The organism is Duncaniella muris, assembly GCF_003024805.1.
GTDB classification, from domain to species: Bacteria; Bacteroidota; Bacteroidia; order Bacteroidales; family Muribaculaceae; genus Duncaniella; species Duncaniella muris.
Window position 1 is genome coordinate 1 of sequence record NZ_PUEC01000001.1, and the last position, 57,671, is coordinate 57,671.

Sequence of the window (57,671 nt, forward strand, 5' to 3'; positions counted from 1 at the left end):
GAGATACCCTTTGAGCGGGTTTTCCTTGTTGGGCGTACCTTTTTGTCGCCCACCTGTTTTCTTACCTTTTGCCATGATACAAAACTTAAAAGTTGCCTGCAAAGATAGTGCTGTAAATTAGCGCACGAATTATAACTTTTGAAACATCGCTATCATGATAGGAAGTTTAGTAGGCGCAGGTTTGTCGGCTGTCGGGAGCATTTTCGGCGGTATCTCGGCAAGCAAAGCAATGAAAAAGGTCAAGAAGAATCTGCAACAGCAGAAGCAGGCGAACCAAGACTGGTATGACCGCCGATATAATGAGGACGCGACCCAGCGTGCGGACGCACAGCGTATCCTAACCAAAACCGAGGAATCAATCCGTAACCGCAACCGACAAGCCGCCGGAGCGCAGGCTGTGATGGGTGGAACGGAAGAGAGTGTTGCGGCCGCCAAAGCCGCCAACAATCAGGCACTCGCAGACGCGACATCGCAGATTGCCGTCAATGCCGAGGCTCGCAAAGACCAGATCGAGCAGACCTATCAGCAACGTGACGCGCAGATAAATGACGCTCTGAATAATCTTGAAATAAAAAAATCAGAAGCTATCTCGTCAGCCGTGCAGGGTGTGACACAAGCCGGTGCAGGCATAGCAGGTGCATTCTAATCCTTTGTGACATATGGCAGGATATACTGAAGAACAACATGAGCAGAGCCAAGCTGCCACCCCAGCCACCGTGGGTGCTGTCAGTACGTCCGGCTCTCAGCCGCAGAGTGAACAGCCTGCGGTATCAACCGACACCGAACACGAAACGCCTGCTGTTTCTCCCGAACAGCAACAGCGCGTGGACGCTACCGCAGGTACTGACCGACAAATCAAGACCATTCAAGACTGGATGGACGCGGAGGGCAACCGCCCCGAAACCGAGGAAGAGCGAAAGAAGCGTGAGCGCAGGGAGAAGTCCAAGCGTATTATCGCAGCCGTCAGTGACGGCATATCGGCGTTGAGCAACCTGTATTTTACATCGCAGTATGCTCCCGACATGTACAACCATGAGAAAGGGAGCATGACTAATGCCGTTGACGCTCGCCTTGAACGTCTGAAAACGGAGCGTGAGAAGAATGCCGACAAGTATCTGCAATTCTCGCTCAAACTCGGAGACCTTGAAAATGAGCGTGCCAAGACCTTGCGCGAACTGGAAGCACAGCAGGAGCGTCAGAAACTCGCACGCGAGAAAGCACAGCGCGAGGCCGATTTACATCCTCTAATTATGGCGATAAAGGGTGAGCAACAAAAAAAGGCCGAGCAAGAGGCAATTTCAGCAAAGTATGAAGCAGATAACAAGCCTACATCGCTTGAACTTGATAATGAGTACAAACGAGCAGGAGTAAGGCAAAGGGATGCAGCCGCAGGTGCTTCAAGAGCATCAGCCGCCAACTCTTACGCTTCTGCGAGAGCGCATGACCGCTCCAACGCAAGGGAATTCACTGCATGGGATGAGCATGGCAACCCCCATCCATTTGCGACCGAGAAAGCTGCCATTGCCTATGCCAAACAGCACGGCACATGGAAAGAAGAGGATGTTGTTGAAACAACTGAATCAGAAAATGAAATAAACGGAAAGACCTCATCGACCAAGACCAAGAAAGGCGGTCATGCAGGCAAACCCAGCCCCACCGGCAGACAATCTCCAACCGCATAATCATAATCCACTATGGCAGAAGATAAAGTAACCAACCTATATAACGCATTTGTCAAGAACGGCTATGCGATGGAGCCGGAGGCGCAGTTCCGCGAGAACCTCAAAGACCCCAAGAAGCGCAAAGCCGCTTATGACGCTCTTGTTGCTGACGGCTACAACATGGAACCGTTCGCCGACTTTGAGAGCAATATCGGATTTGGCGCACCTACACCTGCGCCTGCGCCCACCGCCCCGACACCACAACAGCAGGCTCAACCTGCCGCGACCGCAGCCCCTACTTCCGTACCTGCTTCGGCAACTGCGGAAGAGCAAGAGCAGGCACCGGTCCAGTCTCAACCCGAACAGGCTGCATGGCAACCCTCCGAGCAGGAGAAGATACGAATGTCGTATCAGATGCACACCATGCTCAACGATTTCAAGCAAAAGTCAAAGGCACGCATAGAGCAGGTTCAGCGCATGACCGAGCCGCTCACGCCCGAAGGCAGGAAGAAACTCAAAGCCGCCAAATTCCAAGCGCAGCTTGCAGGCACTCCTACAAAGGTAATGGGATTGACACCGCCGACACCTGCCCCTGCTACCGAGGGAGCGGAGGTAGCCGCCGAGGGCGAAGCACAGCAACAGCCAGTGCAGAGCGGTCAGTCGCCCGTACCTTACGGAGTGAAGTATATAGATGGCAAGGCTGTCACCCAGTGGTTATTGCCCGATGGCAGGCTCACAACAAACTATTTGGAGGCAGACCAAGCCGAGTATGGCGCGCGAACCGCACGTCTGCGCCACCAGTTTGAGAACCGCATGAAGCAGAACGGACTTGACCCTGCCAAACCCGAAGATGTGGAGATGCAGGCGCAGTTTGACGCACAGGCCCCTGCATACAGCGTTGTAGCAGACCTTTGGCGTGAAGCCGAAGAGAAGCACAAGGCTGACAAAGAGCGCAACGCCAATAAGCATTGGAATAGTTATGCGTCTATGGGAGGCGGACGCGAGATGCGTGTAGTGACGACCTCTATGAATCGCCACGCTGACAATATTTCGCACATGACACGCTTTGACCTTGAAACGATGATGGACAATGCGTGGAATCGTGTCGGCTCACAGATTACCGCCAACTGCTATAACCGCCTGCGTCAGCAGTACCCCGGCGCAAGCGAAGAGGAATTGCAGGCTACCGCCTCGCAGATGGCACGTTCGTTGTCGGACAACGCCGTGTACCAGTATGCCGTTCAGCAGAACACGCCCAAAAGCACACTGGAATACTTCGGTCGTACTGTCGCAGACATGAACGTGGTTAACTCGATCAGCAAAGGTCTTGCCCGAAGCCAAGCAGGAACGAGTGGCGACCTTGCAGCTTATGAGGCCGCTATGGGTGAGTATGGCAAGAACCACCGCGTCGCGCAGGTGGCAGGCACAGTCGCAGGCATGGCTGTTGACCCCGTGACATGGGTGTCGGGAGGTGTCGGCTCTGTCGCAGGCAAGGGTGCAATCAGCCTCGGTGGCCGATATGTTGCAAGCCGGGCCGCCACATCTATGTCAACGCAGGTAGGCTCTCGCCTCTTCTCGTCATCGCTGACCGGTCGTATCATTACCGGGGCGGCCGCAGGCGGTGGCAACTTCGCCACATACGAAATGCTCAAAGAGGGCGAGAGCCAGTTTCTGCACGGCGGTCATGTCAATGCCGAGACCGGCGAGGTTGAGGGATATTCAGCCGGAGCAATCCTAAAGGCAGGCGGTCATGGCCTTGTCCTCGGTAGCGTGACCGGTACGCTGTCGCCTATGATAGGCAATGTCGCCGACAAGTATGCCAAAGCGACCACAAGCACGGCAGGCAAAGCAGGCGTACGCTTCGGAGAGGTAGCTGTCTCAACTGTCGCCGAGGGTACGGTGTTCTCAATTCCCCAGTGGATAAGCGGAGAGGGAGACGCTTTTGACGTGTGGACCGACAACATGGCGATGATGTTAGGTTTCAAGGCACAGCATGGAATCAAAAGCGCACCTCGTATGATTGCAAGCCTGCGCCCATTCAAGCCTACAAACGGCAGACCGCTGACGCAGGCAGAGCGCAACCACAACCGCATGGACTTTGAGGAGCGTCTGCGCCGGAATTTGGACGCAAGTCCGGGCGACCTATCATTCACAGCCGATGAGCGCGAGGAACTGCGCCGGACAGGCTATGGCGAACTCGCCGACCTGTTCAGCCGAGACCGCGTACAGGAAGCGCAGAATCCCAACATCAACCCTGCCGAGGGTGCAATTGAGTTGAGGGCAGAGCGTGTGGAAGCCGAAACAATCCACCGCTCACCCGAATTTGACGGCTATTCGGCAATGGAAGAACTCATGCAGGACGGCAGGGTAAGCCAAGCCGCACGCGCCAAAGCATATTATATCCTCACCGGTCGTATGCTCCCGATGGGTAGCGTGACTGGCTACACCAAGACCACCGCCGATGATGGACGTGTAACAATCAATTCCACAACCGCCGACGGCGAGATTGTGACCTCTCGCACGTTCAAGAACGAGCAGGAAGCCAAGCAGGAGACCGATAACATCATGCGTCAGGCAGAACTCAACACCATTGATGTCGGCGAACGCTACAAGGAAGCAGTCGCCGATGATATGGTGCTTGACGCAGCTATCAGCGAGGTGTCTCCCGGCGCAGACCCTGCAACCATCAAGAAGATATATCGTGCCGTCAAGGCAGGGAATAAGGACGTGACGGAATCGCAGGTGCAGTTGGTTGAGTTTCTTGATGACGCTATCGGCCGCAACAAGGAGATTGCCGACAAGTACCGCCCCGAAGCAATCCGTGCGGAACTGATGAACTCGACCGGGATTGATGTGGACGCAGTTCTGCGTAAAATGCCGGGCAAGCGCACCGAGGCAGAACAGGCGGCTGTCAAATCGTATCTTGAACGGCTCTTTCCCGAAGAGGCCCGACAGCAGAACGCAGACCCTACCCCGGAGCAGGCAGAGGCGCAGAACCGATATGAGCAGGGTCGCCTGCTGTACGGACGCTTTGAAGAGGGCGACCCGACCGTGCAGGCTGATGTGGACGCTATCGCCCTGCGTATGCAGGAAGCATACCAAGCGGTTGAGGACGCGTTCGGAGCAGAAGCCGAATATTATATGTTCCATGTCAACGAAAATCCGTGGGCATTGGTAAACGACCCCGAACTTACTGCCGAACAGCAGGACGCAGTTCTATACTACATCAACGCAAAGGCGGCTCTTGACGGCGTTATGGACGCTTCCAACGAGGTGGCCGACCGAAAGCGTGCAGAGGTTGAGCAGTCAGTAGGCAAGCGCACCCACAAGGATAAGGACGGCAAGGACGATGGTATGATAATATCTGCCGAGACCAAAATGGGGAAGCAGGTATATATTGTAATGGGAGATGTCGTGATGTTCCCCGATAATAAGGGCGTGGACAGACAGAACTCAAGCAGTCAAATATGGGTATTAAATCCCGAAAGCGGTGAATATGAACCGTCCGCACCGGAGTTCATTGAACGTGTAATTGAAACTGTAAGTGTGCAAGACGAGCTGGACACCGCATTGTCGGTGATCGAGCAGGAGCAGATGAACATCTTCGGCGAGAATGCCGTTGCTCCCGAAGAAGCAACAGAATCGGAAGCAGAGCCGGAGTACATAGACCCATTTGCCCGGTCTGCTGAAGCGGAAGCACCTGCAACCACTGACACCGAGGAATACGACCGAGGATATGAGGAGGGTATTGAGGTTTCTACGAGCCTTTCCGATGAAGTCCTCAACCAAACAATCACCGACCTGCGAGGCCGTGATTTCCTTACCGAGGAATGGCGAGGCCGTCTTGAAGCCTACGAATATGAGCAACAGCGCAGGCAGATGGAGGCGCAGAACGCGCCCGCCGAAACAACAGGCAACAATGGCACTGAAAATATTCCTGCGCCCGAACAGCAGGCCGAAACCGCCCTCTCGCGCATACCTTTAGATGAGGAAACGCAGGAGCCGCGCTTTACAGCCGTTGACCCGGAAACAGCATGGGACGGCCTCGTTGAGGCTATGGAGGGGGAAGCCAACGCCCTGCCAATCGCACAGCAGATGATTGAGGATGCCAACAAGAGATTGGAGGCACTGGGCAAGAAGCCGCCGACACCGGTCAAGCCTAAACTTGCAGGCAAGGCCGGGCCGATGGCTATGCGTGCCGAGCAGAAGCGCGTGGATGAGGCCAACGCCAAAGCGCAGTCCGAGTATCAGCAGGCACTCGCGGACGCGCAGGCCGAGGCGCAGGCGTGGAGCAACATTCTCCGTGTCTATACCTCGCGCAATGCCGAGCTGCGCCGTCAGCAGGAAGAGGAACGCCGTCAGCGTGACGCTATCGCCCACGATGAAGCTGTCGCACGATTTGAAGAGGAACAGCGTATCAAGGCAGAGAAGCAAGCCGAGCAGGAGCGCATAGGTGTTCACGCTGTCAATCCGAAGATACGCGAGCGTTGGGAGTCCGCTCCTAAGGTGGAGGGTAACGAGGACGCTCTGACCCTGCCCGACGGCTCTACTATCTCCGGCAGATACATTCTGACCGAGGCAGGAGCCGCCTCGCCGAGCCATGATGTGAACAATGCTTATGCACCCACCGAGGGTTTCCCGATTGATGAGAACGGCCAAAGCGTCAACGACCGCGACTATCAGCGTGATAAGGACGCACAGCAGAAAGTTGAGGGTATGGCAGGCAACTATGACAACCGCGCCCTGCAAGACCCAGTAATAGTGAGCAAGGACGGCGTGGTGCTGTCGGGCAACAATCGCACCATGTCGGGCGACCTCGCAGCGCGTCAAGGCACAGATAGGGCATACAATGACTACCTCGCGCAGTTCGGACACAAGAAATACGGCTTTACCCCGGAGCAGGTGGCAAGTATGAAGAATCCTCGCGTGGTGTTTGTGCCGGACGAGGCTCTGCCTTACGATGCCACCACCTTTGCACGCTTCAACGCGCAGGAGAAGAAATCGCAGGGCAAACCAGAAGCCGCCGTCAAACTCGGCAAGATTGTTCCCTACAATGTTTTCACAAGCATTGTCAACGATATCAGCCGCTATGACCGCCTTTCGGACTACTATGCCGATGAGAAAGCGATTGCTCACGCACTGGGCGCACTCATGCAGGCAGGAGTCATCAACGATATGCAAATGCCCGAAATGAGAACCGGCACAGCGTTGTCGGCCGCAGGCAAGGAACTGATTGAAAATACACTCATCGGCAAGGTGTTCCAAACCTCGCCCGATGCAGTGCGTCAGATAATCTCTATGCCGACACTTCGCCAGTCAATCGTTATGGGATTGAATGAGATTGCCAATAACCGCACTCTTGCCCGAAACGGCTACGACATCAGCGAGGAACTTGCAAAGGCTGTAGACCTTGTTACTCGCGCCAAGGCCGCTATGCCGGACGTATATACCGATGGAATGCCAGTGTCGCCCTTCGGACGTATGCAGGGATTGTTTGATGATGAGTTTGGAGACAGCCGTGTCGCTGACGCGACCGCACTCCTGCTTGCAGACATTCTCAACAGCGGTAAGCCGAGCGACCTGCGCAAGGTGCTGACCTCATACAACAACGAGGCTGCACAAGCTTCGGGCGGTCAGATGGATATGTTCTCCGGCTCGATCCCCACAAAAGAAGAAATACTCACAACCGTAAATGAACATTTCAGAAATGCAACCCCAAAAGAACAGCAGGCACTCGTGGACGCTGCCATTGCGGAGCGCAAGCGCAGAGCCGAAGCAGACGCAGAACAGCGTGAACGAAGCGAGGCAAGTGAACAAACTCCGAATGATGATGAACGCAGTGCAGTGCCTCAACAGCCAACCGCAGACGGCGGCACAGAGTTAGAACCGCTTGCCAAAGAGCGCAACGACATTCACGAAGATACGCCCGAAGAGGCCGCACTCCGCGCACGAATCAGCGTGGGCGATGAATGGGAAGAGAAAGGCCCCGCGCCCGACAAACCCATCTACAAACGTAAACTCTACGTTGACGGCAAGCATGAGGTCATCCAAACTGACGCTCCCGACAAGAACGGCTCATATACTGGCAGTCAGTTGACTTATGAGGGGCGCGACTTCGGCGACCTCAAAGAGATTGCCGATTACATTGACGGCGGTATGCAGGCAGAGCCGACCGAGGCGCAGAAAGCCGCAGGCAACTATAAGATGGAACACCGCCGTGTTGACGGATACAACATCAGCATAGAGAATGCCAAAGGCAGTGTGCGCCGTGGTACTGGAGCGGACGGCAAGCCGTGGGAAACTACCATGCAGAACGACTACGGATATATTCGTGGGACTGAGGGAGTGGACGGCGACCACATTGACGTGTTCCTTTCCGACACTCCCGAAGAGGGCGATGTGTTTGTCGTTGACCAAGTGAACGAGGACGGCTCGTTTGACGAGCATAAGGTTATGTACGGCTTCCCCACGGAGCAGGCCGCGCGTGACGCATACCTCTCCAACTATGAGCCGGGGTGGACCGGCCTCGGCGCGATTACCCACGTCAGCAAGGACGAGTTCAAGAAGTGGATTCAGTCGAGCAGACGTAAGACCAAACCCTTTGCCGAGTACAAGAGCGTCAAGCCTATTGTGGGCAATGACATGATTGGACGTTCACTCACCGAGCAGGAAGCAACGGAGTTGATTGCACGAATGGAAGCAACCGCCGAAGTCGCTCCCACAATTGAACTCACGCCCGAAAACTGGATTGCCCAGTTCGGAGAGGACGGCACTGTTGAAACTCCCATAGGCATTGTCAAGATGGGTGCAAACCAGTTGCTGAAACTCTACTCTACCAAGCGTACTGGTTATTTCGGCATGATTCATCCGACACTCAGCACTCCCGATGTAATCCTTGAGGAAGCAGACCCAAAGGAAGGCTCTGAACGTGATAGCAAATATCTTTTCATCAAGACGTTTGTAAAATCGGACGGCACTCGCATAGTTCATTTTGAATCCGTGACCGTCAAGAAAGACGGCATGGAAGTGTCCATCAGCAGTCATGAGATAAAGGACAAGTCATTAAAGAACAAGATGCAGAACGATATTGTCCTGCACCTTGATGAAAAATTGTCTCCCAGTTCTGAAATGCGCTTAACCGAGGCTCCGAGTGAATCGGAGGGACCGGACCTTGTTCCTACGTCCGACAATGTTATATCTTCTGACCGCAAAGATAATACTTTGTCAGCAGATAAACAAGCGGAGAGCGCGGAAAGTTCTGAACCGTACACCATTACGCCCACAACCTACACCAACAAGAAAGGCAAGACGAGCGATGTTCACCTTGTCAAGTTCAACCGCGAACTGACCGCCGAGGAAAAGGCGGCTCTTGACACCTTTGTGCGTGAGCCACTCGCAGAAGGTAAGAAAACCTCACGCGGTTGGTATGACCGCAAGCAGGGCGGTTATATGATGCGCAGTGAAGAAGCTGCACGTCAACTCGGTGAAATGCTTGGCAACGAGGAAGCGGTTGCAGACGTACAACCTATGACTGCCGAGGAACTCCGTGAGGCTGTCGGTGCGAGCCGCACACGCAATCCCAGGCCTAAGAAATCACCTATCAACCGCGTAAGCCTTGAAGATGTGATGACCGACCTGTCGACCAAAGGCGAAACCAAGTTGAGCGACCATGCCGAGCCAGTCAAGGCAGAGCAGGAAGCACAGCACGAAATCTCCGATGATGAAATGCAGTGGTTGGCTAATGAGCTGCGCGAGTTGCTCGGCATCGGAGAGGATGAGGGAGACGCTGATATCAAATTCAGTGACCCCGGCGAACTCACACCGCAGGAGCGTCAGCGTATCCAGTCGGCAGGCATACGTCTTGCTATGGGTCTTGTAGAGCGTGACACAACCTCTTTCCCCGACTATGCTACCAAGATGGTTGGATTGTTGGGCGACAAGATACGTCCGTGGCTCAAATCATTCTACGAGGGCGCACGTTGGACACCCGGATACGAGAAATACGCCTTTACACCTACGGAGCAGGTAGCCGTCTTTGACGTGCAGAACTTCGACAAGAAGCAGGCAGACCCTATCGCGCAGGCTGCCATGATTGTTGAAGAGCGCAAAGCTGCCACCGCTTCGGAGCAGGCGCAGAAAGAACTTATTGAAACCCGAAACAAAAACCGAAGAGAAAATGACAAGCAGAGAGAAGCAGATACAGCAGCTCTTGCAGAAAAAGCAGAGGCTGTTGCAGGCGAAGCAGAAGTTACAGCGCAAAGCGCAGGAACTGGAGAAGCAGGACGCAAGCGCATCCTCCGCGACCTCAAACGAGTAGATGACACCCTTGACGAGGTCAACGACCAGTTGGCAATCCTCGGCTATTATGAAGCCGAAGAGGTTGACAAGGATTTCAACGAAGCATACGGCTATATGCGCAATGCCGAGAAGAAAGCCGTCAAGGATGCAGTTGAACTCGCCAAACAACTTGTGAACGACCTCGGCCTGGGACTTGACAAGGTGACAGGCTCAACAACCGCCAACCGTGGCAAGAGAAAGAACGCCGTTACCGCGAATATCGCGCCCGCAGGCGGTGACATATCCATTCGCCTGCCCCTCAATGAGGGCCGCGAACTCTACATTACTATCGGTCTTGACCCGTCAGTAACGCCGGGCGATGTGACATACAGCGGAGATAACTTGCAAGCCACTCGCATCATGTACCGCGTTGAATGGCCCGATGAAAAAGGTCATGTGTCGTTTGACCGCATGGGGCGTAACTGTTGGGCTGATGCCAACGTGACCTATGCCGACCTGCTTAAAGGTATTCAGCGCGAGGCCAAAGAGTATCTTCCATCCTCAACTCCTGCCGAAGCCGAGGAAACCCACAATGGCTACAAGATAGGCGATGAGGTCATGTGGGACCGTTACGGCAACGGCAATTGGGAGAAAGTCAAGATAGAAGATTTTGACACTGATGGTGGGCCTATCTTTGAGGCTGTCAAGGGTGTCATGTCAGAAAAGGGAGACTGGAGCCGCGTCAAGCCTGCCGATGGAATCTTCGGCGAGGCAAAGCGTGTAGCAAGAGCCACACAGGAGAAGAAGCGAAGTTCTCGCAAAAAAGATGTAACTTTGAAGCCGGAACAACCTTTCGGAGATTTGTTCGGCGGCCTATTCGATAACACTCAAAGCTTAAGCAATCATGAAGAAACTGAAATGGGAACTCGCCCCGGAGAAGCCGGGAGACAACGACAGCAACTCAAGCAGGATACGCAGGTGGGAGGAGATGAACCCCGGCGTGAAACTGAAAGACCTGCCGGAGAAGCAGGCAGTGGAAGCACTGGCATGGATTCTGATGCTGACCGAGCAGGAAGCAGAGGATTACATGACGTGGCTACGCAGCCAGCCTTAGAACGTCTGCCCGAAAAGGAACGTAAGAACGTTCACAACAACCATGTAGAGCGCGGCACCGAAGTCGCACCCAAGAGCGAGAGCGCACGCATCAAAGCCAACATCGCCGCCATCGAAACGATGAAGAAACTTGAAGCGAGCGGTGAAGCACCAACAGCCGCCGACATGAAGAAACTTCGTGCATTCAGCGGTTGGGGCGGCCTCGGCAAGGCTTTCAGCGACTGGGATACAAGCCGACAGCTCAGGCAGCTTCTCGGCGATAAATTATATGATGAGGGCGCGGAAATGTCGCGCAACTCGGCATATTTTACCCCAGCTTACATTGTAGATGCAATGTGGGATATTGCGCGTGCAATGGGATTCAAGGGTGGTCGCGTTCTTGAAGGTTCAGCAGGTATCGGCAATGTCCTCGGTCTAATGCCACAAGACCTTAGTGAGCGTAGTTATATCCGCGCCGTTGAAAAAGACCCGACAACAGGCAAAATGCTCAGTCTGCTTTATCCCGATGCCGTTGTTGATATTGACGGCTTTGAGAAAGTCAAGATAGAGACTGGCACATACGACCTTGTCATAACCAATGTTCCGTTTGTTCCCGGCTTGAAAGTCGCAGACACAAGCGGTGACGGCGACATCTCAAAAGAGTTCAAGACCTCTATCCACGATTTTTGTATTGCCAAGAACGTGCGCAAACTGCGTGACGGCGGTGTTGGCGTGTTCATCACCACAGCAGGCTCGATGGACGGCACAGGCCGTTTGCATAAATGGCTTAGCAACCGTGAGAACGCAGACATTGTTGGTATGTTCCGTATGCACAATGAGACATTCGGAGGCACTAATGCCACATCCGACATCATTGTTGTGCGCAAGCGTGTGAACGGCGTTAAGTCACCCAACGCCATAGATTGCTCACTCACGACAGGAGTGCGAACAGCCGAGTATGACACCGGCGAGAAAAAGAAAGTCAAGAATGTTGGCGAAGTGCCAATCATCAAAACGCTTTCCATGTCATACAATCGCTACTATGTTGAGCATCCCGAATACATGGCAGGCGAAATGCATTTCGGTTTTGAAAAAGGCGACACCAGTTTCAGACCCGAAAGCAAAGGTTTGTATCCGATTAAGGAGAAAGACCAGTCGCAACTATTGAGCCAGTGGGTTGAGGATATGAAGCAGAAGTTGGCTGACACCTCGGAAGAGCCTGCTCCCACGGTAATGAACCACCGCGATGAGTATGTTCCCACCTATGACAAGGTTGGCAATGAGGTAAAGACTGGAACTGTTGTTGTAGATTCGCAGGGTCGTATCTGCGTCAACTATGACGGAACGGCTCGTCCACTCATGTCCAAACTTGACAATAAGAATCCTAAAAGTGCAGATGAACGTATTGCACAGTTCAACAAGAACAAGGTTAAGGGTCGTAGTCGCGTACAGGTGGTACAAGATTACAATGCCATCAAGAAGGCCCTCAATGACTTGCTCGAATACCAAAAGACATCAGATTCCGATGAGGGGTTACAGCCGAAACTCAAAGCGTTGAACCGCGCCTTTGATTCCTTTGTGGCGACATACGGACACCTGCACGGCAATAACGGCCTGGCATGGCTGAAGAATGATGTTGACTATCCCTCCGTAATTGCCCTTGAAACATATCGCGAGGAAGGTCTTGAACACAAAAAAGTGTTTGGTAAGGCTGATATATTCAGCCGCCGTGTCGTTGTTCGCCCCGAACAGCCCAAGGCTACAAATGTCCGTGACGGAGTAACGCTCAGTATCCGTCAGACTGGCTCACTTGACACCCGATATATCGCAGAACAACTCGGCATGAGTGAAGCAGATGTTCGCCGTGAGGTAATTGAAGCCGGACTTGGTTATGAGAACCCACTCACACATTCAATGGAAGCCGCGCACGAATACCTGTCGGGGAATGTGCGTGAGAAAATGCAACAGGCAGAGGTCAACAATGAGGACGGAAGATACACACCAAACATCACCGCCCTGCGTAAGGTTGTGCCTCACAACATCCCATCGCATTTCATTGAGTTCAGTATCGGCTCTTCGTGGTTGCGCCCTGAACTCTTTGAGCAGTATGTCAAAGAACGTACAGGCGCAAGTGTGAAACTTACCTATGCAGGTGGTATGTGGGCCATGGATAAGCCAAAATGGACTGGGGAGCAGGACAAATCATTCGGCATCCGAAGTGAAATCTGCGATAAGATTATCACTGGTACGGAGTTGATAGAGGCCGCCATGACCAACCGCACAATCCGTTTTTTGTGTCAAGCAGAAGACGGCCCACGATATCCGACCCTAAAGCTACATCTGCCTGCGCTGCCAAAGTAGATGAAATCCGCGATGACTTCAAATCGTGGCTGCGCTCTCGCATGGAATCTGCCCCCGAACTGGCAAAGGAAATTGAAGAGACCTACAACAACATCTTCAACAACTCTGCGCCAATGACTATCCCCGATGAGTATATTCCAGAATACTTTGACGGAGCCGCGCGAGTTATCGGAGGGAAGCCTATCAAGATGCGCAAACATCAGTCTAAAGCCATTGTGAGAGGCACGATGCAGAGCCTTATGCTTGCTCATGAGGTTGGCACAGGTAAAACTTTTACCCTCATCACCACAGCAATGGAAATGCGCCGTCTTGGTACTGCCAAGAAGCCGATGATTGTAGTGCAGAACGCTACACTCGGTCAGTTTGTGGCAAGCGCGAAAGCACTCTACCCGGACGCACGCATTCTCAGTCTTGAAGATAAAGACCGCAATGCAGAAGGGCGTAAGGACTTCTATGCAAAGATACGTTACAACGACTGGGATATGGTTGTCATTCCCCAGTCTGTATTGGAGCGCATTCCCGACCACCCCGACCGTGAACGCCGATTCATCGAAGAATCCATCCAAGAAAAGATGGACGTTATAGAGGCTATGTCAAAAGACCGTGAGGCAGGACGCGCCGTTGCAGCTCTTAAAAAGGACGTTGAAAATCTGCGCGACCAGTTGAACAAACTCAGCGACACCGAGACAGCCGAGGGTGAAGTGACAGAGCGCGTAATGGTTACGTCCGGCTCAAAGCCGAAGAAAGACGGCAAGAGAGCCGCAATCGCAAAGGAGAATGCCAAGACTCGCGCGGAAGAGATGCTTAACCGCGCTACCGATGACACTCTCAACTTTGATGACCTCGGAGTGGACGCTATTCTTGTAGACGAGGCACACGAATACAAGCACCTCGGATTTGCCACTGCCATGCAACGCGGTGTCAAGGGTGTAGACCCGTCATATTCAAAAAAGTGTCAAGGTCTGTATCTCAAAGTAAAGGCGGTGCAGGAGAAGAGCGGAGGCAGAAATGTAATCTTCGCAACCGGTACTCCTATCTCCAATACGGCTGCAGAGGTTTGGACGTTTATGCGTTACCTGCTCCCGCGTGAGGTCATGGAGGGCCATAACATTTGGCACTTCGATGATTTTGTGCGCAACTTCGGCAGCATCCAACAGATGCTTGAATTTACCACGCAGGGAACGTATAAAGAGAACAATCGTTTCGCAGGCTACTCAAACCTGCCCGAACTCGCACGAATATGGGCAGGCATAACCGACACCGTTCTCACAGCTGAGGCAGGCGAGGTAAAAAGCCAAATCCCCGAACTGGAAGGAGGTCAGCCGACCGACCTTTATTTGCCGCAGACCAATGGACTGCGAGCCGTTCTCAAATTCGTGAGAGCGCAACTCAAAGCCTATGATGAAATGAGTGGGCAGGAGAAAAAAGAGAATAGTCATATTCCGCTCGTCATGTATGGCATAGCCAAAGCAGCCGCCATTGACGCTCGGCTTGTCATGGCTAACGCCCCCGATGACCCACACAGCAAGACCAATGAAGCTGTGCGTCAGACTCTCCGCTCATTAGAGGACAGTAAGGCATACAATGGCACTGTCGCAATCTTTGCCGACAACTATCAGCGCAAGAATAAGGGAACCGGGGCTGTCGAGTTCAATCTATTCGATGACATCCGTACCAAACTGATTGCGCAGGGTGTGCCTGCCGAGCAGGTTGTAATCATGCGTGACGGCATGACCGACAAGGCCAAAGAGAAAATCTTTGCAAAGGTCAATGCCGGAGAAATCCGCGTGATACTCGGCACAACACAGCGTCTTGGTGTAGGCGTGAACATACAGGAGCGTCTTCACACGCTGATGCACATTGATGCGCCTAACCGTCCTATGGACTACTGGCAGAGAATGGGTAGGCTCTTGCGTCAAGGCAATATGCACAAAGAAATGGGTATCCCCGTAAGGGTTATACGCTTTGGCGTTGAGGATAGTCTTGACGTGACCGCCTATCAGCGACTGAAAACCAAAGGTGCGATTGCAGACGCTATCATGCACTCCAAGGATTTGCTTGCCAACAACCTTGAAAATCGAATACTGGAAGAAGAGGGAGATGAGTTCGGCAACATCACAGCAGAGTTGTCGGGCAGTCAATATGCCATGCTTCAGAACCAAACCGAGAAAGAGTTGCGCAAGTTGCAGGCAAAGCAAGATCAGCACAGACAGCATCAGATGTATATTCATCGCGCCGAGCCAAGACTTCGTGAACAGATTGAAAAGTTTGGCAATGACATTATGCGCAGTAATGAAATTCTCGCCTTACTTGAAAACAATCCCACGACAATCACAATCAACGGCAAGACTTACCAGTCTCGTGAGGATATGCAGAAAGTCTTTGAGGCACACAACAAGGCTATGGCGGCAAAGAAGCAGAGTGTTCAGCAGGACGAACCTATTACTTCTACTCTGACATTTGACATAGGCAACGTCCATTTCACACTGACTACTCATGTAAGTCAGATAGCCGGGTATGGAGGTCAAGGTCCTTTGTCGTTCGATGTTGATGTGCAGCACGATGTGGTTTCCCATGACATAGATTACAAGCGTTCTTTCGGCGATATTCCGTTGAAGCGAATTATCAACGAACTTGTTGATAGCGTGACAAGTGGCAAGGAAGAGCGTTCCAATCGTGAGGCATGGGTCAACGCTAAAGAACGTAATGAAACAGACCTCGCAGCCCTGCTTAAAGATAAGGGCAAGCCATTTGAACACGGCGAGCGCATCAAGGAACTGGAGCAGAAACTTGAAGAGTACACTATTGCCATGCAGGAGGAACTCAAAGAGAAAGAAGCCAAGTATGCCGAAATGGATGCCAACATTGAGGACGCAACGGACATCACGTTTACCTCCGAAGATGATGAGGACAGCGAGGACACCCCGACCAACGGAGACGGCAACAAGTACCGTGAAGATGATGATATAGATTATTCTACATTATCAGATTCCAACCCTATGGCGATGGAAGCACGAATATCGGAACTGTCTAAAAAGGTTCATACTCCAGTTCGCATTATCCGAAGCCTTGAAGAGTTAAACGAAATCACATCGCACAGGAAACGAAATGCCAAAGGCTGGTGGAGCGCGAAGGACAATGAGGTTGTCATCGTGCTTCCCAATAATGTGAACGTAGCCGATGTTGACAATACGTTTGTTCATGAGGTTGCAGGACACAAGGGTCTGCGTGCCTTTATCGGTGAGGAACGCTTTAATGAGTTCCTCGGCGAGGTGTACAACCATGCTTCCAATCCAATCCGTAAAGTCATAGACAAGAAAACGGACGATATGGTGAATGCCGAGGCAGACCGTCTGCGAGTGCGCAAAGCACAGGCTCGTGAGCGTGCCGGAGAAGATGTCAACTCAAGTTACTATGCAGACATGGCTGAGGCCCGTGTTGAAGCCGAGGCCAAACGCGAGGAGTTCCGTAAGGAAGCCACTGAGGAATATATGTCAGAGCTCGGCGGTCGTATCGGCAGTGAGGGATTTGAGAAGATGAGCCGCGATGAACTGACGCTTTGGGGCAAAATCAAGGCAAAGGTTCAGTCGTTCCTCGACAAATTCCTGCGCGGTCTGAAAATTGCCAAGAGCATACGCCTCAACGACAAAGACCTGTCGTATATCCTTTACAAGTCGTGGAAGAATCTGCGAGATAAGCAGGGCAAAGGTGGTGTGTTCGCCGAAGCCGAGGACGTTGTCATGCGCAGACGGACCGGCTATGACGCAGATGATGTAACGCGATTCCGCGACCCCGGCCTGGGATTGGAAGAAACCATCACCAAGATGAAAGCCGAGGCATTGCAGGCCAACACCGACAACTTGCAGGCTAAACGTGACGCAATGCGTGCAATCGGCGGCAACCTCAATCATCTGCGTCAAGCAATGGCACGTCAGCGTGAATATGACATTACGACCGCTAAGAGTGTCAAAGACCTTGCCCGAATCCTTATGGAAAACGGTCTTCTTGACACACTTGGTAATGCTGAGGTAAAAAGTCTCTTGGCTCAAGTGACAAATTCAATTGGCAGACAGGACATCAGCAAGCAGGTTGACCGTGTTTTTGAAATTATGGTCAATAACCATCTGCGCAACATAGAGCAGACGTTTGGTAAACTCATTTCCATGCGTACAAGTCGTGCTGACGGACGGGGCATAAATGTGCAGGGCGCACTTGACCCTGACGGAGAGGCGATACTGAAGATATTCAATACATGGAAAAGTTTGAGCGTAGATGAGATAGACGGACGCATCGCGGATGCGATAGACTCAATGAGCGACCCATACGCTCCCATCGCTGAACGTGCAACTCTTGAATACACAGGTCTTCAGATAGCACGCGATTATGCCGAAAGCATAGCCAAGTCCAAGCAGGAGGAAAAGATGATGCGCGAGGAAATCAAGAAAGCCAAGGAAGAGAAGGACGCAGGGCGTATGACTGCGGATGCCTATCGCCAATTTGAAGAGGCTACCAGAGTTTCTATTCAGCAGATGAAACTTGACCGTATCGCGGCATATGAGTCACTGATGATGAAACTCGGTGGAGAACTCCGCGAGAGCGTTGATCGAGCAAAGGCATGGCGAGAGGCCGAGAAAGAGAGAGTAAACTCAATCCACCATCTTGCGAACTCGGATATGCAAGGACGCGAATTGCGTGGAGACCGTGAGGATACCCGTTTGATGAAACTCCGTAACCACTGGCTTGTTAACTGGTTATTAGAACCGATGAGTACGCTTGACCAGATGCTTAAGATGTTCGGAAGCAAGAACCCGAATGGTGAAGGCTATATGCAGAACCACTTCATGCGAGGCTGGATAGACGCAGCCGACAGGGAGCAGGAGATGAAAGAGGCCGTACATAAGCAGATGGATGAAAAGGCGGCTGAAATCTTCGGCAAGCGCAGGACATGGCACAATGGAGGGACACGAAAGGTGGACTACACATATTCCGACCTCTACGACTATGCCAAGGCTCAGCCGGGCGCGACTATCGAATACTATGACGGAGCGGAAATGCGCGAGTATGAGATAGGACAGGGAGAACTCCTCTACCTCTATGCCGTGGATAAAATGCCAATGGGCCGCGCGACCAACAGGCGCATGGGTATTGACGATGCAACGATGCAGAGGATTACGGACGCACTTGACCCGAAACTGAAAGCGTATGCCGATTGGGTGCAGGATGAACTCCTGCCTCGGATGGGAGACAGCGCGAACGAGGTTCATAAGAAAATGTTTGGCGCGGATATGGACGCAATAGACAACTATTTCCCCTTCGTCAGAGATAAGGACGCACTGAAACGAGAGGTAGAGAACGGACAAGTCACCCAAACCAATGACCGCATAAGCGTTCAAACCGGTGCCATCAAGAAGCGTGTAGCGAGCGTTGCCAAGTGGAATATGCGAAAGTGCAACTTTATGGATGTTCTTGCCAAACACGTTGATGAAATGACGCACTGGACAGCCTTTGCCGAATTGAACCGTGATTTCGGCACACTACTTTCTTACAATCGTCTGAAACAACAGGTATTCGCAATGAACAGTGTCTACGGTTCAGGCGAACAGTTGTGGAAACGCTTCCAAGAATGCTGTGCCATTGCCACCGATGCCTATGAACCTCAAAGAGCAAAGTTTGACAGCTGGATGGTGCAAGGAACAAAAGGTGTAACAATGGGCAAAATCTCGTTGAGACCATTTACAGCATTGAAGCAGACTCTTTCACTTCCTGCTTTCTTTGGAGAAGTGAATATGGGATACGTGGCCGCCGACCTCGGAACTGGAGGAGTTAAAGCCTGTCAGTGGGCATGGAAAAACATGCCGAACTTTCGCAAGAGAATACTGAGCCGTACTTCGGGAGACTACCGACTGAAAGAAAACGAATATGACGGCAAGATAATGAAAGCCTCATCTTACGGTATGCTTCCGAATATCGGAGTGGACGCATGGACAATCGCTGTAGGTAGCCACGGAGTTTACAAGACCCGAAAGGCTAAGTATCTGCGTTGGGGCATGGAAGAATCCCAGGCCGAAAGGCGTGCAATGCAGGACGCTGAACTTTGCTATAACAAGAGTCAGCAGTCAAGCGAGGGGCCTTTCATGGCACCAGTGCAGGTTGACCATACTTTCTACGCCACATCAGCAATGCTGTTCCGCAACTCTCCAACCTCCTACACACGCGAGGCACATACGTCAGCACGAAACCTCAAACGACTGATAAGCGGAGAGGTTAATGAGGAATATGTGGCAAAGCAAATACTCCGAACTCTCCACCCTAAGGCAGAAGGTGCATGGACTGATGCCGAATGGGCTAATGCTCGTAAGAATGCCAAGAGAGAGATAAGAAGTGCATACGTCAAGAACACTGTCAATCTCGCAATGTTCGGGTGGATATTGCCGTGGCTATGGAGAATAGGCGGCGTAGCACCTATTCTTTTGCTTAGCGGAGACGATGACGAGAAGCAGAAGCAATGGGAGGACGCAACGCGTCAGTCAATGTTTGCTCCAGTAGAGGGTCTTGCTTATGGTGATGTAATAGCAGATGGATTGAATATGCTGACAGGAGCAAACGAGAAATCTATATATAATCTCGGTAGAAGCAATCCTATCTACAGCGATATTATGCAGGCTGCAAAAAAAGCGGACAAAGATATGATGGCAGCCGCCAACGATGTAATAAATATCATTGGAGGTATGGCATTCGGAGTAAATCCGCAGACAATTACCGACTGGACTGCTGCTATCATAGACTACAATTCCGATGCACAGACTCAGAAAGAGTGCGCGTTGCTTGTGGCACGTTTATTGAGCTGCCCCCCAAGTCAATTGGAGAAAGTCTATTTTGAGGAACTTGACCTGACAGCGAAAGAGGCGAGTGAGATGACACCGCAAGAGGTTGCCGAGCGATATGCTGAATACAAGATGATGCGCGAAGAACCTCTGACGGGTTGGCTTCGTTCGGAAGCGGAGACCGATTCAATTAAAGCAAACCGCAAGAAGAAAGTATTTGACTTTGCGAAAGAACGCATCAATAACAACGTTGCAACCGAGCGCACCAAGCAGTTGCTTTCGGAATATGATGAGGTGACCAAGCGTCAGACCGAGATTAACAAACTCCGTAAGACCGACAGAGAGGCATTTCGCGCCGGGCGTAAAGAACTGCTTGAAAGTGTAGATATGCGTACTCACGGAAGAGTAAAGCGATATAAACGCGATATGCAGAAACTGACCGAGCGTTATCTTACAGCTAAAACTCCAGCAGAGCGCGATTCTATAGTTGGTCTGATGTTCGGAACACGCGACCGATTGCTTGAAGATTTGGACAACACGCAACAATAGTTAAACGATAGTGGACGATGCATGGAGTTATCTTTGCACCGTCCACTATATACCAATCACAATGGCAAAGAAGAAATTACATAAAGCAAGCCGCGTAATGCCCAAGAGTGAACTGGACAGCGTGGCACGCGCCAAGAGTACGGGGCGCAACCGAGCCTTTGATGTTCTATGGGAAGCGCAACAATATTGGCAGGCAATGGAGACATTCCGTCAAGACCGAGAGCGCAACAAGAACTATACATACGGCAGACAGTGGGATGACTATATCTGCGTTGACGGTAAGATGGTCAAGGAAGAGGACTACATCAAGTCGCAGGGTAATGTCGCGTTAAAAAACAACCTTATCCGCCGAATGGTGCAGGCGGTACTCGGCGTGTACCGCAGTCAAGCCAAAGAGCCGACCTGCACGGCGCGAGACCGCGATGAGCAGAAATACGGAGAAACAATGTCGACCGTCCTGCAATGCAATATGCAGCTCAACCGCATGACTGAGATAAATGCCCGGTGCATGGAAGAGTTTCTTATCTCCGGTTTTGTGGTACAGCGAAAATGGTATGGCTGGCGCAATGACAAACTGGATTGTTGGACGGACTACGTTCAGCCAAACAATTTCTTTATTGATAATAATATGCGAGACTTCCGAGGGTGGGATGTGTCCTGTCTCGGTGAAGTTCACGATATATCGTTTGAGGAGTTGTGCGGACGCTTCGCCCATAACGAGGCCGACTATTCAAGACTTTCCGAGATATACGCCCATGCACGAGATAAGGCTGTGGTAGGTGCTACCTATGACTATTTCGGTTATCCGTTGCAGGGATATTTCGACTTCCTTGTACCTCGTGACCTCACACGCTGTCGCGTGATAGAGGTATGGCGCAAAGAGAGCAAGCCACGTTACCGTTGCCACGATGTCAACAATGGCGATGTGTTTAAGATTGACATCGCGGATTATGAGGAATTTGTCGGCAGTGTCAACAGGGAACGCCTGCGAGAAGGTGCGGAACTGGGCATGGAGCCGGGCGAAATTCCGTTAATTCAATGTGAGTGGTTTATTGATTCATACTGGTATTATTACTATCTGACACCTTTTGGCGACATACTTGACGAGGGAGAAACACCTTACGAACACAAGAGCCATCCTTATGTGTTCAAGGCATATCCATTTATTGACGGCGAGATACATTCATTTGTAAGCAATGTGATCGACCAACAGCGATATACCAATCGCCTCATCACGATGTACGACTGGATTATGCGTGCAAGCGCAAAGGGTGTGCTACTCTTCCCGGAAGAATGTCTGCCAAAAGGAATGTCAATTGAAGATATAGCAGACGAGTGGGCGCGCTTCAACGGCGTGATAATGATAAAGCAACCAAAGACAGGCACGGCATTACCGCAGCAGGTTGCCAACAACTGCACGCAGATAGGCATTACCGAGTTGCTGAATATGCAGCTTAAGTTCTTTGAGGACATATCGGGCGTGAACGGCGCATTGCAGGGCAAACCCGGCTATTCGGGTATGTCGGCCAGTCTCTACAATCAGCAGGCGCAGAACGCAACGACCTCGTTGCTTGACCTGCTTGATACATTCTCTTCTTTTATCAAAGACGGTGCGACAAAGGATGTCAAAAACATACAGCAGTTTTATGATACACCGCGAGTATTTAACATCGCAGGCAAGAACTCGGCAATCGTTGAGTACGACCCACGCAAAATCCGTGACGTTGAGTTTGACCTGTCAATCGTTGAAAGCACGTCAACCCCGGCGTATCGCGCGATTGCGAACGATATTCTGATGAAACTGTTTGAGGTGCAGGCAATCTCAGTGGAGCAATTGCTTGAACACGGCGACTTCCCATTTGCCGATAAACTCCTGCAAAGTATCAAGAGCCAGCGTGAACAACTGGAGAAAGGCCAGATGCCGGACGGTCTATCGCCCGAACTTGCACAACAGGTCCAGCAGGGAGCAAATATGCAGGCAGCCCAAAAGGCACATCAGATGTTGATGGCAGCATAACTATACAATCAGAAAACGGCCTCGGAAACGGGGCCTTTTCTTTTTCTCGCCTGTTCCAGCTTTTTGGGGATAATCCGTGGAATCTCCATCTCATAGAAGCAGATGTGCATACCGATAGCGCGTGTCATCAGCAAGTCATCGTGCTTGCCAACAATCGCACCATACGCCCCATTGGGCTTGCGTTCATATGTAAGATACTCAGCGAGACAACGCTTATCGCGCTCTGTGTACAGATGTTCTCGTATGACCTTGACAAGCGTTGATATAATCATCGGCTTTGTGGCGATGTTGGTGTGGAAGCCGTATTTACGCGGAATTCCCTGCCTTATCTCGTCCTCAGACTGACGGCGTGCGTAGAGGTTTGGATATATGGTTGAAATCTGATTGAGGATATATTGCGACTGGTCGCCACCCTCTACTTGCCTTTCGCGGTCATGTGTCTCAAGAGTGTTGCTCTCTATAACCAGCAAGGAGTTGTTATAATAAGCCGCCACCTGTGCAGCTTTCCACGCGAGGCGGTCAATATCGCAATGCCCATACCATTGAGCGACCACAGCCGGGCGACCACCCTCAATCATATTCAAGCGGTCAATAACAAGGATAACCGACCAGTCGGCTTTAGACGAGCGACCGCCCACGTCAACGACAGTCAGATAGCGGTCAGTAATCTCAACATCATCATCTTCTTCGGGTTTCGCCCATATCCACAACTGCCCTTGCCTGTCCTCATGGAAACGCAGATTTTCAAGAGCCGATTCTCCCTCGTCTCCATCGGCATACACATCACCGATAAAACGAGGCGGACGGCACGCCTTGTCAAATTCTTCAACGTGGTATTTGTCAAACACCATTGTGCCGGAATGAACAAACGCCTCAACATCATCAGAGGGAAACTCGGAAGCCATAACGCCGTGGTCGTTCTTACCGCTACGCTCCTTGATGTACCAGTTGATTGCTTCCAGTGATGCACCTTTCTCCCACAGCCACCAAAGATACTTACCGCATTCCTCGCGTGTGGATAGTACATTGTCGTTCTCCCGATTTTCGTAGAGCCACCGGGCAAAGTCACGCAGAGCCTCGCCGCTGTCAAAAGGCAGAGAATACTGCTCAATCTGAAACCATGAAATAAACAACGCTTCAAACTGCGAGGGTATATCGGGGTCAGCGGCCGCAGAATATTCAGTGTGGAAGAAATTACCGGTTCCGTTTGCCGTTGATTCCATTACAATCATGGTAAGCGGACGCAGGAGAATACCCGAACATGCAGAACGCACAATATCTTCGGGCGACTTGCCGTCAGTCTTTTTCCATATACCGACTTCGGAGAGGTGTACAAGAGAGTACGCACCGCCACGACAACCATCAGGACGCTCTGCTGTACCAATTTTAATCTTGCAGTTGCGCTGAGGCACGCGCGATGTGGAGCCGGATTTACCGACCCCGACCATTTTAGGCTCATTCTCATTGTAGGTTTCTCCCATGTCATAGAGCAATTCAATAGGATATTCCTTAATCATCGTGTCGAACATATCCTTGATTTCATCGGAAGCCGTGCCTTGATGGGCGATGATAAGTGAATTGAGACCACGTTTGTGAAAGAACTGCAACCAAGCCATATACAACTGGGTCGTAGTGGAGCCGCCCCACTGACGTGCTTTCAGCAGGATAAGACGTATCGGCAGACCCGCCTTTCGCTTCTCTTCAAAGCGTGATACCAGTATGCGTTGAGGATAGCGCAGGCGAAAAAGCACGTCCGCGCCTGCGTCCTTGTTGTGTATCCACACAAGTGTAGCTGCCCAAAACGGAAAGTCATGACGATAGCGTAAGCGGATAAATTTTTCTGCAACCTTGTCATGGTCGATGTCGTTAGGCTCAACGTGCATGACATCGGAAAGGAATTTATCAATAGATCCGGCCTTGATAAGTTTGCCGACAAAAGGGATTGCCATCATCTCGGCAGGCAACCACTGAACAGGTATAGCGAAATCGGAGATATATACCTGCACCCTCTCTCCAATAGACCCTTCCCCAGTTATCGGGTTGAACGGCGCATACATCACCTCATTCCTGCGGTCGTTCTCCGTCAATATCTTTTCTATATCGGTCAAACTGCTTGTCATACCAACCATTCTTAATACGATATATAAATTCTCCAACAGTACGAGGTGTGAGATAAAATTTCGGTGCAGGCTGACGAACAATATCAGACACCAAAACAAAAAGTGATTTATCCGGGTGTAAGTCGCGTAGAGCAATATATCTGCGAAATATCTCTTCAAACATCTCACGTTTATTCGGGCGCATACGTGAGAATGGCTTTCCAACCAACATACGCGATACCTCAACGGCGGCACGTTCTTCGGAAACCCAAAAGCGTTTGGCCGGAGATTCAGCCACTTTTTCAAAAATTTCGGGCATGATAATGTAGTTAGCCAATGCAAGCTGCTCACGATACGCACGCATAAGGTCATCGTTGCGCTCTCGTGTAAAATCCATTATTGAGCCGAAATGTTTTGCCATCTATTCCATTGCGATATTGATTGAAAGGTACTTGCAAAGTTACCCAATTCACGTCACAAAACTTAAAAGTCGCCCACGAATTTATAACCTTACTTTTGCGCATAAGATTGACACAACCATAAGATTTTCAAAGTAATGGCTGATAATAACGAAGTTAAGAGCAGACGCGACCAACATCTTGACCGCCTGCGTAGTAAATACCCCGACAAGAAATTCGAGGACGATGAGGAAATCTATGGACAGATTTCCGATGATTACGATACTTACGAGGCAGAACTGGAGGGATTAAGAGGCAGGGAGAAATCGCTGTCAGATATGTTTGCGGCCGACCCTCGCAGTGCGCAGTTCCTAACCGATATGCACAACGGCAACGACCCCGTCCTCGGTCTTGTCCGCAACTTCGGCGTAGAAATCAAGGACGTTCTTGACGACCCCGAAATGCAGGATAGGATAGCCGAAGCAAACAAGGAGTATGTTGAGCGCATAGCCAACTCTAAGAAACTTGATGAAGAGTATGAGAAGAACATGGACAATACGCTTGATACTCTCCGTCAGTTCCAGGCCGAGCGAGGCATGAGCGATGAGCAGATTGACCAAGTTGTAGATTTTCTGCTCGGCGTAGTCCGTGACGGTGTTATGGGCAAATTCAGTACCGAAACTCTCAACATGGCCTGCAAGGCACTCAACTATGACGCAGATGTGGCGGCCGCCGGGGAAGAGGGCGAAGTGGCAGGACGCAACGCCAAGATAACCGAGAAACTGCGAAAGAGCAATAAAGGCGATGGCACAGCACCCCTCGGAGGCAAGAACGGACAAGGGCATTCAAGTTCACCTCAAAAGAATCAATCAATATTCGACCTCGCAGCAGAGGCTCAGTAAAATGCATCAACGAGTACGAGTAGTGAAAACTAAGCCCGAAAAACCATCAAAAGGTAGTGTCGGACTTGAAAGCCAGTGCATGGGTATGGTGACAACTGTCAGTGCAGTATCCAATGCTACTGGCGGGCTAAAAGCAGGTAACATAATATCCACATCAAATAAATAATCATTTAATTTCAAAAGACATGGCAGAAGAAATCAGCACTCAGAATGCTGTGGTAACAGGCGGAACGCCTGCCACCACTTCCCCCGGTCACGCCGGCTTACCTACGCAGGTTGCAGGCGAGGCAACGACCGTCAGCGCGGCCGCGACCGCTACTGGCGGTGTCGGAGCAGGCAATTTTATAGAAGTTGACATTGACAAAGAACTTTTCAAGTTTGAAAGCGATGATACGCCTCTCATGCAGCTTATGCTCAATGCTAAGAAAGTTCCGGTCAATTCACCCGAAATTCAACATTTCGCAATTGACCAAGCGCGTCCGAGCGTAGTTACCAACGCAACCGTTGGTGATGGAACAGGAAATGTTGCTGTTCTCCCTCTTGACAATGCAGACAAGAAGTTACTTCAGCCTTATGGCACAATTCTCGTCAAAGGAGTTGACGGTTATGCTTCGGACGGCAAAACCAAGACTCCGGGCAAAGACCTCATGCTTTTCATAACCGACCGCGACAAGGTTTCAGGTAATCCTATCGCTATCGCCGTCAACGGTCCCAAGAACGAAGCAACCGATGATTCTTGTCTTGTTCCCGAAATTCCGGCAGGTACAACGCTTGTTATTCTCGCTAATGCTATGTTCGAGACTCAGAAAGAAGTTCTTCCCGATTTCGTTGTGCCTTCTCCATCGCTTATTTATGCTCAGAAGCGTGGAATGAACAGCATCACATCGGACTACTTTGAGAGTGTTGCCAAACGTATTCCGTTCAGTAAGGCTCTCATCGCAGAGGCTCAGATTCGCAACTTCAAAACAAAGGGTAACCGCACCCTATGGGCCAGTCGCGCAAGCAAGTTCACGGTTGATACCGAGCTTGGCCAGCAGACAGTCTATACAACCGAGGGGGTCCGCTGGCAGATTAAACGTCACCTTGACCACAAAGGCAAGTGGACGTTTGAGGAGTTCATCAGCGTTGCCAAGATGATTTTTACCGGAGAAGATGTGCCAAAGTCTGTGGTGATGCTCTGTGGTAAAAACTTCCTTGAGAGCGTTCAGTGCATCGACTTTTCAAAACACCCCGAAGTACAGATTTCGGTAAAGACTAACAAACTCGGTTGGCAGGTAACAGCCATTCATACCGTATTCGGCGAGTTCGAGTTCAAACGCGAGCCGACTCTTGACTACCTCGGCTGGAGTAATAGCGCAGCTGTCATCGCTTATGATCGCCTTGTTCATTACGTTTACTCTTCTGAGCACAAAGACAGTGAACGAGTGGACGGACATGAGGCAAGCCGTGAGCATACAATCGTATGGGATGCTCTTGCTCTCAAAGGCTCTTGCCATATCTGGATTGACGGCGAGGGCGAGTGCTCGGCAGAAGGCGCAACGACTTACGCCCTTTGGGGCAGTGAGGAGGCTCCTGAAAGCCCGATTGAGGGTAAGGTCTATGTACTCGTCAGCGATTGTCCCGGAATTAATGCCAAGGCTGTCAGTGGCACAATGTGGCAATATGACAGCACTTCAAAGTCGTGGAAAGAGTACACGGGTGAAATTTTAGCTAACTAAAATACTACACAACCGAAATTCCTAAAACGGAGGGAAGCGGAGTGCAGCCCGCACATCCACTTCCCTCTTTCTAATAACTCTCAATTATGAATACGAAAAAGACTAAAACAACCTACGGCGTTTACAATCTCATAGAGTGGCACGCACGTCTGCGTATGGGTAAAGCCACTGTTAAAGTTGCATTCACAGGAGGCAGCATAACAACACAAGGTGTAACACCTGCCACATTCACTACTGAGAACCCCGTTATTCAGTTTGCTATTGAGAATAGTCCTGAATTTCATAACGGCAAAATAAAAGTCGTTAGACGTGTAAAACTTAATGGTGTTGTAGAAATCGAGTGCAACGTTCCAAAAGTTGCGCTTCCCATTCCGGCCCCTGCTCCAATCTCTACCGAGAGCGTGGACGCTCCAGTCAAGGAGGACGAGAACGCCCCCGACACGCAGGCCGACAATGAAGTCGAGGCAGAGGACAACGCCGAGGCAGAGGACAACGCCGAGACTGTTCCTGCGACAACGCAGGTAGAGTTCTCTTGCAACGATGACGCAAAGGACTACCTTGAGCAGACTTTCGGATTTGTACGTTCCAAACTCCGCAACCGCGAGGATATAGTAGCCGCAGGCAAGGCACGCGGCGTTGACATCATCTTCGTATAAACGTCCAGCGATATGGTGTACAAAATCCTGCATATAGCGCGTGACGTGCGTATCGCCATAGATGAGAACAAAACGAGCGAACAACTGATAGCGGATGAGGATATTGACACCCTATCGTTGAACGACATTGTCCGCTCCAAGATTGTCGAAGCAGTGCGCCGTGTGGTGACCGAAGCACCCACGCACCTGCTTGACGGCGGTCAGCCATTCGGCGATGCAATCTTTTGGCGTAGCAAAGGTTCGGGTTGGACACTCCTGCCCGAAGATTTCATGCGCCTCTTAATCTTCAAAATGAGCGATTGGGAGCGACCTGTGTATGAGCCAATCACAGCCGCCGACCCTCAGTATCAACTGCAATTCTCACGCTACAAAGGACTGCGAGGCAATCCGCAGAAACCAGTAGTGGCAATTGTCAGCCGTGCCGAGGGTCGTGCGCTGGAGCTATTCTCCTGCAAGGACGCGACCGCAACAGTAGAGCAAGCCGTCTATATCCCCCTGCCGAGGGTAGATTGTGATGGCGGTATTGAAATCCCGGAGCGTTGCTATATGTCCGTGGTCTATCAAGCCGCCTCGCTTGTGCTTGCCACTATCGGTCAAGGCGACCTATCCTCAATGATGTCAGACCTTAGCAAACAACTTTTAGTATGAGTCAGATAAAGACAACCGAAATTGAGGGTGACGTTGCGATTGGCAGACACGTCACCGCAGGCGGAAATGCGACCATACAGGGAAATGCGACCGTTAAGAAGAATCTCAAAATTGAGGGTTGGCTTGATGCACGAAACATCAAAGGCCCCAACAAGGGAATCTTCCTTGACGTGACAAAACTCCGTGAGGCATATCCGCTACCGCATGATGGTTGGTGGGCATTAATCGGCAACACTCTCCCGGCCCCCTTGTACATCGCTGACGGCGGTGCGTGGGTGGCAACCGGGGAAAGCGCAGGCAACCCGACCATTGACAGCCAACAATACAATGAAGCCGTTGCGGCACTTGACGCTGAATTGAAAGCACTGGCTACCGATGTTTCAGCCAACAAGCAGAGCATTGACCAAATCCGCACTCAGATAGACACTATCGGCAGTTCGGTCAATACGCTCACGACCGATGTGTCCGGCCTGAAAACTCGCGTGACCAATGCTGAGACAAGCATTCAGAGCATCAACAACAGCAAGGGCAAGGCTAACGGCCTGGCCTCTCTTGACGCAAACGGCAAAGTTCCGTCAGCGCAGCTTCCCGGCTTCGTTGATGATGTCGTAGAGTTCAATGCCATAGTCTCCGACATAACACCGCTTGCACAATCAGCGAACAAAAAATCAACTGATGCCGGTTGTATGGTGGTTTATGACAGCGACCGCAACCGATTTATTCTTGCAGTGTCGCATTTGGCCATACCCGATGAACAGCGTACACAATGGGGAGAGCAGATATTGCGCCCGATAAAGACACTCAACACTCCTGCCACCGCCACCGCAGAGAGCGTTGAGGCGTTGCCTCTATTGAACGTTGTGGATTACTGGGAACTTACGGACGGAACAGCCTCACTCATCACATCAAAATTCACCTACTACAACAACTGGCTTGACGGTGGCTCCTTTGGTGAAGTTGACGCAAAAGGTAGAATCCCCGAAGGTGGCAAGGTGTATATTTCTACCTCAGATAATAAAACCTATCGTTGGAGTGGCACACAACTTGTCATCATTGGTAATGACCTTGCACTGGGTCGTACAGCAAACACGGCGTTCCCCGGCGATGAAGGAGCGCAGTTGCAGGAAAATCTAAAAAACACCGATAACCGACTGTACGACACAGCCAACCGATTGCGCAACTTAGGGATTCTGCTTTGTGACGGTCAATGGGATGGAACCGGCACTACACCTAAAAGTGGTGTATGGCTTTGTCCGAATGAAGAGGGCGGTTGGTATTTCCGCAGTTTTGGCAACACCAATTTTTATGACCTCCCTGAAGAAGAATATAACTCTGACATGACGTATAATTCCGGCTGTCTATATCGTATGGCAGACGGACTATACCGCATTATCAACGATAAACTGACAATGGTCGGAGGGGCTTCAGTCGGCAATACGTTCAACCTCACATCGGAAATACCCACAAGCGACCCCGACAAGTTGTTCTATCAATTGAACGACCCGACCGACACCAAGTATTATGCTCCAGCGATAGTCTATGAGCAGGGAAAGGCAGGTTTCGGCTTGCAGATTACCTTTGCCGTTGCTCACGGTGCGTGGAAGATATACCAGTATGTCGGCGCGACACTTGAAAAGGAAGATGTTTTGAGCAGTGAAAACTGGCTCGATCTCGCAGGCATGAGCGCAGGCGCAGAAGCCATCGTGAATGTCAATGAGGTGTGCGAAGATAAAGACTACACCATGTCGCTTGCCATACAGGCACTCATTGACCTGCGCGACACCACCGGGGTAAACTATCTCAAATCCGGACTTGTCATAACCTACCGCAGGGATTCTTCCAAAACGCCCCATGCATGGGAGACAAAGCAGTTCCGTGGGCAGGTGCAGGATATATCCGCGACAAACGGCGATGACCTATGGCCAGACTTCGGCGGTGGCGGTGGCTCTACTTTTGAACTCGGCAACGAGCCAGAGGTAAACGGCACTAAAGCATTGTCAACCGGCGGCGCGTACGATATGGAACAACGCTCATTCGGAGGCTTGCAGATAGAACCCGCCCCATCGGATTATATCATACAAGCCGTAACTAAAGCAGGCGAACCTCTCGGCGATTCCGTGAAGATACCCAAGAGCAACGGCGGTGGCGGTCAGAGCGGAAGCACACTCACCATCTACTGCGACTCTGCCGTATGGGGCGCGTATGGTGGTAAAATCGTTTTGTCGGCCGCCATCAAGAGCGTAAGTTATGACGGCGAAGATGAGGTACTGGGAACAATCCGCTCACTGAGTATCATCGACCCGACCACCAATATAGAGTTGTGGAGTGAGGTTGTCAATCAGCCGTCCTCAACATCAGCCAATGACCTCAAATTTGAATTTGACTTTACCGAGTTCATAACCGGGGCATCGAGCAAGGACTACAAAATCAAAGCCACTGACGCGGACGGCAACGAGCGCACTCGTGTAATCAGCGTTACCGCCGTTGACGTGACGTGTACCTGTGTGCAGGCACTTAACTACTCAGCCGCCACCGCTCTTGAAGCAGGAGGACGCGAGAAGAGCCTGCCGATGTATAAGTTTGAAAACAACGTCAGCACCAAACAGGGCATTCTCGTAACCACTGAAATGTTCTACAATGGGGAATGGCGTACCCTCGGCACAGCGACCGTTACCGACCAGTACAGTCACAACATAAGCATCAACCCCAACAACGTGTTCGGCAATTCCGAACAACTGACGCACGGCGCATACCCCCTGCGCATTCAAGGCAAAGACATTGCTTCGGGTGTGACAGGCAATACAATCTACACAGCCGTGATGTGCGTTGACGCAAACAACAGCACGCCGATTGTAGTCATGCGATACGATGACCGCAACGAGGGTAAAGTGCGCTTGTATGATTCCATCGCGCTTGATGTCGCAGCTTACACTCCGGGCAAAACACGCACAGCCATTGAGGTAATGATTGACGGACATATAGCCACTACCGCCAACTGCGAAACCAGTCAGACGCTCAATGTAACGAAGCAGATTCAAGGTTATGCCTCGGACGGAAGCAAGAGTTTTGACGTGTACGCACAGAGCGGAACATCAAAGTCCTTGACCGTCACACTGACCGTTGAGGGTTCAGCAATAGACGCTGAGGTCAAAGAGGGTGCATTGTTCGCCTTTGACTTCTCCACCCGAAACAACAGCGAGACCGACCACACCATTGAGGACAACGGCTACTCCATGAACGTAAGCGGCAGCAACTGGAACTCCAACGGCTTTGTGTCGGTACTGGGAGAGAATGTTCTGCGTATCGCCGAGAATGTAAAAGCGGAGATACCTTATGCACCGTTCTCATCATCAGCCCTTGAAACGAGCGGAGCCGCAATCCAGTTGGCTTTCTCAACCAAGAGCATCAAGGACAAGGATGCCATGCTCTGCGAGTGCTACGACCCAGCCGCAGGTGTCGGCTTCTATATCCGAGGCAACGAGGTAGTGCTTACGGTCCTCAACGGAACTCCGAAGCGTCAGCGCGTAGGGTTCAAGTGCGGAGAGAAAGTAACAGTTGCCATTGTTGTAGAGCCGGGCAGCAAGTATGTCACCTACAAAGCCTCAGAAGCATCGAGCGGAACAAATTACTCATTTGTCAAACTCTATGTGAATGGCGAGGAGTGTGCTTCTATCGGCTATCAGCCGGGAACGAGCGCACTGCGTCAGAACAGGACAATCACGTTCAACTCCGAGAACGGCGATTTCAACCTCAACTACATCATGGCCTACAACTCCTATATGGAATGGTTGCAGGCATTCCGCAACTACCTTTGCAAGTTGAGCGATGTCCGCGCCATGATTGCGGAGTATGACAAAGAGAATGTACTGGATACGACAGGCAAGCCGTCCATGAGCCTTATGGCGGCCAAAGGTATACCTTACTATGTGATTGTCGCCGACCAGACCACATTCAATAATTTCGACTATGCTCTGAACGGCGGTACATCAACAAGCGACCAGTTTGCCTGCACGCTGTACTACTTCAACCCACAGCATCCGGAAGTAAACTTCAAGGCTGTGAATGTGCTTTGGCGCAGGCAGGGAACGACTTCGGCACAGCGACCCATTAAGAACGACCGCTTCAACTTCAACAAGAAGAACAAGACCACAGGACTTAAAGCGACCGTCACCCTGCTCAATCCCGATGACAGCACCGAACTTGGACTCAACGCAATCAAGGCTGCTGCTGACCGAAAGGTGTTTTGCGCTGAGACTGGTAACTTTATTGACGTGGTTACTGTCAAAGTCGATTATTCCGACAGTTCCAATGCCAACGACTGCGGCGTGTGCGATATGATGAACGCCACATTCCGCTCTCTCGGCTCGTCATACATGACCCCGGCGCAAAGAGCCTTTGACGGGCGTCAGATTCTTTCCAACGGAGACGTTATCACGGGTCGTCAGATGGACCATTCCACAAAGAACCACCCGATAGCCTGCTTCCGCGCCACGACCGACACCTTGCAGGACGCATGGTTTCATGCCAAGGGCAACTGGAAAGAGGACAAGGGAGAGCAGACCGCCCTCGGCTTCAAGGATACACCCGGCTATAACAAAGGCTGTCTCAACTACGGAGACTTTGTGGAATACTTCGGCACACCCGATGAAACCCTCGCGCAAACCGAGGCTCGTTTCAAGGCAGACCCCGAAACAAATACAGAGGCCGCCCAAAAGAATGTGTATCTCATATCACAGTATTGCGGACGCGACTATGCTATCTACCGCTACAAGAACGGCGCATGGACACGTTCGACTGGCTCAATGAAGCAGGTTGACGGCATGTGGGTTGTGACCGGCGATGTGCTTAACCCGGTGAGTGGTTACGAACTACTGCAATATGCAGGTATGGACTGGTGGCAGGGTGTAGCGACTATTGAAGACATGATGAAGCCGTCAACACAGATTTCATCATGGGTTCGCAAACTCGGACTTGCGGCTACGGAATATCCTGCATGGACGTACTACTTTGAGTGCATGATTGACGATGACCAACTCCAAGAGGATTTGGCACTCGGCAAGAAAGTACCCTACGACCTCTTCAATATGCTTCGTTTCTTCAACTCCTGCGACTACTCCAAAGTCAACGGGTGGGAGAAGATATGGAGAGAGAACGCCTACCGCTATATGTCGCTTGAGAGCGCAATGGCATACACCGCCTTTACTGACTATCTCGCGGCTGTTGACCAACGAGCCAAGAATATGCAGCCTATGTTCTTCTTGGAGGACGGCTGTTCGGTAGAGAACGGCGTTTACTCCGGCTACCGAAATATGGAGCCAACCCGAATGTATCTTAACAAGGTATATGACTGTGACACCTGCAACGGCGCAGACAATGACGGCGGCCGAGACATAGACGCGGAGGTAGACCCCAACAAGATGACTGATGAAGCTACCGGTTATACCAATCCCTACATGGGTTACGGCTCGGTACTCTTCAACAACATGGACCGTCAGCAGGAGTGCTGGAACAGCAACGACCTCGGCACGACCACCATATCACTGAAGAGTGTTGTAAACCGAATGCGAAATCAGACTGCGCAGATTGACGGCAAGACAATCGTTCCGTTCTCGCCTGACGGCGCGTTATATTTCTTTGTGGAGAAGCGACTGATGTTCTGGCCGAAAGTCATCTCTTCCTATGACGGGGAGCGTAAGTACATAGATAATACCGGGATAGCCAATCAGCCGTATTTCTATGCACTGCACGGCCTGGGATTGACCTCCTTACCTCGCTTCATAGAGCAACGATGGGCAATCCGTGACGGCTATTATCAGACAGGCGACTTCTTTACCAATCCATTGAGCGGACGTGTGTCTGCCATCAAAGCCGATTCTAAAATCTACATCACCGCAGCAGCTCCGGGATATTTCGGAATCGGTAATGACGCAAGCGGTCAGTTGTCGGAATCCGTCTTTTTGGAAGCAGGACAGACCCACGCGTTCACGCTTTTTGCTCATGACGCAGGCGCGTTGCTCTACATCTATCAGACCGGGCGCATGAGCATGATTGACCTTTCGGAAATGTCGCTTGCATTCCATTTTGATGATTTGAGCAAGATGCAGCTTGCCGAAGAAATCATATTGGGTGGAGAGAAGCACACCGCGAATACTGCGCTCAACGGTTTCAATTCACTTGGCAACTTGACGCTCGGAGATATGCCGTTCCTGCGCCGACTTGACGTGAGCAACACAACGGCAACGAGCGTGGACGCAAAAGGCTGTCCGCGTATCGAGGCAATCATAGCCAACAACACGCCTCTGACAAACTGCGACCTCGCGCAGACCGCGCCTATTGAAACGCTGACACTTCCTGCAAGCGTCACGAAACTGGAGCTTGTGAACCTGCCGAGGCTCACATATCCCGGCGGTCTAACTCTTGAAAGCGTCAATGGCATCAACCGCCTATGGGTGGAGGGGTGCGACTTCGTGGACGTAGAGGGTCTTGTAATGAACATAGCGCAGGCAGGAGCAATCCGCGAGGTGCGTATTCCCGACATCAACATGACGGCAAGCGTGTCGGTACTGCGTCAGTTGCGCAGGACCGGAGCCATAGGTCTTGACGCAACCGGCAAGGCATGCGAAGAGAGCGGTCAGTGTTCGGGTATCACAGGCCGCTGGATACTGTCGGAACTGATAGAAGATGAAGATGTGGACGGCAATGCAGGTCTTACTACCCTTGACCGCTATTTCCCCGAACTCACGCTCATCAACTCCCAGTTCTCCATGCTGAAGATTGATGACATCATCAGCGGAGATTTCTGCGAGAGATACAGCAACCCAGAAAACGAGACAGGCGCGGAGTATAACAAAGCGTTTGTTCCAAGCGGTCACACCCTAAAAATCAAGCAGGGTACGCACGCCTATAAGTGTACATTCAACCCCAAACTCAACCAAATGGAAGGCGTTCAGTTGAGCGACACGGATTTCGGATATCTCAATTCGGGTGAGAGTTTCGACAACGCCGACCAAGCCGGAGAGGGTTTTGACATCTTCCACCATCTCCCACACCACTGGTATAAGGGTGTGAACGACTACAAGAACCAAAAGAAATACATCTTGTATTCTACCACTGATGGCGAACCGCTATCAACAGTAAACAAGAGCTTGAAAGCAATGTTATCGGAACTGCTCTATGCAGAGAACACAGGCGTATATGCAGATGAAGCACAAGCAGGTGAAATGATAGATGACAGCATTATCGCCACTGCTTCCAACACCAATGCCTATCGCATGGACGTTGAGGGTATGAAGCAGGTACGTTGGCCCGGACTGAACCACGCACGCCTCGGTGCTGTGTTCACTGACGCAGACGGACGGATTGTAGGTTCATTCATCATGCAGGTAAGCCATACCTACTTTGATTTCTCGATCGGCAACTATATCTTCTGCGATGTGCCGAGCGGAGCGAAGTGGATGTACTTTACTTCATACCGCGATATCGGTGACATAATGTGCCTGGCAGTTGACAGCGCACATATTGAAGCGATCGAACCCGAATGGACGGAACACACCGTAGGCGAAAACGACAGCCTTGTCGGTACATATCCGATAACAATTGACGGACTGAAGATGCCTCGCAGTCTTTCGGGTGCAGTTCGTTCCAAGAAAGGCAACGGCACATCTTCAACGTCATCAGAGTGGGCGTATGATTCGGATGGCAATCCGACCGAAACGCCAGTCGGAACAATCAACTACACAGCAAAGGATTTCCAAAACAGCACTCGCAGACGTGGCCCCGGCTACCAGTTGCAGGACTATGAGCAGCATAAGGAAATCAGCAATCTTTGGTGGGCTTTGGCCGGAACGACAAATGAGCAAGCAGTTGTGGGTAACGGCGCACATGACGCAACCCTAAATATTCGAGACAGCATAGGCATGGCGGATACTGTGTATGTAGGTAATGCCATGAACTCCATACTTGGTCTTAAACACTATGTCGGCTGTGATTCTGAATGGATGGATTACATCGCCTGCAACGTGACAAGCTATGCTGAGTTCTATAAGAACCGCTGTCTTGACAATAATAACAACGCCCCGATTGACTATAAGGCGCACATCTATGACCCCGTGACAAAAACGGAACGAGTTGTGCAGACCGTAACTGGCAGCGGTCATTGCGTTGTGCGTGTTGTTCATGGCGCGAAATGTGACATTCTTGCAAGTAAGGTTCATCAGACCGACACAAGCAAATATACGACCCACTATGCGGCAGGACACTGGCTACCCGGCTCACGCGGCCGTGTGGTTTTGCGGTCGGGCAGCCATTCGCATGCGTACAGCGGCCTCGCTTATGCGTACGCGCACTACGCTTCATCGTACTCGGTCACGCTCTACGGTGGTCGGCTCGCCTTCCGCGGAAAATTCGTCATAGTCGGATAGCGTAAGCGGACACGAATCACGAAAAGCGAGTCGAGTTCGGAGATTTTTTCGTAACTTTGCACCTTGAAAGGCAGATAACCCCGCGCGCCGTGTGGTTTTGCGGTCGGGCAACAATTCGAATGCGAACAGCGGCCTCGCTTATGCGAACGCGAACAACGCTTCATCGAACTCGAACACGAACTACGGTGGTCGGCTCAAATTCTGAATGGTTAGAACAATCGGATGACCCTGCACGCCTGCGAGACAGGCAAGGCATTTCTCCGAGGGGTTTGCGCCTCGGCAACAGCATAACAATATGGAAAGCCGGAAGAACATTATAACCAAACGTGGAGAGGGGCAATGCCTCTCTCCACAGGACCGGAAGGCGGTCACTGACATAGCAACATTCATGGAGTTGACCGAGGATTGCCCCTCGGTCAACTATCCTTTATGCAACCTTATCCCAGAGATAATAGCCGAAGACAATATCATATCTTCGTTCAACCGCGTGATAAAAAACCTGCGCCAATCGGCCACCGATGCCGAGAAGAAAGATTGTGTTGTGATAGACGGCAACGAGTACACACGCAGGCAAGCACGGTATATACGGCAAAAGGATGCCATCGTAGCGTATCTCAAACAGTCAATCAAGAGCGGAGATTTCCGCATAAGCAAACTGACATCGTTTGCGACCAAAGACGGTCCGAAAATGAGGATAGTCCAAGCTCCAATTGTTGTAGAACGCATGGGAAGCAATAGCATAATGGAGGTTATTGAGAAACGTCTTGCTCCAGTATTGATAAAAAGCACTGCCGCCTCTATAAAAGGACGCGGGCCACATGGTCTGTTCCATGAGATACAAGATGCGATAAAGGTTAACCCTAATCTAAAATACTACTATCAGACAGATTATCAAGGCTACTATGACAACATCATCCATGATAGGATGATTACCGTGATAGAACGGTACATATCAGACCCAGTGCTGTTACCAATACTGCATAATTTTGTGAAAGCCCTGCACCCCGACGGCGATGTCGGAATCAGCAAAGGGCTACGCTCATCGCAGTTTTTCGGCAACTTGTATCTCAACGACCTCGACCACGCCATGATAGAGAAACACGGTGCAGCTTACTATTTCAGATTTTGTGACGATACGTTTATACTGGCAGAAAGTAAAAAGGAGTTATGGAGATTAAGGGAGTGCTTACATGAAGAGAGTGCCAAACTTGGACTGACAATAAAGTCCAGTGAAAGGATTGCGCCCATATCGGCAGGCATGGACGCACTCGGCTATGTGAATTTCGGAGACTATGCCCGGATACGCAGACGCACAAAGCAGAACGCGGCCCGTAAACTGGCAAAGATAAAGTCTCGAAAACGCAGACAAGAAATCATCGGCTCATTCAAAGGCATGGCTTGCCATGCAGATTGTAAGTATATTTTTCACTTAATCACAGGTAAACGTATGAAAAAGTTTTCTGAACTGGGAGTGACCTACACTCCTGCAGACGGGAAGAAACGCTTTCCCGGAAAGGTGATGCGCTTGGGCGCAATCCAAAACAAAGCGTTAGAGATACACGATTATGAGGTAGGCATGAACACATCACAGGGCGATGACCGATACCTTGTTTCTTTCAAAGACAAGGCTACCGGCGAGTGGGGCAAGTTCTTCACCGCGAGCGAAGAGATGAAGAATATCCTTGACCAAATCTCGGACATCGAGGACGGCTTTCCCTTTGAGACCACCATCGTTAGCGAAATCTTTGACGGCAACAAGCAAAAGTTCTCGTTTACCTGATGTCTTTTCGGTGATACGTCACTAAACTTAAAAGGGTCTGCGCGGAGCAGGCCCTTATCTTTGTGCCAAAAATCTGATATTGATATGGAAAAGATTTATGGCACAACCATACGGCAGGACGGACTGCAACGTATAGGACGCGATACATGGGTGCTTTTCTTTGGACTTTATGAGACAACGGACGGAGGCACATACGAATATCGCCATACGTTCAAGCACCGCCCCACACTTGACGAGATAAAGGCAGTCATCAACGCGCAGTTGTCTGCGGACGCTGACGAGCGCAAGCGCAACGGGTTCTCATGGCAGGGCGTACCGGTCCGCTACGATGAGGAAGCGGAGCGCAACATAACCGGGCTATCGGTAAAGATACCGAGGCTTGGAGCTGCGATGTTTCCTCTGCAATTCAAACTGGGCGATTACCCGGACGGTAGTCCTGCTTTCTATGAGTTCAAGGACGCAGAAGAATTTGAGAGTTTCACGGACGCTCTTCTGTTGTTCTCGCAGGAATGCTATGCGCAGGCGTGGCAAGCCAAAGCGGAAATAGACTGGAATAAATTTACTGACGCGCTATGATGATTGCAGACTTTATATGCGTGACGTTATCGTGCGCCATAATGACGTTGTACCTCACGGCGTACATTCTCAATGTCGGCTTGCCAAGTTCGATCAGCGAGACCTACTACCATACTGAGGCGAAATGGCTCTTCCCGACCAGCACAGCCACAGCAGGGGCATTGGCTCTTGTACCTCTCATGAACATAACCCCCGACAGCTATCAGTTTGTTGCTTTCTTTATTGTCGTTTCCATATTGTTTGTGGCGGCCGCTCCTGCATTCCGCGAGGAACTGACAAACATGGTACACAGCGGAGCCGCCATAATACTGGGTGTGTCGGCATTTGCATGGCTCATACTGACAAGCGGAGTGCCATACATAGCAATCACAGCAATACTGGCAGGACTACTGTTTGACCGCAGACGCTTTGTGTTTTGGCTTGAGGTCGGACTGCTATACAACCTATACACATCGCTTATTTTGATACTTTCATCTTGTTAATGAGTGGACGGCGCAGGATTGCTTCCTGCGCCGTACTTGTATCATATCACAAAAGTTAAAGAGTGGCAGGGATTGTATATGGGTAACTTTGCGCCAAACCAAAAATTACACATCATGGAATCAATCTTATCACTTGACAAATTCTATCTGTTCCTCGGCATATTCCTCGCCGTGTGCATACTGGTAATTGTTGCCATTATGCTTGACCTTTGGGATGGAGTACACACGGCGAAGAAAACCAATCAGCGGGTACACTCCCACAAATTGAGAGTGACTATCGCCAAAATGTGCGAATATTGGCGATTCATCTTAATAGGCTTTCTTGTGGACTGTATCGGTGTGTTCTTCAGTTTCTACTTCATGCCGTTTGTAGTTGTGCTGTTTGGTGTCGGACTGATTGTAGTAGAGGCAAAGAGTATGTTTGAACACGCCACCCGGCGTAAGAGCCACATGGCCGAATTGCCTGACATCATCAAGCGTATCGTAGAATGTGCGCATGAAAAGGACGCTCAGAAGATACTGGAGCAGTTTACAACAATATCAGACACATCAAATCATCACTAACTGAAACATGATAGTTCTTATTGACAACGGACACGGGAGCGACACCCCCGGCAAATGTAGCCCCGACCAAAAACTAAAAGAGTATCTCAAAAGCCGGGAGATAGCACGGAGACTGGAAACATTGTTGAATCTGCGAATGGTAGATGCTCGACTGCTCGTTGAGGAAGATAAAGACATCAGCCTGCCCGAACGATGCCGCAGAGCAAACGCATACTGCGACAAGTACGGCAAAGAGAATGTTCTGCTTGTTTCAATCCACTGCAACGCCGCAGGAGCGGACGGACAATGGAAGAGTGCAGGCGGTTGGTGTGTCTATACCTCGCCGGGCAAGACCAAGGCAGATGACCTCGCCACCGAGATATGGAACGCGGCCGATGAACGTCTCAAAAACTACAAAGAGCGTTTCACCATATTGCAGGCGCAGGGCGCATACGACAGCAAGCAGAAACCCATGAGGGCAGACTGGAGTGACGGCGACCCCGACTATGAGGCACGCTTCTACATTCTCGTCCACACTAAATGTCCGGCAGTGCTGACGGAGTCGCTTTTCCAAGACAACAAGGCTGACTGCGACTTCCTGCTCTCGGAAGAGGGAACAAAAGCGATAGTGGAACTCCACGCTAACGGAATCATCAACTACATCAAAAAGGTTAAGAACACATGAAAGATTTTCTGAAGATACTCTTGGTTGTAGTCGCAAGTCTTGTGGCAGGCGCGTATCTCCACAAGTGCCAATCGCCTCCGGGCGACATCCCAGGCCGAGAGGATTGTGTGATGGATACAGTCAAGGTATATGATACCATTTCCTACATCGAGCCTGCGCCGGTGTCAACAACTCCGATAGGCTTTATCAACGTGACTATTCCGGCTCCTGCTATCCCCAGTGCGAACCTTGACAGTCTGCCCGACATAAGAGCGGACACCGCAGAACTGGCAAGCGCAGACGTTGACGCGACAGCCCCCGACAGCCTGACATTACAGCTGCCAATCACGCAGAACGTCTATGAAGGAGAGGACTACAAGGCATACGTCAGCGGTATGTATCCGAGCCTTGACAGCCTGTTCGTATATCCCCGGCGCGAGATAGTGACAATTAAGAAGCCACCCAAGAGATGGCATATAGGACCGACTGTCGGTTTTGGCTATACTCCACACGGCTTTGAACCATTTATAGGGGTCAGTCTGACCTTTTCAATCATTGAATTATAATGGAAACGATTACAATACAAATATTTCAAGACGATGTGTATGAAGAGGTAGCCAAAGCCACAGACTACACAGGGTCAAAACTGATAGACGGCGATGATGGCGCGCGCGACCGCATACTTGCGGCAGATGATGATCTTGCCGAACTCAGCAGATTTTGGGAAGAATCGGTGCTTGCCACCAATGAAAACCTCAAAGAGATGCTGGTATCGGGCAAGACAAAACGAATAACCGCCACGCTCAATCCAATCTACCCAGTGCAGGGAACAACCAGTGAGCCAGCCACACAAGCAGGCATAGTCATTCCGGTAATCGGGAAGATAGGCTATGAAGCCGTCATCGAAGTAAGCAAATCGTTTGACAAGGTTCTGACGGCAAGCGTACAATCAACCCTGCGCAGCTTCTTCATTGCTTCAATCATCGGACAATGGTTCAAGTTTGCCAATAAGGGAGAAGCTAAAGACTACTTCACGCAGGCGGCCGACATGATGGAGACCGCCGAGCGACTGTTGTACAGCCGCAGGAAGCCGACACGTCCAACAGACTAACAATAATCTAAATAATATCAAACTATGCCAGACCCTACATTAGGAGCAAAGAAACCAGTGACAGCCACAATCAAAATATCGTGGCTGCTCTATGACATCATGAATGAGACGTTCCTGCGCGGACGTACCATTCAGAATAAGGAGAATCACAAAGAGGTAGCAAGTATGTTCGCCTCCGAGGACGAGGAGAACCGCGAGAAAATACTGCGTTCCGTCAAGCGAGCCTTTGCCGAGGTGCAGACTGAACTCGGAGAGTATCTCAACGAGAACGGCACAACCACGGATAACAGTCACTATGACGGAAGCCATGACCTTATCCTCAACCTCACTATGCCGAGCAACTTCAACGAAGCGGCTACGACAGGCGTAGGCGAGGCTGTCCATGCCTATCTCGCCAACTCGGCCATCGCCGATTGGTATATGGTGACCAACAAGGCTGACGCGGAACAATACTACACCCTCGCCAACAAGAATATGGAGTTAATCCGTCAGACCGTGAGCAAGCGTAGCCGTCCGACACGTCCAACAGACTAACCCAACAGCCCATGAGTTGCTTTTTGGAGGAAAAGGACGGCTCGCTGAATGCCGTGTTGGGATTCAAGCGCGACCAACTGCTGTATGACATAAAGAACTATGCCTACATAGAGGGTAGCGTGATGGACACGGAAAGCAACCACAACCGCCACATGGTGCAGGATGTAGGCGAAGAGGGTAATGTGGACCGTGTGACCAGAGTGCTGAACCTGACTGTTGCGAAATGCAGGGAACTCTTGTATCCATACACCAAGAACGAGCTGCACCGCACGGAACTGAACGACACCCTGCGAGAGCCGAAAGTATATGGAATAGTGTTGAGTGTTCCTACAGATTTCTCGCAGACCACGCTCTACCTGCTTGAGAACCTCATACACGAATATCTTGTGTGCAAGGCTGTGTCGGATTGGTTGAGCATAACCAATCCAGCAAAGGCGCAGGTGTGGGAGGCGAAAGCAGAGGACGCAGAGAGCGAGATACGGGCAAATCTGCACGCAAGGATAGCAAGGACACGCCGACGACTCCACCCATTTTAAGGTTGCCATATTAAAGCGAAAGACCGCTGTGCATCACGCATGGCGGCCTTTCTTTTTTTACAATAGAAATAGTACATGAGTTATCTCGGTTGATTAGTGAGGCGTGGCGTGAACTGGACTGACGCGCCAAAGATACTTTCATCGGCACCAAGTGTAGCCACTCCTGCTATTCGGAAATATTTGTAAGGTGTTCCTCGGAAACCTCGTAAGAAATGGTCTTTGCTTGACCATACCAAATGCCAATTAACCAAATCGCGTGAGCCATATAGCGCAGTTGCCACATTCCCATTACGGAAGAATCCTCGCTGAATGATGTTGTCAATAGTCTTGTGGATATTGATTGTGTCAAGTTTTAGAGGCCGTGTAACAAACATACTCTTGACTTGCTTGGCTTCGGTCTCGGAGAAATTAACTATGTTGTTATTGTTATCAACAGCCAGTGCTTCGGGATAGGAGTTGAGATGAGAGGCAATATTAGAAAATGTCATGCCCCACAGTTTTGATTTCAGCGAGAATACATAGGCGTAGGTAATGCCCGGCGCATAGACTATGACACGCTGGTGGACATAGTCGTAAATCATACGACATTGTTTCAGGAACTCTGTAAACGGAAGCGTAGGCAGGCATTTGTCATTAACCGGAGAATGCCCTAACATATCGTGCAGTTTACTGAAACCAGGCAAGTCAAGAGCATTAAAAGGATATTCCGAATTAATTGCTTCAGAAATACATTGTGTCTGAGAACCCGATATGAGCATGATTCCTCGATCCGTGGGGAACAACACTGCACTATCCAGTTGGGTAATGCCATCGGCATTTATACAGACATCACGTGTGATAGGTTGCCGCGCCGAATATGTGCCAGTAGCCGACACTTCCAACGCCCATACGCCCTCAGATGTGAAAGCATAAAGAGGGAACTGACCAAACTGCCCCTCGGAAAGAGCCTTTGCAGCCGAACAAATGCCTTTTATTTCCCCAGTTCCAACCGTGTTTATGCCGAGAACCGGGAACACAAAAGGATTGTTGACCTCGGAGGTGTAAATCTTATTTGGAATATCAATCGTGCGGTCTGCGTTTGAACTTGCAGATGGCATACTGCCGCTCATTCCGGGATTATCCCAACCTGCAAAGTAGAAAGCACCATTGAGGAAACCATGCTGCTCCAGTTGAACCTCATAGCAGGAGGGAAAACCATACCAAGAGACAATGACCGCCTTGTAGGCATTGACATTTGGATAGTATAAGAAAATGAATGGAGCGTCAAGACTTGCCATTTGACAACTCTCTCCTTGTACAATGATATCCTTTCCGTCTTGCTTTATAAAGAAATAGACTCCGACACTGGCTTTGTTATCTAAATAAGTCGGTGGCACATCTGCCCAGTTGGCTACATATCCGTCGGTATGGCACATCAAGGCTCCCGAATTGTATTCTGCATAGAGACGTTTAGATATATTACTCAGATTGAGGCGCGAATTGTATGTAAAGCAGTATCGTGGTATGAGAGTATCATGGCTGTCGTAATCATCAGTCATAACTTCTCGTGTCACCAATGATTGTAGATAATCTTCTTCAACGGTCAGTTTTGTACGCGTAGTGGAAAGTTGCTCTACCTTAATACTCTCAAGCAGATAGAACTGAGATGTTGAGCGAATATCTTCTTTGACAGCATCAACGCTTCGGCGAGGAATCATCAAACGCCCCATCGGATATGAAAGATTAGTGGGGTTGAACGTGAAGGCGTAAAGTTTGTTGAACGTGTTGCGCTGATAACGCAGAGGATATGTTGCTGTAGAGGCCGCCTGATTGGTATGCTTGCACACACAATAGGAATTATATCCCTCAGACTTGGCGAACTTGGTACACTTGCCGTTCTGGTCGTAAGTGTAAATCGGTTTAGAAATAAAGACATCTACCGAGCGCACAATATCTTTCCAGTTATTGAGCATATCAAGCCTCGATTGAAGAATCACGGCATAATCAAGGGTATGCACCATTGCGCAGACACGAAGCTGCGCATCGGTGTATTTACCTTTGCCAGTGATGTGAGACCAAAACACCTGCGGAGTAAGGTCAGATGATGCTATCATGAGAACCGGCGAAGAGTGCATTGTGAGCGAACCATCGTAGAGACGGTAGGCGTAGCGGACGAAGAAAGGAAAGATGAACTTGCCCTTATTGGTGGACTCATCAGCAATAAACTTATTGATATGTGCAAGCACTTGGTCTGTTATCCGAGTCTTGTTGTTATCTGAAAACTCGTTCCAAATGCTACCCTCATTGATGGAGTCAAAGGAAATGGAAAATTCATCAGTCCTCACCATCTCGCCCTGCAATCCAAACGAGATAGGACATTCGGGTATCTTACCGCCCAAATAGAGATAGCCAGTTGCGCCACCTTTCCAAAGATAGTATTGCATGCCATCATCAGTAAGGAATATCAGTGTGTTGCCGACTGATGTAACCTTTATATACTTTGATATTGTTCCGATGGTTGTCAGTGTGTCCGGGGTCTCTTTATCATACCAACTAAAAGAGTTTGAATTTTGGACGATATAATGTGTATATCCCGAATTTTTATGGATATACACGCAATTACCGATAGTTGCAGATGTCTGTCCTTCAATTTTCGGAGGCAGGACCGGTTTCAATGCTCCATCTTCCGGCACAAGATTTATGGCTACTGCAAGTTCGCCGTCCTGACATTCGTAGTCGGACGGCTGTGCGGAGTAGCCATTGTACTTTATTTCTTTGTTCATAGCGGAAGCGCAGTTATGATTGGGAGATATGTTGTATCACCACGAACGAAAGCCTCGCCAACCATGTAGGCGACTTGTTCAGCCTTCACTCCGACTGAATCAAGCAGGGCCCGACATAGGCGCACGGAGTATGCGCAGTAGTTGTTGCTCCCTCTTTTGGTGGGATAGCACTGTGCCTCATGGCGACCGATGTTGTTGACTCGGTGGACAGCATGCAAAAGATACTCGCCGTTGCTCACGGCTATGTTGATTGAATCACCCGGACGCAGGGTGAGGATACGCGCCACTTTTGCCGTAATGCGGATAGTTCCTCTTTTACGGCTGAATGAGATATCGGGTCGGCGCGTATGTTCCAATAGTTTAATCATGGGGGCAAAGATACTGGGGTTTGGTTGTGATATTGTTTTAAGTTTAGAAAAGCGAGAGTTGCTGAACGTCCGGGATTTCTTGGCTATGCGCGGTCGGCGCACCATATTCTCGTGCCGTCTCGCAGAACATTTTGCGGAAGATATGATAGAGGCAGGCGACAACGATAGAGTTTCCTGCAAGTTTATAGAGTTGTGAATTGGATATGCCTGCGTTGAGCAATCGGTTTATATGGTGTTCGGGTACGTCCATAAGCCGGAAACATTCGCGCGGAGTAAGTTTGCGTATCCAGTATTCGATGACGGCAAAGTTATTGTCCTGCCACTTTGATGTAGTCATAGCCGGGGCAATATCAAAGAAACCGCCTTTGGCGTATCCGTGACCGCGCTGGAGTATCTTCACTTCGCGCTGACCGCCCTCGTTGCAGTTAAGGCATGGAGCAATACCCTCAATTGAATAGACACGCCCACGATGAGGATTCTTATAGTTTGAATCCTCTATGAGATTGCCAACCTGTATGACGCGCGGTTCTGCGACCATGCTGTCCTTTTGAACAGACGTGATTGCATTGGCAACGTCAGAACCCAGTTCGATCTGCTGAAAATTTCGCCCCGATGCATCGGGGCGGCCGCGAGGGTCAGATACAAGATAATGCCCTGTCGCATTTACTCTTGCCAGTATCGTGCCTGCTATGTCGGGGTCAACACGTTGGTTGTAGCAATCTATCCACAGCGTTTCTTCCGGGTCAACCTTTCCATCGGCAATCATGGCGTTGAGACGGCTGTTGCCGTAGATGGGAACTTTTATAAGAGTATCGCATGAGCATAACCCCTCTCGTGTCTTGATTGTTCCACTAATGCCCTCGCCAGTCTGAAAATTTGTTTTGAAACCGCAACCCTCTGACTGCTTGCGCTCGTTGTGCTTTATCAACGCCTGAATCTGCTCCTGCTTCAGCCAATACTTTTCATCAACTACATCTTCAAGGATGTGTTTCAGACGACGCACCAGTTCAAACGGCTTTGGGAATGTAAAGGGTGTATGTTCCCTACGAAAGGACACCATAAAGACGCGCTCACGATTCTGCGGAACGCCGTAGTCTTTTGCGTTGAGGACGGCATAGTAGTTGGTGTAGCCCTGCTTTATGAGCCATTTTCGCCACCTGCGGAAGTCTGCACTGAATTTCTTTTGCGTGAGAGCCTTGACATTTTCCATAAGCAGAAATCGGGGGTGCTTCTTCTCAATGGCGTTGGCGCAGGCCCATAAGCATGAAGAGCGTGTGCCGCTACCCTCGGAGAAGCCACGTTGTTTACCCGCCGAAGATATATCTTGGCAAGGGAACGAATATGTGAGCAGGTCAAAGTCGGCGGTCTGCGACCAATCAATCTTGGTTATGTCGCCATGATTGGGTATAGCCTCACCGTGGAGAGTATGATATGCTCTTATAGCATATTTGTCAATCTCCGATATTCCGACAGTCTCAAACTGGAAATCGGGGAATGATTGAGAAAGCAGGTCAAGCGCGATGGATTGAGAGCCGTAGCCTGCAAAGGCTTCAAAGACGCGGAGTTTCATTATATAATTTGGCTGAAATATTGTATATAAATTATCGTAGATTATGTAAATAGGCCTCACACTTGAATCCTTTGCGCGGCATAAAGTCGGCGAAGCTGCACGTCTTGAAGATTTGTGGCTTGTTGACGTACTGGGCGAGGTCTTTCTCATACTGCGATGGAGTGCGTTTGTTCTCAAAGTCTCGGTAAGGCATGACGTAGGGCTTTATGCCAAAGGAGCGGAGTGTTTCAATGCGATACATATCCTGCTCGATAGTGGAGTTGAACCCAACCAACACATAACACATGATTTTGTATGGCTTGATGTAGCGCGTGACCTCTCGGAGTTTGTCGGTCAAGTCAAGCGCAGGCAAATCCCATGCTATATGAATATTCCGGCGCAGACGCAGTTTGTTGAGCCAGTATGCCTGCTCCTCGTTCATAATCCTTATATCTACTCCATGCAGGTTTACTTTCTGCCCAACTTTAATCAGATAGTCAATAGCACTCTTCCAGTCGGGATTGGCGAAGAAATTATTATCAAGGACTTCTATCCATTCTCCGTTGGGGTTGAGTTGGACCGGTTCGACCGGGTGTATCTTACCTTCTTTGTCATGAACGAGGCAGAACGGACATCTGCGGATACAGCCGCGCGAAAAGAATTGGATCGAGAAAGGGTGTTGAGGATATAAAGAATAATCCATTGCCGTAGATTGCTCAATGCATTCGGGCAGTCGGCTGTGAATGTCGTAGCCAGTACCACCACGGACAACCTCGCACTTGCCGTCAAAGTCGGCAGAATCGGGAGTGAACGTGAATATTTTCGACTGATATACGCGGTCATAGTTGCCGAACATGGGCAACGCAATCTCCACGTTATCGCCCTGCAGCTTGTGCCACGCTGATATTTTCATGAGTGCGAAGTTGGGGAAGTTATGCCCATCAACGTCAACTATACCTATGTTCATGTGATAATGAATTGAATATTAAAATTAAACTCCCGGCAGAGCCGGACTACTTGAATGTGTTTGTATGGCTCTTCGCCATAGGGAATGAAGATGACACGCTGTTTGGTGTCAGCCTCAATTCCTTTATGGCGCAGCTTATAGAGCAGGTTGGCACGGCGTTTCTTTGCCTTGCAAAGCGCCGCGGGCGATAAGGGGAATCTCATAAGCAGGATAGCGATTAACCGAGGCACTGCGCTGAATGAGAGAGCCATCAGCGACCAAAGAGTCGAGTGCATGGCCGACCATAGAGTTTATCTCATTGCGGAGCGCGTAATCGGGCGCGATGTGTTTATGCCTCTTGTCTGCGATTATTTCCTTGACAAGAACGAGTGCGAGTTGTTTTGCGATAGTCATGGCTATTTAGATGTGTGGAGGGTTTCACGTTTGAGTATGAGGTAAGCTGCGAAACTATCTTCGCCTGCGCAGGTTGCTATTTCCCAACCATCAGCACCCAGCTTGCAGAGTTCGGCGATGCACTCGTCCATTTTGCTGTATGAGTAGCGGTAGCGCATATACTCGCAGGTTATGTGATAATCTCCGTGCCTTTTGCGCTCAATGCGATTGATGAGCAGGACAATAATAGTGATTATTACTGCCGAAATGATTACGGAAGCGAAGTGTACAAGTAATTCAATCATTGTTATCTCCTTTCTCATCAATCTTGGTAAGCAGGGCATCGGCGTAACCCATTGCGTTACGAGCAACAATCTCGAAAAGCTTGGGATACGGGGGATTTTGTGCCACATCAATGTAAGCCTGCATAGTTCGTTCATTGCTCAATATCCCCTGCATGGCTGCTGTGGCAACTCTCAACCGGTCCTCACGCTGACAAGTGATATATCCATAACCAGTGCCTTCAAGTTGCTCCTTGATATGTTCGGCACGTTGTTTGGCGGCTCGGCGGTCTATGCGAGTGAGCCGGGCGACACACTCCTTACAGCGGTGCTTGTAGGATTTTGACATTTCGTGCTGTTCTTTCCACTGACCGCAAATTCCGCATTGCTGTTTGCTCATTCCTCACCTCCTTCCTTATGGCACGGGCAGTCGGGGTCGTGGGTGATGGATACCGATGACATTCTGCCTCCCGTATCATACTTGATATAATAATGACCGTCAAAATAGATTCGACTCATGCAATGGTGGTTGCGTGGTATTTGAGGTGCAGGCTGTGTTTGTGTTTTTGAGTCTGCGCATCCGCTCAGGCACACGGCGCAGAGGACGGCGGCGAGGATGGTTGTAAGGTGTTTCATATTGATTTGGATATTCGGTTAAACAATTCATTCAACTCTTGCCATCCCTCGCTTTTGCTCACCTTGCGCCAACTGCGATACTTCTTACGCCATTCACAAGGGAGTTTCGCTCGTTTGGCGGCAGTCATTAGCTGTGCCCCAGTGTAGGGGAAATCAAGTCTGCTCAACTCTTGATACTCGGCTTTGGCTTTGAGTATCTTCATTGCTATTCTTGCTTTCATTTCTTCTTCGGTTTAATGGTGATGGAGACTTCGAGAGGTTTGGACTCCCATGTGCCTCGGAATTTAATTGTTCTCATTTCTCGTTGATTTTGTCAAGAAGTTCCTGCGCTTCGCTCCGTGCGAAGTCCTTGTCATCTTCATAAGGGAATTCCTTGATGAGACAGTAACAGATGCTCTCAATGTGTTCGCCTGCATAGGTGGACTTGCGCACATAGACTTTCATGAACACCCGGCAAGTGGAGTTGCTATCGTCCTCCTCAATCTCAAAGTGGCGGTCATACTTTGAGGAGTTCTCAATGCGGTCCAGTGAACGAGAGAGTTTGTCTCGCTCATCCTTGGTCTTGTTGAGGAGGTTCTGACGGCGAGTGCTGATGACAGCAGAGCGACCGAACAGGAACGCGAAGATTGCCAAGAGGCAGATTGCTGTTGTTGTTACGATTGTCATTGTCATTTTGATTTCTGATTGATTGTTATCTCCGACTTGTGCCAGTCAGTTCGATTATGTTATATGATTTGAGACGATCGACCGTGCGTCCATAGACATCAGCAAATTCTTTGGCAAGCTGCTGTACAGACAGATTGGTCGTAAGGTGTCCACGGATATTCCACTGCGTCCATATCTCATATCGTGCATGGAGGAACTCTGTTACCAGTTTCTTGCCGTCCTGCCCGAAGAATGATTGTGTCTGCAATCCGATATCGTTGAGGCAGACATTAGACGGGCGGCACCCATCAAATGTGTTATCTTCCTTGACGCTGGAGCGGTCGTTGTAGGTGTATCGGTTGAGGTTGTTGTTGATGGTGTAGTAATTGACCATTTCAGTAACCGATACATTGAAAAATGAATTGGGGTTATTGGTCCGGCGCAGATATTCGGAGAAGAGCTGCATAAGGAAAGTCTTGCCTACGCCCTTGTCGCCACGTATAAGCAGAGGCTTTGCAAGTTTAAAGCGTTTGTCGGGAAATATCTGCTCGGCGAGGGAACAGTTGTTGAAGTAGTACAACAGAAAGATTATTATCTTATTGTTGTTATCATCAATCACGAACTTGCGCCGTTGTGGGGCAAGAACAATATCCTCAGCGACACGGCAGAGGAAATCCCAGTGACATTTGAAAATGTCGGGGTCGGTCAAATCGGGGAATGACTTGCTTGTCCTGCTTATATCAAGGCGCACTTGATTGAGAGCCTTGTCTATCTTCAGTTTCTCATCGCGCAAAGCGTCAAGTCGGCGTTTCTCCATGACCTTAGCTACGGCTTCGGGAGGAAGCCCTGTGGTATTTTCTGTTACATAACTCATAATCATTGTTCTTCATAATCCATACCTCCGAAATCATCACCCACTTCCGGGAAAGGCACTGAAGAGTTATCGGGTATGGCCTGGGGTATTGTTGTTTGCTGTTGGGGATAAGCCTTTGTCATCCAGTAGCGCAAATGACTCTGACAATCTACGAAACTATCATGATGTTCCTTGCCCTTGCGTGCCTTGTCATCGTTACAGCGATCGAGGAAACGAGAGAGCCGCTTATCATACTCTTCCGCAGTGATGTTGAAATCCTCGCAGATAGTTATGCGCCATTTCTCGTCATTTCTCATCTGCTCAACTTCCTGTTCGTAGGTAAGGACGTATGCAGATTCAGCCGAAGCCACCTGCTTCTTGGTGCGCTTGCGCCCACCTTTCTTGCCATTCTCAAACCGAGCGGTGTTCACGTCAATGTTAGGCTTTATCAGCGTGAACATACCCTTTGCGACTTCGGAGAGGCTCTTCGGTATCTTGCCGAACAGGGCATACTCGCAGATGGCAGGATATATTTCAGCCTGCACATCTGACGGCATACACCTTATAGCCTCGTAGAAGCTGCGGTAGAATATGAAACTCTCACGGTCCATAATCAGACTTCTTTTATGCGGATACCGTGCCGAAAGAGCATAAGTTTCCGCTTGATTATATATTCCTTTGTTCTCACGCCTTTGGTGTCCTCTACGATTGTCTGCCCAGTCTCGTTGTCGGTATAGACAAAGTCGGCAATGTATCGGCAGGCGCGCTCGATCAGTTTTGGTTTTGCAATGCGTGAAGTCGCGGTGTCCACACTATACTGGGCAGGGATAAGTTCAAAGGGCACTTGCTCACGGAGATTGGAGATAACCCCGGCGCGTTGCCACAACTTGAGTTGAACAGCGCGATTATGCTCCTTGCGAGAGGCGTGTTCGCCGACACGTTGCGCACCATATTTGTTGCGCTTCTTCGGCTCATACGCAGGGTTTCTCCGACCTCCGTTAGCAAATGGATTAGCACATTTAGCCATTATCTGTGGATAGTTTAGCTTTATACACCTCAACCAGTTTGGTCTCAGTAATCGCCTCAATCTCGTAATCGGCCATGGTGCCGCGCATTCCGTCAATGAAATTGTCGTAGGCTTCTTTGAAACTGGAAGCCTGCACAAGGATATACGAGGCTGTTTTCTTTTCGGTCGCGGTCTTTTCATCAAGTGTGATGAAGTTGATCTTAACCTTGTAGAACTTATCGCCAGTCTCATCCCAAAAGATTTCGGCAATCTTGGTTGTGACAACCGATGATATGCGGAAGTCTCCGCTGATGAAAGGCTGGAGTTCCTCAGTCACTCTTGCTTCTGCTTCAGTGCAGGACAGCGCGTCAGCGAGATAAGGTTCGGTTACTTTCTTGACCGAGCCGTTCTCCATCATCTTGTCGTAACGCGCTCTTACTTCAATCCACTGTGCCATTGTTGAGTAGTTCTTTAAGTTCTTTACTGATTCTGAATTTCACGGTGCGGCGGGCAGGAACGACTATCGGTTCTTTGGTCTTGAAGTGAACCGCATTGCGCTCTTCGCGCTGAACAACGGAGAGAGTGCCGAAGCCTCGCAGGGTTACTTCCTCGCCCTTGCTGAGTGCTTCCTTAATGACACGGAAAACTCCGTCTACTGCCTTGAATGCCGTTGAGAGGCATAGTTTCTCTGAAACTGCTACCTCTTTGGCTAAATCATTTTTTGTCATTTAGTTTTGATTTTAATTTAGTTGTCAACTGGTTTATCATGTGCGCCCGGCATTTGCATTTCTGCATGGGGAGCGCGTCATATAGCTTCGCTGCCTCATCGAGGTAGGAAATGACCTTTTGCAGGTCGGTCTTGCAAATGTCAGCCATCGGGGTCGGAGTTTAGGAAGAGGTTTGCAAGTTGGTTGAAATACATTTCATCGGTCGGAATATCATCGTCGGTACCCATAATCTGATTGGCGATTGATTTCTTCTTGTGAATGATGTCGTAGAGAGTTCGGTCAATGGTGTGCCGTCCGATGAGGTAGTAACAGGTTACATTGTCCTTTTGTCCTATGCGGTGCGCACGGTCCTCACACTGGCAACAGTCGGCATACGTCCACGGAAACTCCACGAATGCCACGTTGGAGGAAGCCGTGAGGGTCAGTCCGACACCTGCCGCCTTGATGGAGCAGACGATAAGTTGAGCCTTGCCCGACTGGAAAGCGTCAACCGCCGCCTGTTTCATCATCATGGAGTCGCGCCCTGTGACGCTGACCGCTTTCGGGAATGCCTTCTTAATCTCATCTACAATCTCATGCAGGGAGCAGAAAAGAATGAGAGGCTTGCCGTTAGCGAGGAATGTCTTAACGAAGTCCACCGCCTGCCTGACCTTCCCCTTTGAGGAAAGGGAGCGCAGGGTCATGAACTTGACCAACGCTTCCATGCGCATTTTACGGCGTATGTCAATATCATCGCACTCGGTGTACTTGCGAAGATACTCAGCTAAATCCTCGGCCGCAAGTTCATATTCATCGCGGTTTGAGATGTCAACATAGAGGTCTGTCCGGGTCTTGTCGGGGAGCTGCGTCAGTACCTTTGCTTTCTCACGGCGTATCATACAGCGAGAGTAGAGTTCTTCCGAGAGGCGCTCAAGGTTGCGAGGCTCATCATCTTCATCCTTGCCCCGGCGTTCCTTTGAGATTTCGCCACCGCCGTAGTCGGCAAGGAATTTGGATCGACCGCCGAACTCCGCAAGTCTGCCCATGATTGAGAGCTGCGCAATGAGGTCGGCAGGTCGGTTGACAACGGGCGTACCCGAAAGGAGTATGCGCCATTGCTTGCCCTCAACAATGCCACGAGCAAAGATTGTCTGCTGTGCCGTGGGGTCTTTGACGCGGTGGCTCTCATCTATGATTACCGACTTGAAGAGATTGATTTCGGGGCAGAACACAACATCTTTGAGCCGGAATGATTGTCCTTTGCGTGCGTGAATATCCCAAACGAAATATTTACGCAGACTTTCATAGTTGACAACTGCTACATGGTGCATACCCATTCGCAGGAGATAGGGCCATGTGGTAAGCACGGAATTGTCAAGCACCAGTGCTTTTTTATCCGTAAATTTTTCAAACTCGCGTTGCCAGTTGATTTTGAGTGAGGACGGACAAATAACCAAGCAGGGATAAGCGTTTGCTGTGTCAACTACGCCTATGCTTTGGAGTGTCTTGCCCAACCCCGGCTCATCGCCGATAAGGAAACGCTTCCACCGCAGGCCTGCCTCGATACCTTCCTTTTGGTACTCGTAAGGCTCAACCTTTAGGTTTATCATTGCCTTGTGCTGAAGTTTGGAGGTCAGTTCAATATTTGTACTCGTGTCCATAATAATTCATTCACAAAGTCCATGATACAAGGATACGCAAGACATTATAGGTTCAGTCTCATCCCAAAGAGTAGGCTGGTTCTCATCTTTAAGCACATATTCAGAAACCTCCCCAAAGGTTGGTGATCCATTACTATTTTGGTTACAAAATCTTGCAGGAATTTTACCTTTGCAAAAGAATGTTGCCTCATTTCCATTATCTCGTTTTGAGTTAATGGTGTTTTCAAGGTCAATAACTCGTTGTTTGTATTTCTCATCACGAGCCACTATCTTGATTTCGTTCAACCTCGCAAATATACATGGAAAACATCCCACTCTTGATGCTCCCCGTTCATACAACGGGTTAGGACGTTGTCCATGAGACAATATATAGTCAATCACTTGCTGCGCAGACCATGAAAAAATTGGACGAAGAACTGAAGCATCGTGCATATTACACCATTTCCTAACGTCTTGTTTTCTATATAACCGCTTCTTAACTGAAGTATCGAAGTAATCTTTGAAATATGAGCATTCAACATCAAACTTGACCCTTTCAGCACTTTCTTTTGCCCGAATACCCTGTAAGATTATCATGTGTTCATCCTGCGCAAGTATCCAGTCTATCATAGGATATACTTTCAATTGCACTGTACACATCCTATTTTTGGCATCGGGGAACCAGTTCATTCTACGACATAGCCCAGCCATGCCATCAACTTTGTTATTCTTGAGTATTACAAGTTTAACACCAAGAAGATTAACTATATTATGGATGTGTTTATATGTTAATTCATGTTCCCAACCTGTATCACAAAAAATGGCTGTAACCTTATCTGCGCCGTATGTTTCGCAGGCTTTTATAAGGCAGGCTTGTGAGTCTTTGCCACCGGAAAACTGAACTATAATTTTTACTTTGCTCATAATGTGAATGCCCAGTATTGAAAGGCAAGTTCCTCATACTTCTCGCGTCCACGAGTGTAGATTGCATCGCCTCGGTTGATGAATAACTTGAAGATTTTGCAGTTCTTTTTGGAAATGGCATAGATGAAGTCTTTGTTACTTTGTGCTATGTCCATATACCAAGCGCGGGACCGGTCCCAGTCAAAGAAATCCACCGCCTGCTCAAACTCCGCTTGCGTGGCGCAGGCTGTAGTCTTGAGGTCTCCACCGAATCGGGCAGCTTCCAGCCACCAATCCCATTTACAGCGAGTGGGAAGTGTGAAACGGAATCCGCCGTTTTCAAACTCCTGCGCCTTGTTAACCATGAACCGCTGTGTGTCGGCGAGTTCAAGTACTTTGGCAAGGAACTGGTCTCGGCGAGCCTCAGCCCGGAGAGCGCGTTGCATTTCGCGTGCATGAAGCCATTCGTCCTCATTGACCGGTTCGCCATCAATTGTAGCGTGCAGGAAATCCACTCGCGAGGGTTCGGTGATGATAGCGTCGACGATAGACCCGAAGCGGAAAGCACCCTCGCGGTCACCGAACATCGGGCGATGGTGCAGGAGTTCTTTCAATGCAGTGAGGTCGGAGTTGCTGACCTCACTGCGCTGATAATATGCATCGGGATTGTTCATGCTTACTTGGCTTTAACTTCCTCTTCGTAGTGTACGAACGGCGAACTGATGAGTTCGGGGCTGTCCTTGTCGTTGGCAAGTTTCTCGCAGAAGGTAATTTGCTTCTTGAAAATCTTGCAGAGTTCCTCCATTGAGAGGAAGCGACCCTCTTTAGACCACCACATAGACACTACAGCGAGCATACCTTCGGGGCTGTCGGTAACAATGCGCTTCTTCACGGCGGTTTTTGGCTGATAGCCTACCGGGGTAGCCACGGCGGCCTGGCCGAAGAGTCCGTCCATTTCGTTGGCGGTCTGCTGTGCTTTTTTTGCCGCCTGTGCTTCTTCTTCCTTGCGTCTGCGGTCCTCGTCAAGACGGCGAGCCTCTGCGGCCTCACGTGCTTCAAGTTCGGCTTTCATACGCGCCTGCTCTTCGGCATTGGCTTTCGCCATGCGCTCCAGTTCGCGCTTCTTTGAGGGCA

Annotated in this window: 40 protein-coding genes (1 of these 40 running past the window's edge); 19 read left to right on the plus strand and 21 right to left on the minus strand. The window is 50.2% G+C overall.

Annotation, left to right across the window (positions count from 1 at the left end; translation table 11 throughout):
* Nucleotides 1–154: 154 nt before the first annotated feature.
* The 5 genes from C5O23_RS00005 to C5O23_RS00025 all read left to right on the plus strand — a co-directional run bounded on the left by C5O23_RS00005 (nucleotide 155) and on the right by C5O23_RS00025 (nucleotide 22,781).
* A complete protein-coding gene (locus tag C5O23_RS00005; RefSeq protein ID WP_107030899.1) occupies nucleotides 155–646 on the plus strand; it encodes a hypothetical protein in 492 nt (163 codons plus the stop codon).
* Nucleotides 647–659: 13 nt separating this feature from the next.
* Entirely contained in the window at nucleotides 660–1,682 is a 1,023-nt protein-coding gene (locus C5O23_RS00010) for a hypothetical protein (RefSeq protein ID WP_107030900.1), read from the plus strand.
* A gap of 12 nt (nucleotides 1,683–1,694) precedes the next feature.
* Complete coding sequence (locus C5O23_RS00015; RefSeq protein WP_107030901.1) at nucleotides 1,695–13,391, plus strand: PBECR2 nuclease fold domain-containing protein; 11,697 nt, start codon at nucleotides 1,695–1,697, stop codon at nucleotides 13,389–13,391.
* Nucleotides 13,325–20,764: a helicase-related protein gene (locus tag C5O23_RS00020; protein ID WP_133166474.1), complete on the plus strand. Its 7,440-nt coding sequence runs from the start codon at nucleotides 13,325–13,327 to the stop codon at nucleotides 20,762–20,764. Before C5O23_RS00015 ends, C5O23_RS00020 begins: the two co-directional genes overlap by 67 nt.
* A gap of 61 nt (nucleotides 20,765–20,825) precedes the next feature.
* Complete coding sequence (locus C5O23_RS00025) at nucleotides 20,826–22,781, plus strand: portal protein (protein ID WP_107030903.1); 1,956 nt, start codon at nucleotides 20,826–20,828, stop codon at nucleotides 22,779–22,781.
* 8 nt (nucleotides 22,782–22,789) lie between these two features.
* Here the strand turns inward: C5O23_RS00025 and C5O23_RS00030 are convergent, their stop codons facing one another.
* Both C5O23_RS00030 and C5O23_RS00035 read right to left on the minus strand, forming a co-directional pair.
* A complete protein-coding gene (locus tag C5O23_RS00030; RefSeq protein WP_205743416.1) occupies nucleotides 22,790–24,901 on the minus strand; it encodes a terminase in 2,112 nt (703 codons plus the stop codon).
* Nucleotides 24,843–25,301 carry a hypothetical protein gene (locus tag C5O23_RS00035; protein WP_107030905.1) on the minus strand — a complete coding sequence of 153 codons (459 nt, stop codon included), beginning with the start codon at nucleotides 25,299–25,301 and terminating at the stop codon, nucleotides 24,843–24,845. Before C5O23_RS00035 ends, C5O23_RS00030 begins: the two co-directional genes overlap by 59 nt.
* A gap of 135 nt (nucleotides 25,302–25,436) precedes the next feature.
* On the opposite strand from C5O23_RS00035, the gene C5O23_RS00040 reads away from it, so the two are divergent.
* From C5O23_RS00040 to C5O23_RS00105, 14 genes are all read left to right on the plus strand, one after another.
* Nucleotides 25,437–26,180: a hypothetical protein gene (locus C5O23_RS00040; RefSeq protein ID WP_107030906.1), complete on the plus strand. Its 744-nt coding sequence runs from the start codon at nucleotides 25,437–25,439 to the stop codon at nucleotides 26,178–26,180.
* Between the two features lie 185 nt (nucleotides 26,181–26,365).
* Nucleotides 26,366–27,898: a hypothetical protein gene (locus tag C5O23_RS00045; RefSeq protein WP_107030907.1), complete on the plus strand. Its 1,533-nt coding sequence runs from the start codon at nucleotides 26,366–26,368 to the stop codon at nucleotides 27,896–27,898.
* A gap of 86 nt (nucleotides 27,899–27,984) precedes the next feature.
* Nucleotides 27,985–28,554, plus strand: a complete 570-nt coding sequence (locus tag C5O23_RS00050) for a hypothetical protein (protein WP_107030908.1) — start codon at nucleotides 27,985–27,987, stop codon at nucleotides 28,552–28,554.
* A 12-nt stretch (nucleotides 28,555–28,566) separates the two neighbouring features.
* Nucleotides 28,567–29,202, plus strand: a complete 636-nt coding sequence (locus C5O23_RS00055) for a hypothetical protein (protein ID WP_107030909.1) — start codon at nucleotides 28,567–28,569, stop codon at nucleotides 29,200–29,202.
* On the plus strand, nucleotides 29,199–37,622 hold the full coding sequence (locus C5O23_RS00060) for a hypothetical protein (protein WP_107030910.1): 8,424 nt from the start codon (nucleotides 29,199–29,201) through the stop codon (nucleotides 37,620–37,622). Before C5O23_RS00055 ends, C5O23_RS00060 begins: the two co-directional genes overlap by 4 nt.
* Nucleotides 37,623–37,917: 295 nt before the next feature.
* The gene (locus tag C5O23_RS00065; RefSeq protein ID WP_107030911.1) at nucleotides 37,918–39,402 is read left to right on the plus strand and encodes an RNA-directed DNA polymerase; all 1,485 of its coding nucleotides are present in this window, start codon (nucleotides 37,918–37,920) and stop codon (nucleotides 39,400–39,402) included.
* An 84-nt stretch (nucleotides 39,403–39,486) separates the two neighbouring features.
* On the plus strand, nucleotides 39,487–39,978 hold the full coding sequence (locus C5O23_RS00070) for a DUF4376 domain-containing protein (RefSeq protein WP_107030912.1): 492 nt from the start codon (nucleotides 39,487–39,489) through the stop codon (nucleotides 39,976–39,978).
* Nucleotides 39,975–40,460 (plus strand): hypothetical protein, encoded by a 486-nt coding sequence (locus C5O23_RS00075; RefSeq protein ID WP_128714664.1) that lies wholly within the window; start codon nucleotides 39,975–39,977, stop codon nucleotides 40,458–40,460. Before C5O23_RS00070 ends, C5O23_RS00075 begins: the two co-directional genes overlap by 4 nt.
* A 114-nt stretch (nucleotides 40,461–40,574) precedes the next feature.
* Nucleotides 40,575–41,024, plus strand: a complete 450-nt coding sequence (locus tag C5O23_RS00080) for a phage holin family protein (protein ID WP_161553515.1) — start codon at nucleotides 40,575–40,577, stop codon at nucleotides 41,022–41,024.
* A gap of 7 nt (nucleotides 41,025–41,031) precedes the next feature.
* On the plus strand, nucleotides 41,032–41,688 hold the full coding sequence (locus C5O23_RS00085) for an N-acetylmuramoyl-L-alanine amidase (RefSeq protein WP_107030915.1): 657 nt from the start codon (nucleotides 41,032–41,034) through the stop codon (nucleotides 41,686–41,688).
* Entirely contained in the window at nucleotides 41,685–42,233 is a 549-nt protein-coding gene (locus C5O23_RS00090) for a DUF6808 domain-containing protein (RefSeq protein ID WP_107030916.1), read from the plus strand. Before C5O23_RS00085 ends, C5O23_RS00090 begins: the two co-directional genes overlap by 4 nt.
* Entirely contained in the window at nucleotides 42,233–42,778 is a 546-nt protein-coding gene (locus C5O23_RS00095; protein WP_107030917.1) for a hypothetical protein, read from the plus strand. The genes C5O23_RS00090 and C5O23_RS00095 overlap by 1 nt, the downstream gene beginning before the upstream one ends.
* Before the next feature lie 24 nt (nucleotides 42,779–42,802).
* Nucleotides 42,803–43,312 (plus strand): hypothetical protein, encoded by a 510-nt coding sequence (locus C5O23_RS00100; protein WP_107030918.1) that lies wholly within the window; start codon nucleotides 42,803–42,805, stop codon nucleotides 43,310–43,312.
* An 11-nt stretch (nucleotides 43,313–43,323) separates the two neighbouring features.
* Nucleotides 43,324–43,848 carry a hypothetical protein gene (locus C5O23_RS00105; protein ID WP_107030919.1) on the plus strand — a complete coding sequence of 175 codons (525 nt, stop codon included), beginning with the start codon at nucleotides 43,324–43,326 and terminating at the stop codon, nucleotides 43,846–43,848.
* Nucleotides 43,849–43,928: 80 nt separating this feature from the next.
* On the opposite strand, the gene C5O23_RS00110 is transcribed toward C5O23_RS00105, so the two are convergent.
* From C5O23_RS00110 to C5O23_RS00195, 19 genes are all read right to left on the minus strand, one after another.
* Complete coding sequence (locus C5O23_RS00110; RefSeq protein ID WP_107030920.1) at nucleotides 43,929–46,610, minus strand: hypothetical protein; 2,682 nt, start codon at nucleotides 46,608–46,610, stop codon at nucleotides 43,929–43,931.
* Nucleotides 46,607–46,978, minus strand: a complete 372-nt coding sequence (locus C5O23_RS00115) for a hypothetical protein (protein ID WP_107030921.1) — start codon at nucleotides 46,976–46,978, stop codon at nucleotides 46,607–46,609. Before C5O23_RS00115 ends, C5O23_RS00110 begins: the two co-directional genes overlap by 4 nt.
* A 43-nt stretch (nucleotides 46,979–47,021) precedes the next feature.
* Complete coding sequence (locus tag C5O23_RS00120; protein WP_161553516.1) at nucleotides 47,022–48,548, minus strand: DNA cytosine methyltransferase; 1,527 nt, start codon at nucleotides 48,546–48,548, stop codon at nucleotides 47,022–47,024.
* Nucleotides 48,549–48,579: 31 nt separating this feature from the next.
* Nucleotides 48,580–49,494: a radical SAM protein gene (locus C5O23_RS00125; protein ID WP_107030923.1), complete on the minus strand. Its 915-nt coding sequence runs from the start codon at nucleotides 49,492–49,494 to the stop codon at nucleotides 48,580–48,582.
* Nucleotides 49,495–49,629: 135 nt separating this feature from the next.
* Complete coding sequence (locus tag C5O23_RS14255; protein ID WP_161553517.1) at nucleotides 49,630–49,887, minus strand: hypothetical protein; 258 nt, start codon at nucleotides 49,885–49,887, stop codon at nucleotides 49,630–49,632.
* A gap of 2 nt (nucleotides 49,888–49,889) precedes the next feature.
* Nucleotides 49,890–50,171: a hypothetical protein gene (locus C5O23_RS00135; RefSeq protein ID WP_107030924.1), complete on the minus strand. Its 282-nt coding sequence runs from the start codon at nucleotides 50,169–50,171 to the stop codon at nucleotides 49,890–49,892.
* Entirely contained in the window at nucleotides 50,164–50,496 is a 333-nt protein-coding gene (locus C5O23_RS00140) for a hypothetical protein (RefSeq protein ID WP_128714667.1), read from the minus strand. Before C5O23_RS00140 ends, C5O23_RS00135 begins: the two co-directional genes overlap by 8 nt.
* Before the next feature lie 47 nt (nucleotides 50,497–50,543).
* A complete protein-coding gene (locus C5O23_RS14135; RefSeq protein WP_128714668.1) occupies nucleotides 50,544–50,783 on the minus strand; it encodes a hypothetical protein in 240 nt (79 codons plus the stop codon).
* Nucleotides 50,780–51,004 carry a hypothetical protein gene (locus C5O23_RS00145; RefSeq protein WP_107030926.1) on the minus strand — a complete coding sequence of 75 codons (225 nt, stop codon included), beginning with the start codon at nucleotides 51,002–51,004 and terminating at the stop codon, nucleotides 50,780–50,782. The genes C5O23_RS14135 and C5O23_RS00145 overlap by 4 nt, the downstream gene beginning before the upstream one ends.
* Before the next feature lie 73 nt (nucleotides 51,005–51,077).
* On the minus strand, nucleotides 51,078–51,449 hold the full coding sequence (locus C5O23_RS00150; protein WP_107030927.1) for a hypothetical protein: 372 nt from the start codon (nucleotides 51,447–51,449) through the stop codon (nucleotides 51,078–51,080).
* A 25-nt stretch (nucleotides 51,450–51,474) separates the two neighbouring features.
* Nucleotides 51,475–52,302 carry a hypothetical protein gene (locus C5O23_RS00155; RefSeq protein ID WP_240597528.1) on the minus strand — a complete coding sequence of 276 codons (828 nt, stop codon included), beginning with the start codon at nucleotides 52,300–52,302 and terminating at the stop codon, nucleotides 51,475–51,477.
* Nucleotides 52,303–52,304: 2 nt separating this feature from the next.
* Complete coding sequence (locus tag C5O23_RS00160; RefSeq protein WP_107030928.1) at nucleotides 52,305–52,892, minus strand: DUF6291 domain-containing protein; 588 nt, start codon at nucleotides 52,890–52,892, stop codon at nucleotides 52,305–52,307.
* 2 nt (nucleotides 52,893–52,894) lie between these two features.
* A complete protein-coding gene (locus C5O23_RS00165) occupies nucleotides 52,895–53,308 on the minus strand; it encodes a DUF1064 domain-containing protein (protein WP_107030929.1) in 414 nt (137 codons plus the stop codon).
* The gene (locus C5O23_RS00170; RefSeq protein WP_107030930.1) at nucleotides 53,301–53,744 is read right to left on the minus strand and encodes a DUF4494 domain-containing protein; all 444 of its coding nucleotides are present in this window, start codon (nucleotides 53,742–53,744) and stop codon (nucleotides 53,301–53,303) included. Before C5O23_RS00170 ends, C5O23_RS00165 begins: the two co-directional genes overlap by 8 nt.
* Nucleotides 53,728–54,015, minus strand: coding sequence for an HU family DNA-binding protein (locus C5O23_RS00175; protein WP_107030931.1), 288 nt, complete (start codon nucleotides 54,013–54,015; stop codon nucleotides 53,728–53,730). Before C5O23_RS00175 ends, C5O23_RS00170 begins: the two co-directional genes overlap by 17 nt.
* Before the next feature lie 140 nt (nucleotides 54,016–54,155).
* The gene (locus C5O23_RS00180; RefSeq protein WP_107030932.1) at nucleotides 54,156–55,655 is read right to left on the minus strand and encodes a DEAD/DEAH box helicase; all 1,500 of its coding nucleotides are present in this window, start codon (nucleotides 55,653–55,655) and stop codon (nucleotides 54,156–54,158) included.
* 6 nt (nucleotides 55,656–55,661) lie between these two features.
* On the minus strand, nucleotides 55,662–56,558 hold the full coding sequence (locus C5O23_RS00185; protein ID WP_107030933.1) for a phosphoadenosine phosphosulfate reductase domain-containing protein: 897 nt from the start codon (nucleotides 56,556–56,558) through the stop codon (nucleotides 55,662–55,664).
* Nucleotides 56,555–57,211 carry a PD-(D/E)XK nuclease-like domain-containing protein gene (locus C5O23_RS00190; protein WP_107030934.1) on the minus strand — a complete coding sequence of 219 codons (657 nt, stop codon included), beginning with the start codon at nucleotides 57,209–57,211 and terminating at the stop codon, nucleotides 56,555–56,557. Before C5O23_RS00190 ends, C5O23_RS00185 begins: the two co-directional genes overlap by 4 nt.
* Nucleotides 57,212–57,213: 2 nt before the next feature.
* Nucleotides 57,214–57,671 carry the final stretch of a hypothetical protein gene (locus C5O23_RS00195; RefSeq protein WP_107030935.1) on the minus strand. It continues 790 nt past the right edge of the window, so only the last 458 of its 1,248 coding nucleotides appear in the window; its start codon lies off the right edge, out of view; the stop codon is at nucleotides 57,214–57,216.

Coding starts and splice junctions, on each gene's coding strand:
- C5O23_RS00005 (WP_107030899.1), top strand. CDS start 155: ATGATAGGAAGTTTAGTAGGCGCAGGTTTGTCGGCTGTCGGGAGCATT.
- C5O23_RS00010 (WP_107030900.1), top strand. CDS start 660: ATGGCAGGATATACTGAAGAACAACATGAGCAGAGCCAAGCTGCCACC.
- C5O23_RS00015 (WP_107030901.1), top strand. CDS start 1,695: ATGGCAGAAGATAAAGTAACCAACCTATATAACGCATTTGTCAAGAAC.
- C5O23_RS00025 (WP_107030903.1), top strand. CDS start 20,826: ATGGCAAAGAAGAAATTACATAAAGCAAGCCGCGTAATGCCCAAGAGT.
- C5O23_RS00030 (WP_205743416.1), bottom strand. CDS start 24,901: ATGACAAGCAGTTTGACCGATATAGAAAAGATATTGACGGAGAACGAC.
- C5O23_RS00035 (WP_107030905.1), bottom strand. CDS start 25,301: ATGGCAAAACATTTCGGCTCAATAATGGATTTTACACGAGAGCGCAAC.
- C5O23_RS00040 (WP_107030906.1), top strand. CDS start 25,437: ATGGCTGATAATAACGAAGTTAAGAGCAGACGCGACCAACATCTTGAC.
- C5O23_RS00045 (WP_107030907.1), top strand. CDS start 26,366: ATGGCAGAAGAAATCAGCACTCAGAATGCTGTGGTAACAGGCGGAACG.
- C5O23_RS00050 (WP_107030908.1), top strand. CDS start 27,985: ATGAATACGAAAAAGACTAAAACAACCTACGGCGTTTACAATCTCATA.
- C5O23_RS00055 (WP_107030909.1), top strand. CDS start 28,567: ATGGTGTACAAAATCCTGCATATAGCGCGTGACGTGCGTATCGCCATA.
- C5O23_RS00060 (WP_107030910.1), top strand. CDS start 29,199: ATGAGTCAGATAAAGACAACCGAAATTGAGGGTGACGTTGCGATTGGC.
- C5O23_RS00065 (WP_107030911.1), top strand. CDS start 37,918: ATGGAAAGCCGGAAGAACATTATAACCAAACGTGGAGAGGGGCAATGC.
- C5O23_RS00070 (WP_107030912.1), top strand. CDS start 39,487: ATGGAAAAGATTTATGGCACAACCATACGGCAGGACGGACTGCAACGT.
- C5O23_RS00075 (WP_128714664.1), top strand. CDS start 39,975: ATGATGATTGCAGACTTTATATGCGTGACGTTATCGTGCGCCATAATG.
- C5O23_RS00080 (WP_161553515.1), top strand. CDS start 40,575: ATGGAATCAATCTTATCACTTGACAAATTCTATCTGTTCCTCGGCATA.
- C5O23_RS00085 (WP_107030915.1), top strand. CDS start 41,032: ATGATAGTTCTTATTGACAACGGACACGGGAGCGACACCCCCGGCAAA.
- C5O23_RS00090 (WP_107030916.1), top strand. CDS start 41,685: ATGAAAGATTTTCTGAAGATACTCTTGGTTGTAGTCGCAAGTCTTGTG.
- C5O23_RS00095 (WP_107030917.1), top strand. CDS start 42,233: ATGGAAACGATTACAATACAAATATTTCAAGACGATGTGTATGAAGAG.
- C5O23_RS00100 (WP_107030918.1), top strand. CDS start 42,803: ATGCCAGACCCTACATTAGGAGCAAAGAAACCAGTGACAGCCACAATC.
- C5O23_RS00105 (WP_107030919.1), top strand. CDS start 43,324: ATGAGTTGCTTTTTGGAGGAAAAGGACGGCTCGCTGAATGCCGTGTTG.
- C5O23_RS00110 (WP_107030920.1), bottom strand. CDS start 46,610: ATGAACAAAGAAATAAAGTACAATGGCTACTCCGCACAGCCGTCCGAC.
- C5O23_RS00115 (WP_107030921.1), bottom strand. CDS start 46,978: ATGATTAAACTATTGGAACATACGCGCCGACCCGATATCTCATTCAGC.
- C5O23_RS00120 (WP_161553516.1), bottom strand. CDS start 48,548: ATGAAACTCCGCGTCTTTGAAGCCTTTGCAGGCTACGGCTCTCAATCC.
- C5O23_RS00125 (WP_107030923.1), bottom strand. CDS start 49,494: ATGAACATAGGTATAGTTGACGTTGATGGGCATAACTTCCCCAACTTC.
- C5O23_RS14255 (WP_161553517.1), bottom strand. CDS start 49,887: ATGACTATCGCAAAACAACTCGCACTCGTTCTTGTCAAGGAAATAATC.
- C5O23_RS00135 (WP_107030924.1), bottom strand. CDS start 50,171: ATGATTGAATTACTTGTACACTTCGCTTCCGTAATCATTTCGGCAGTA.
- C5O23_RS00140 (WP_128714667.1), bottom strand. CDS start 50,496: ATGTCAAAATCCTACAAGCACCGCTGTAAGGAGTGTGTCGCCCGGCTC.
- C5O23_RS14135 (WP_128714668.1), bottom strand. CDS start 50,783: ATGAAACACCTTACAACCATCCTCGCCGCCGTCCTCTGCGCCGTGTGC.
- C5O23_RS00145 (WP_107030926.1), bottom strand. CDS start 51,004: ATGAAAGCAAGAATAGCAATGAAGATACTCAAAGCCAAAGCCGAGTAT.
- C5O23_RS00150 (WP_107030927.1), bottom strand. CDS start 51,449: ATGACAATCGTAACAACAACAGCAATCTGCCTCTTGGCAATCTTCGCG.
- C5O23_RS00155 (WP_240597528.1), bottom strand. CDS start 52,302: ATGAGTTATGTAACAGAAAATACCACAGGGCTTCCTCCCGAAGCCGTA.
- C5O23_RS00160 (WP_107030928.1), bottom strand. CDS start 52,892: ATGGACCGTGAGAGTTTCATATTCTACCGCAGCTTCTACGAGGCTATA.
- C5O23_RS00165 (WP_107030929.1), bottom strand. CDS start 53,308: ATGGCTAAATGTGCTAATCCATTTGCTAACGGAGGTCGGAGAAACCCT.
- C5O23_RS00170 (WP_107030930.1), bottom strand. CDS start 53,744: ATGGCACAGTGGATTGAAGTAAGAGCGCGTTACGACAAGATGATGGAG.
- C5O23_RS00175 (WP_107030931.1), bottom strand. CDS start 54,015: ATGACAAAAAATGATTTAGCCAAAGAGGTAGCAGTTTCAGAGAAACTA.
- C5O23_RS00180 (WP_107030932.1), bottom strand. CDS start 55,655: ATGGACACGAGTACAAATATTGAACTGACCTCCAAACTTCAGCACAAG.
- C5O23_RS00185 (WP_107030933.1), bottom strand. CDS start 56,558: ATGAGCAAAGTAAAAATTATAGTTCAGTTTTCCGGTGGCAAAGACTCA.
- C5O23_RS00190 (WP_107030934.1), bottom strand. CDS start 57,211: ATGAACAATCCCGATGCATATTATCAGCGCAGTGAGGTCAGCAACTCC.